General features: G+C 63.5%; 41 protein-coding genes and 6 pseudogenes (1 of these 47 running past the window's edge). 18 read left to right on the plus strand and 29 right to left on the minus strand.

What is annotated here, in order from left to right:
- Positions 1–179: 179 nt before the first annotated feature.
- Complete coding sequence (locus tag G3N94_RS13195; RefSeq protein WP_205792831.1) at positions 180–518, minus strand: P-II family nitrogen regulator; 339 nt, start codon at positions 516–518, stop codon at positions 180–182.
- Between the two features lie 834 nt (positions 519–1,352).
- Here G3N94_RS13195 and G3N94_RS13200 point away from each other — a divergent pair.
- Positions 1,353–1,838, plus strand: a pseudogene (locus G3N94_RS13200) (hypothetical protein); the annotation flags it as partial.
- Between the two features lie 192 nt (positions 1,839–2,030).
- Here the strand turns inward: G3N94_RS13200 and G3N94_RS13205 are convergent.
- Positions 2,031–2,177 carry a hypothetical protein gene (locus G3N94_RS13205; protein WP_205792877.1) on the minus strand — a complete coding sequence of 49 codons (147 nt, stop codon included), beginning with the start codon at positions 2,175–2,177 and terminating at the stop codon, positions 2,031–2,033.
- Between G3N94_RS13205 and G3N94_RS13210 the strand changes: the two genes are divergently transcribed.
- Both G3N94_RS13210 and G3N94_RS13215 read left to right on the plus strand, forming a co-directional pair.
- Positions 2,106–2,270: a zinc ribbon domain-containing protein gene (locus G3N94_RS13210; RefSeq protein ID WP_205792833.1), complete on the plus strand. Its 165-nt coding sequence runs from the start codon at positions 2,106–2,108 to the stop codon at positions 2,268–2,270. The two genes, G3N94_RS13205 and G3N94_RS13210, sit on opposite strands and share 72 nt — an antisense overlap.
- A gap of 346 nt (positions 2,271–2,616) precedes the next feature.
- Positions 2,617–2,841 (plus strand): cold-shock protein, encoded by a 225-nt coding sequence (locus G3N94_RS13215; protein ID WP_205792834.1) that lies wholly within the window; start codon positions 2,617–2,619, stop codon positions 2,839–2,841.
- A 105-nt stretch (positions 2,842–2,946) separates the two neighbouring features.
- Here G3N94_RS13215 and rpoD read toward each other — a convergent pair whose 3' ends face one another.
- The gene (gene rpoD, locus G3N94_RS13220; RefSeq protein ID WP_241021809.1) at positions 2,947–4,977 is read right to left on the minus strand and encodes an RNA polymerase sigma factor RpoD; all 2,031 of its coding nucleotides are present in this window, start codon (positions 4,975–4,977) and stop codon (positions 2,947–2,949) included.
- A 394-nt stretch (positions 4,978–5,371) separates the two neighbouring features.
- On the opposite strand from rpoD, the pseudogene G3N94_RS13225 reads away from it, so the two are divergent.
- From G3N94_RS13225 to phbB, 5 genes and pseudogenes are all read left to right on the plus strand, one after another.
- Positions 5,372–5,533, plus strand: a pseudogene (locus G3N94_RS13225) (DUF296 domain-containing protein); the annotation flags it as partial.
- A 535-nt stretch (positions 5,534–6,068) separates the two neighbouring features.
- Positions 6,069–6,266: a hypothetical protein gene (locus G3N94_RS13230; protein WP_205792836.1), complete on the plus strand. Its 198-nt coding sequence runs from the start codon at positions 6,069–6,071 to the stop codon at positions 6,264–6,266.
- Positions 6,267–6,387: 121 nt separating this feature from the next.
- Positions 6,388–6,948: a TIGR01841 family phasin gene (gene phaP, locus G3N94_RS13235; protein ID WP_205792837.1), complete on the plus strand. Its 561-nt coding sequence runs from the start codon at positions 6,388–6,390 to the stop codon at positions 6,946–6,948.
- Positions 6,949–7,178: 230 nt separating this feature from the next.
- On the plus strand, positions 7,179–7,331 hold the full coding sequence (locus tag G3N94_RS13240) for a hypothetical protein (RefSeq protein ID WP_185732429.1): 153 nt from the start codon (positions 7,179–7,181) through the stop codon (positions 7,329–7,331).
- Positions 7,332–7,394: 63 nt separating this feature from the next.
- Positions 7,395–8,138 (plus strand): acetoacetyl-CoA reductase, encoded by a 744-nt coding sequence (phbB, locus tag G3N94_RS13245; protein ID WP_205792838.1) that lies wholly within the window; start codon positions 7,395–7,397, stop codon positions 8,136–8,138.
- Positions 8,139–8,277: 139 nt separating this feature from the next.
- Here the strand turns inward: phbB and G3N94_RS13250 are convergent, their stop codons facing one another.
- Both G3N94_RS13250 and G3N94_RS13255 read right to left on the minus strand, forming a co-directional pair.
- Positions 8,278–8,724: a hypothetical protein gene (locus G3N94_RS13250; RefSeq protein WP_205792839.1), complete on the minus strand. Its 447-nt coding sequence runs from the start codon at positions 8,722–8,724 to the stop codon at positions 8,278–8,280.
- 184 nt (positions 8,725–8,908) lie between these two features.
- Positions 8,909–9,928, minus strand: a pseudogene (locus G3N94_RS13255) (glucokinase); the annotation flags it as partial.
- A 318-nt stretch (positions 9,929–10,246) separates the two neighbouring features.
- Between G3N94_RS13255 and G3N94_RS13260 the strand changes: the two are divergent.
- The 4 genes from G3N94_RS13260 (at position 10,247) to fucP (ending at position 15,068) form a co-directional block, all read left to right on the plus strand.
- On the plus strand, positions 10,247–10,432 hold the full coding sequence (locus tag G3N94_RS13260) for a hypothetical protein (RefSeq protein ID WP_205792840.1): 186 nt from the start codon (positions 10,247–10,249) through the stop codon (positions 10,430–10,432).
- A 77-nt stretch (positions 10,433–10,509) separates the two neighbouring features.
- On the plus strand, positions 10,510–12,147 hold the full coding sequence (locus G3N94_RS13265) for an NADP-dependent glyceraldehyde-3-phosphate dehydrogenase (RefSeq protein ID WP_205792841.1): 1,638 nt from the start codon (positions 10,510–10,512) through the stop codon (positions 12,145–12,147).
- 11 nt (positions 12,148–12,158) lie between these two features.
- The gene (pyk, locus tag G3N94_RS13270) at positions 12,159–13,577 is read left to right on the plus strand and encodes a pyruvate kinase (RefSeq protein WP_205792842.1); all 1,419 of its coding nucleotides are present in this window, start codon (positions 12,159–12,161) and stop codon (positions 13,575–13,577) included.
- A gap of 195 nt (positions 13,578–13,772) precedes the next feature.
- Positions 13,773–15,068: an L-fucose:H+ symporter permease gene (gene fucP / locus G3N94_RS13275; RefSeq protein WP_205792873.1), complete on the plus strand. Its 1,296-nt coding sequence runs from the start codon at positions 13,773–13,775 to the stop codon at positions 15,066–15,068.
- 42 nt (positions 15,069–15,110) lie between these two features.
- Here fucP and G3N94_RS13280 read toward each other — a convergent pair whose 3' ends face one another.
- The 3 genes and pseudogenes from G3N94_RS13280 to G3N94_RS13290 form a co-directional block, all read right to left on the minus strand.
- Entirely contained in the window at positions 15,111–16,268 is a 1,158-nt protein-coding gene (locus G3N94_RS13280) for a hypothetical protein (RefSeq protein WP_205792843.1), read from the minus strand.
- Between the two features lie 203 nt (positions 16,269–16,471).
- Positions 16,472–16,648 (minus strand): annotated as a pseudogene (locus G3N94_RS13285) (enoyl-CoA hydratase); the annotation flags it as partial.
- A gap of 7 nt (positions 16,649–16,655) precedes the next feature.
- A pseudogene (locus G3N94_RS13290) lies at positions 16,656–16,946 on the minus strand (poly-beta-hydroxybutyrate polymerase); the annotation flags it as partial.
- Between the two features lie 904 nt (positions 16,947–17,850).
- Here G3N94_RS13290 and G3N94_RS13295 point away from each other — a divergent pair.
- The 4 genes from G3N94_RS13295 to G3N94_RS13310 all read left to right on the plus strand — a co-directional run bounded on the left by G3N94_RS13295 (position 17,851) and on the right by G3N94_RS13310 (position 21,772).
- Entirely contained in the window at positions 17,851–18,120 is a 270-nt protein-coding gene (locus tag G3N94_RS13295) for a type II toxin-antitoxin system ParD family antitoxin (RefSeq protein ID WP_205792845.1), read from the plus strand.
- Positions 18,117–18,440 (plus strand): type II toxin-antitoxin system RelE/ParE family toxin, encoded by a 324-nt coding sequence (locus G3N94_RS13300; RefSeq protein WP_205792846.1) that lies wholly within the window; start codon positions 18,117–18,119, stop codon positions 18,438–18,440. Before G3N94_RS13295 ends, G3N94_RS13300 begins: the two co-directional genes overlap by 4 nt.
- Before the next feature lie 553 nt (positions 18,441–18,993).
- A complete protein-coding gene (locus tag G3N94_RS13305; protein ID WP_205792874.1) occupies positions 18,994–20,460 on the plus strand; it encodes a 3'-5' exonuclease in 1,467 nt (488 codons plus the stop codon).
- Positions 20,461–20,905: 445 nt separating this feature from the next.
- Positions 20,906–21,772: a DMT family transporter gene (locus G3N94_RS13310; RefSeq protein WP_205792847.1), complete on the plus strand. Its 867-nt coding sequence runs from the start codon at positions 20,906–20,908 to the stop codon at positions 21,770–21,772.
- A 76-nt stretch (positions 21,773–21,848) separates the two neighbouring features.
- On the opposite strand, the gene G3N94_RS13315 is transcribed toward G3N94_RS13310, so the two are convergent.
- Positions 21,849–22,886, minus strand: a complete 1,038-nt coding sequence (locus G3N94_RS13315; RefSeq protein ID WP_205792848.1) for a GSU2403 family nucleotidyltransferase fold protein — start codon at positions 22,884–22,886, stop codon at positions 21,849–21,851.
- Positions 22,887–23,612: 726 nt separating this feature from the next.
- Here G3N94_RS13315 and G3N94_RS13320 point away from each other — a divergent pair.
- Positions 23,613–25,763 (plus strand): LamG-like jellyroll fold domain-containing protein, encoded by a 2,151-nt coding sequence (locus tag G3N94_RS13320; RefSeq protein ID WP_205792849.1) that lies wholly within the window; start codon positions 23,613–23,615, stop codon positions 25,761–25,763.
- 122 nt (positions 25,764–25,885) lie between these two features.
- On the opposite strand, the gene G3N94_RS13325 is transcribed toward G3N94_RS13320, so the two are convergent.
- From G3N94_RS13325 to G3N94_RS13405, 17 genes and pseudogenes are all read right to left on the minus strand, one after another.
- Complete coding sequence (locus G3N94_RS13325; RefSeq protein ID WP_205792850.1) at positions 25,886–26,428, minus strand: hypothetical protein; 543 nt, start codon at positions 26,426–26,428, stop codon at positions 25,886–25,888.
- A 193-nt stretch (positions 26,429–26,621) separates the two neighbouring features.
- Positions 26,622–28,307, minus strand: coding sequence for an alkaline phosphatase family protein (locus tag G3N94_RS13330; protein ID WP_205792851.1), 1,686 nt, complete (start codon positions 28,305–28,307; stop codon positions 26,622–26,624).
- A 399-nt stretch (positions 28,308–28,706) separates the two neighbouring features.
- Complete coding sequence (locus tag G3N94_RS13335) at positions 28,707–30,122, minus strand: glycosyltransferase family 2 protein (RefSeq protein WP_205792852.1); 1,416 nt, start codon at positions 30,120–30,122, stop codon at positions 28,707–28,709.
- On the minus strand, positions 30,119–31,162 hold the full coding sequence (locus G3N94_RS13340; RefSeq protein WP_205792853.1) for a HEAT repeat domain-containing protein: 1,044 nt from the start codon (positions 31,160–31,162) through the stop codon (positions 30,119–30,121). The genes G3N94_RS13335 and G3N94_RS13340 overlap by 4 nt, the downstream gene beginning before the upstream one ends.
- 12 nt (positions 31,163–31,174) lie before the next feature.
- A complete protein-coding gene (locus tag G3N94_RS13345; RefSeq protein ID WP_205792854.1) occupies positions 31,175–32,521 on the minus strand; it encodes a YaiO family outer membrane beta-barrel protein in 1,347 nt (448 codons plus the stop codon).
- Entirely contained in the window at positions 32,521–32,907 is a 387-nt protein-coding gene (locus tag G3N94_RS13350; RefSeq protein WP_205792855.1) for a response regulator, read from the minus strand. Before G3N94_RS13350 ends, G3N94_RS13345 begins: the two co-directional genes overlap by 1 nt.
- A gap of 93 nt (positions 32,908–33,000) precedes the next feature.
- On the minus strand, positions 33,001–34,653 hold the full coding sequence (locus G3N94_RS13355; RefSeq protein WP_205792856.1) for a hypothetical protein: 1,653 nt from the start codon (positions 34,651–34,653) through the stop codon (positions 33,001–33,003).
- Between the two features lie 298 nt (positions 34,654–34,951).
- On the minus strand, positions 34,952–35,671 hold the full coding sequence (locus G3N94_RS13360; protein WP_277398537.1) for a putative type VI secretion system effector: 720 nt from the start codon (positions 35,669–35,671) through the stop codon (positions 34,952–34,954).
- A gap of 132 nt (positions 35,672–35,803) precedes the next feature.
- Complete coding sequence (locus G3N94_RS13365) at positions 35,804–38,653, minus strand: T6SS effector BTH_I2691 family protein (RefSeq protein ID WP_205792858.1); 2,850 nt, start codon at positions 38,651–38,653, stop codon at positions 35,804–35,806.
- Between the two features lie 13 nt (positions 38,654–38,666).
- Entirely contained in the window at positions 38,667–39,662 is a 996-nt protein-coding gene (locus tag G3N94_RS13370; RefSeq protein ID WP_205792859.1) for a DUF4123 domain-containing protein, read from the minus strand.
- Positions 39,662–42,445 carry a type VI secretion system tip protein VgrG gene (vgrG, locus tag G3N94_RS13375; RefSeq protein WP_205792860.1) on the minus strand — a complete coding sequence of 928 codons (2,784 nt, stop codon included), beginning with the start codon at positions 42,443–42,445 and terminating at the stop codon, positions 39,662–39,664. Before vgrG ends, G3N94_RS13370 begins: the two co-directional genes overlap by 1 nt.
- Before the next feature lie 18 nt (positions 42,446–42,463).
- Positions 42,464–43,447: a hypothetical protein gene (locus G3N94_RS13380; RefSeq protein ID WP_205792861.1), complete on the minus strand. Its 984-nt coding sequence runs from the start codon at positions 43,445–43,447 to the stop codon at positions 42,464–42,466.
- A 157-nt stretch (positions 43,448–43,604) separates the two neighbouring features.
- On the minus strand, positions 43,605–44,831 hold the full coding sequence (locus G3N94_RS13385; RefSeq protein ID WP_205792862.1) for a hypothetical protein: 1,227 nt from the start codon (positions 44,829–44,831) through the stop codon (positions 43,605–43,607).
- 58 nt (positions 44,832–44,889) lie between these two features.
- Positions 44,890–47,523: pseudogene (tssI, locus tag G3N94_RS13390) on the minus strand (type VI secretion system tip protein TssI/VgrG); the annotation flags it as partial.
- Between the two features lie 95 nt (positions 47,524–47,618).
- Positions 47,619–48,419 carry a hypothetical protein gene (locus tag G3N94_RS13395; protein WP_241021810.1) on the minus strand — a complete coding sequence of 267 codons (801 nt, stop codon included), beginning with the start codon at positions 48,417–48,419 and terminating at the stop codon, positions 47,619–47,621.
- Entirely contained in the window at positions 48,404–49,654 is a 1,251-nt protein-coding gene (locus G3N94_RS13400; protein ID WP_205792864.1) for a hypothetical protein, read from the minus strand. The genes G3N94_RS13395 and G3N94_RS13400 overlap by 16 nt, the downstream gene beginning before the upstream one ends.
- Entirely contained in the window at positions 49,644–52,586 is a 2,943-nt protein-coding gene (locus tag G3N94_RS13405) for a type VI secretion system Vgr family protein (protein WP_205792865.1), read from the minus strand. Before G3N94_RS13405 ends, G3N94_RS13400 begins: the two co-directional genes overlap by 11 nt.
- Before the next feature lie 276 nt (positions 52,587–52,862).
- Between G3N94_RS13405 and G3N94_RS13410 the strand changes: the two genes are divergently transcribed.
- The gene (locus tag G3N94_RS13410) at positions 52,863–54,293 is read left to right on the plus strand and encodes a hypothetical protein (RefSeq protein ID WP_205792866.1); all 1,431 of its coding nucleotides are present in this window, start codon (positions 52,863–52,865) and stop codon (positions 54,291–54,293) included.
- Here G3N94_RS13410 and G3N94_RS13415 read toward each other — a convergent pair.
- The 3 genes from G3N94_RS13415 to G3N94_RS13425 all read right to left on the minus strand — a co-directional run.
- The gene (locus G3N94_RS13415) at positions 54,242–55,867 is read right to left on the minus strand and encodes a dipeptide ABC transporter ATP-binding protein (protein WP_205792867.1); all 1,626 of its coding nucleotides are present in this window, start codon (positions 55,865–55,867) and stop codon (positions 54,242–54,244) included. The two genes, G3N94_RS13410 and G3N94_RS13415, sit on opposite strands and share 52 nt — an antisense overlap.
- On the minus strand, positions 55,864–56,973 hold the full coding sequence (locus G3N94_RS13420) for an ABC transporter permease (RefSeq protein WP_346778692.1): 1,110 nt from the start codon (positions 56,971–56,973) through the stop codon (positions 55,864–55,866). Before G3N94_RS13420 ends, G3N94_RS13415 begins: the two co-directional genes overlap by 4 nt.
- A 131-nt stretch (positions 56,974–57,104) precedes the next feature.
- Positions 57,105–57,671 carry the 3' portion of an ABC transporter permease subunit gene (locus G3N94_RS13425; RefSeq protein ID WP_205792868.1) on the minus strand. The gene runs 483 nt beyond the window's last position, so the window shows 567 of its 1,050 coding nt (coding positions 484–1,050); the start codon falls outside the window, past its right edge; the stop codon is at positions 57,105–57,107.

Raw genomic sequence — 57,671 nt, forward strand, 5'->3', positions numbered from 1 at the left:
GCCGGAGGCGGCCGTTGCGTCGGCCGGTGCCGACGCGTCAGGCGCGGAAGCAGCCGCAGCCGATGCCGCGTCGTCCGCGAGCGCGGGGCCAACGCCGGCCGCGATCAGCGAGCCGGCCATCAGCAGGGATATCAGAAGTTTGCGCATCTTGGGTTTCCTCTTGTCGCTCGTCTTGTCTGTTACAGCGCGTCTGCACCGGTCTCCCCGGTACGGATTCGGATCACCGTCTCGATCGGTGTGATGAAGATCTTGCCGTCGCCGATCTTGCCTGTATGCGCCGCGCGCTCGATCGCCTCAACCGCTTGGTCGACGAGGTCGTCGGAAACGGCCGCCTCAATCTTTACCTTCGGCAGAAAGTCGACCGCGTATTCGGCGCCACGATACAGTTCGGTGTGCCCCTTCTGGCGCCCGAACCCCTTCACCTCCGTCACCGTGATGCCAGAGACGCCAAGGGCGGACAGCGCCTCGCGCGTATCCTCGAGCTTGAACGGTTTGATGATTGCACTTATCAATTTCATTTAGGCTCCTCTTTCATTACCCCAACACACGTTGATGCTTATCGGACTCTTCGACAAGGATAGCAACTGTCATGCCAGTCAAGGCATTGCGCGCGCGGCAAGCACTGGAAATGGCTGCTTGCCCGTCGTTGGTCGTTCTGTCGAACGTTGTGCTGGGCGCAGCTAGTTCAGAGAAACTTCATTGCCGGAGTCGATCCGATGGGCGGTTTCGAGGAAATAAATTTTCAGTGCTTATTTTTTTGACAAGCCAACCTGCATGCACCATGGTCACGCACGTTTTTCTGGTTACTGACCCAACTGCGTGCATCCGTGCTCAGCGAAGGCCACCGCCATTATTACAATTCTTATTCGACAACCTTTCCGAATCAATTTTCCGCACATCTTCGTGACGGCGTCATCGCAAGCGCTGTTGCTCCTCGTCAGCAGCTCATGTACGGTAAGAGCTTATAGTCAGACAATGAGCAGCCGCATCCAAATCGGCCTGCCAAAATGCGGTAGACGGAAATCGCACTGCGTGCAGACACTTGACGCACATCCGCCGTCTGATATCGAGTTAACGAGATCGCAGATCTGCGACCTTGTTCGTCTCCACACGTCCTGGAACGAGTCCTCGGCATAACATCGCAAGGGAATTCCAGGATCGAGAGTATTCGTCAGCAAAGCATGGATCTGCGCAAATCTGAGCATTGCGTTTAAGAACGGGCGCTATATCCGATATTATTTTTTTATCGGAAAAGACGCTTGTCGATTGGCGATGCGGCAGTAGGCGGTTTCTAGAGTCAAGTGCAACGATCGCAACACCTTACTTGATTCAAGGTGTGCACTTGGAACTAGAGATTAAGCAGTGTGGAAGCAAACCGATTTACAGAGCGACTTGGATTGCCAAATGGCTGGTTGGACACCCCGCGCTCCGAAGCCGAGATTCCAGAGTCGGTGTCGCGTATGCTTACACCTGCATCGCGCGGTCGCGCATCCGCTCAACAACACGAACCGCTTGCGGTCGCAAAAAACGATGGCGTGCCAGGGGAGCTTGCCGTTGAGAAGGCGCACACGCGGCGCGCGCGGGCAGGCGCTTTGGGTGATTCGGAAAGCCCCACACCTGTTTCAGCGGATGTCGCTGGAGAGAAAGAGACGACCGTCGTCAGCCTGCAAGATCATGCAAGAGATTTCCCCGACGCACTTGCCGGTCGCACACATGAACTTAATGGTATTGAACCGATAGCGGAAGCATTGATCAAGACGCTAGCAGGTAAAGCACGCACGGGTCGACTGGACGAATTGAAAGCGCTGGACCTTTTGCAGCAAGCGGTTCTGCTGTGAGTCGGCGGTAGCGTGCCAAGCCCCCTCGTGCCTTGACGAATAAGGCGCATCGAGGTGGCCGGACCCGGCGCACTATGCAACGCCCCAAAACGATCGACCGCCGGTGTGCCAGGGTGTATGAACAGGTGACGGAGGTTCGTGCGCTCGAGCGCAGCTGCAGCTCAAGTCCCTCGCATTCGCATCAATGCGGGTTCACTGCAATATCGAGTTCGCGCCGCCACGAACCATACTCATATCCTCGGGCAGCATCGATACCGGAGGAATGCCATGCCGACCTACCAATACCGTTGCGAGAAGTGCGGCAAAACGTTCGAGAGCGTCGAGCATCTCGCTGAACATGCATCCGCTCATCCGCCCTGCCCTCATTGCGGTAGCGTACAGGTTCAACACGTACCGACGCCATTTGTCGCGAAGACGTCAAGAAAGAGCTGATTCAGCCTATCGACTCGATTTTCCCGTTCGCTAGGCGCTAACGCCGAAATCCCTTACGAGGCCGCCGCGTCTGGTTCAAGGCCGATGTTGAGGGGTTCGCATCGGCGCGGTCGGCATTGTCCGTCAGATGGATGCTGACCGGATCGCCATTTCCGTCAAAGTGTGTCACCGGAATGTTCTCACGGCGCATTTCGGGAAGCAGAGCCCCGGAATCGCGGAATCGTAGCGCGTGTCCAGAGAACGCGTTCTACAGACCAAAGGTCTTTGATTTTTTAATATTATTTTAGGGACGCAACGCCAAGCCTTGTCCCGCAGAACGATCTCACCATGTAAAACGCATAGAAAGATGTCCCCGTTTTCGTTCGTGGGATGGAAAATTACCGTCAAGTGGTGTAGCGATACGAAGGGGTTCGGATTCATCACGCCGGATGACGGCGGCGAAGACCTGTTTGCGCACTTCTCCGAGGTTCAGGGAAGTGGCTTCAAATCCCTTCAGGAGGGCCAGAAGGTCAGTTTCGAGGTCAAGCAGGGGCCCAAGGGGAAACAGGCCGCCAGCATCAAGCCGCTGTAAGTTTTCCCCGCAGCGAACACGCGCGGTCAGGACCGCGATCAGGCCGACGCGTGATCGCAGCAAGTCTGGAGCCGGGCGTCGACGGGATATCACGCCCGGCTTGTCTCAGCGCTCAAGAAACGGCCTGAGCTTGTCTGCGCGACTGGGATGCATCAGCTTGCGCATCGCCTTGCTCTCAATCTGACGGATCCGCTCGCGGGTCACGTCGAACTGCTTGCCGACCTCTTCAAGCGTGTGATCGGAGTTCGTGTCGAGCCCGAATCGCATCCGCAGGACCTTGGCCTCGCGCGGCGACAACGCGTCGAGCGCCTCGTCGATCGCCTTGCGCATATTTGCGTGAATCGCGGCTTCAGCCGGTGAACTCGCCGAGGCATCCTCGATCATGTCGCCAAGCGTCGCATCGCCATCGTCACCCACCGGGCTTTCGAGCGAGACAGGTTGCTTGGCGATCTTGAGGATACCGAGCACTTTCTCCTCGGACATCTCCATGCGCTTTGCAAGCACTGCGGGATGCGCTTCCTGCCCTGTCTGTTGCAGGATTTCGCGCGAAATCCGGTTCAGCTTGTTGATCGTCTCGATCATGTGGACCGGCACGCGAATGGTCCGCGCCTGATCGGCAAGCGCACGCGTGACAGCCTGCCGGACCCACCAGGTCGCGTAGGTCGAGAACTTCCAGCCGCGCCGGTATTCGAACTTGTCCACGGCCTTCATCAGGCCGATATTGCCCTCCTGGATCAGATCCAGGAACTGCATGCCGCGGTTCACGTATTTCTTGGCGATTGAAATGACAAGACGAAGGTTCGCCTCAATCATCTCGCGCTTGGCCTGCCGCATTTTCAGCTCCGCGGCACTCATCTGGCGGTTGATCTGCTTGAGCTGCTGGAGCGGCAACGAGACCCGTGACTCGATGTCGACGAGTTTCTGCTGCGCAGCCTGAATCGCCGGCTGATGTCGCTCGAGCGCCGCGCCAAACTGCTGCGAGGTCGCCGCCGTGCGGTTCGTCCATTCAAGGTCGGTCTCGTGGCCCGGGAACGACTCGACAAACGCGTCGCGTGACATGCCGCACCGATCGACGGCGATCGCCAGGATGCTGCGCTCGATCGAGCGAACCTCAGTCACCTGCTCATGCACAATGGCGCACAGGCGGTCGATGGTCTTGGCCGTAAAGCGGATCGGCGCGAGTTCACGCTGGATCGCCGTGCGCACTTGCGCAGCGGCCGCGGATCGAGCGTCGCCAGTAACCGGCGCATCCGGCAACTGCTCGAACAGTGCACGCACGCGCGCGAAAATCGCAAGACTGTCGTTCGTGAGTTCTTCGAGGCGTGCCGCGTTCACCTTCTCCGAATCCCCGGCGTCCGTTTCGACGTCGTCGTCTTCATCCGAATCGTCGTCGGCGGCGAGTGCTTCCGACGCCTCTTCTTCGGACTCCGGCGTCATTTCGCTTTCATCGGCGTCGACGCTGATGCCATCGACCAGTTCGTCGATGCGGAGTTCGCCGGCAACGATGCGGTCGACATCGGCAAGAATCGTGGACACGATCGACGGACACGCGGCAATCGCCTGAATCATGTCCTGCAGACCATCTTCGATCCGTTTCGCGACCTCGATTTCGCCGGCGCGGGTCAGCAGTTCGCTGGCCCCCATCTCACGCATGTACATCCGAACCGGATCCGTGGTGCGGCCGAATTCCGAATCGACGGTCGATAACGCAGCTTCCGCCTCCTCGTCCGCCTGATCGTCCGATGCCGCGGCAGGCGCACCGTCGGTCAACAGGAGCGCCTCGGCGTCCGGCGCTTGTTCGTACACGGCCACACCCATGTCGCTGAACGTGCTGACGATGGTGTCCATCGCCGCCGTTTGCGTAAAGTTATCGGGCAGGTGATCGTTGATGTCCGCGTGCGTGAGATAGCCACGCTCACGACCGAGCGCGATCAACGCACGCATCTGGCGTTGACGCTCTTCGTTCTGGCGTGCCTGTGACGCAGTGTCCTGCGGCGAAAGGGCCTGGGCCCTCCCCTTCAACTCGCGGCGACCGGCCTTTGACGTGACGGTGGTGACAGGGGACGTGGAAACGTTCCGATCAGGAATTGCCAATACTTGCTCCTCGACAGATAGGCCGACGATCGTCGCGCGCATGGCACCAGGATGGATGCCTGCCAGGATGCGAACGGAATCGTGGAGACGCACAGATAGTCGAGGCCGGAATGCCTCGCGCGGAATCCGGTGTGCGCAGCTTTTGGGGGGATGGATGATACCGGAATGCATTGTGCGGTACAACATATGCATCCGACCGCGAATGTGGGGGCTCGATGGCTTTGCGGAATTGCCCCCAATTTGCGCCCTGGCCGGTCGGGACACGATGCTGCGGGGCGTCCGCTGTTACCGTCAGCGGACACGCACGCTCGGCTCGCTTCGGCCATGCGTCCAACCTCGCGCCAACCGCAACGTCCTCGGTACAGCGGTCGCTTGCCGGCGCCCTTGCTCGGCCCTAACATGTGCCGGAACCTCGACACTCGCCCCCGGACCGAGCATGCAAGCCCATCCGTTGTGCCTTTCTCCCGGTGATGATGTGCGCGTCGCTGTCGAAGAAGTGCTGCGTCAGCGCGAGTGGCGCGCGGCCTTTGTCATCCAGGGCATCGGGAGCCTCAGCGTCGCCCAATTGCGATTCGCCGGCGCAGAATCTCCGACCGAACGATTCCGCGCATCGTTGTCCTGCGGCCATATTCGTCGAGGTAAAACGCCACTTAATGCAGCCTGATCCTGTGCCTTGGGCGGCCAGCAGCAATTCTCCCCGTGTGAACCCCGTGCGCGCTGGAGCAATATTTCCCCATTGACATGCAAATCAATGCGGCCGTGTGCAAGTCTGATTCACTTGCAAGGTGCGTGATCGGGCGCGCTCTTCCTTACCGGCCTCACCGGCTCCCCCACTTGGCTGATTTCTTTGGCAGGCCGCCGCGACATACGGGTCCGTCTTTCAATTGCGCTGTGCAAAGGTGCAAGTTGTCTTACAAAGGTTAACTGACCCATCAAAGCGTTTTCATGTTTAATTTTCTTCTGGCACCGCCCCCAATCCCGAACTAAGATAACTAATCTGGTCTTGGGACAAGCGAATTTCGCCATACCAGAAAACAGAATGGAATAACCTATCCGCGCCGGTGTGCCTCCGGCGCGAAAGAGGTCATTCCTCCCTCCCAGCAACGTTGCTCCCGATAACCTGTGAGACAGCCATGCTGAGTCCCCACGAATTTGCCACGCTGATGCTGGTCAAGTCTGCGCCCGACCAAATCGATCTCGGCCGCGAAGAGCTTGACACGCTTCTCGAACAACAACTGGTCGCGCTGGAACAGCTCGCCTCCGGACAGCAGCGTCCGCATCTCACTCGCAACGGCGATGCCGTGCTGCAGGCCGTCGCCCGGATACGCTGATCCGAATTCAACCAGGCAGTCCACGCGTCGTCCGCGGGTGATGTCGCTGCCGCCATGCCGCCGCACGTCACGTGCCCCATGGCAACGGGGCAACGTCCGTGCCCCCTACAGGAGTTCCATCGTGCAAACGCAGGAGCAGCTTGCTGCGACCCAGAAGGCCTATGTCGACATGCTGTTCGGCCTGACCAACAGGATCGTCGAAAGCGTCGAACAGCTCGCCCAACTGAACGCACAGGCGATTCGGTCTGCGTTGACCGATACGCTCAATCAGGCCCAGAAGTCCCTCTCTGTGAAAGAGCCACGCGAATGGCTGGCACTACAGGACGGCCTTGTCGGCAACAGTGCAGAAAAGGTGCAGACCTACCACCGTCAGTTGTTCGAGATCGTCACGGCGATCCAGACTGAGTTTATGCAGGTCGGGCTGGCTCAGTGGGAGGCGTACGGTCACGAGGCCAGGACGCTGGTGGCGGATCTCGCGCAAAGCGCGCCCGGAGGTTCCGAGACCCCCTTCGCCGCGCTGGATTCCGCGCTCACCGCCGCCAATGCACTGTATGAGACGATGCAGCGAAGCGCTCAACAGGCGGCCGAGATCACCCGAGGCAACCTCGACATGGCCGTGGTAGCGGCCTCGCAATCCGTCAAGCGCACCGTCGTGCCGGCGGCACCGGCCACCAAACGATAGCGCCCGACGCCGAAGCTGAGCAGGAAAACCAGGTCGTCTTTCGGCAGTGATTTTCCGGTATTCGACAGCGAGACGGTGCGTCAACGAGAACCGAGCACCGCACCAGCTGGGCACCGTGTAAAGGCTGGCATCCGGCGCGGACGTCGGCGTCATCATACTGCGCACCGCAGCAATGGTCGGCATTCGGCTAATCGGCCGGGTCGCTCAATACCACGTTGAAGGAAATGACGATGGACGAAAGCCGGGTAAGCATGGTGATGGGTTTGGCGGTGCTGCTGTTCGCGGTCATTTCCGTGGTTGGCCATTATCGACGCGAGCAGCGGCGCGCCCAAATGCTACGGCTGCTCGATCAGGCGCACCGCGGGCAATCGCCGCGGGGTTGACGATACGTCCCGCGGGCGAGACCCTGATGAGTACCACTAAATTGACAGCCAGGGACAGACATCATGACGAAACGCATTGCGGTGGTAACGGGCGGCATGGGAGGCTTGGGAGAAGCCATCAGTACGAAGCTGCATGACGCGGGTTACGACGTCGCCGTCACCCACTCACCGTCCAATACCGGCGTGAAGGATTGGTTAGCCGGCATGCAAGCGCACGGGCGCCACTTCAGCGCGTATGCGGTCGATGTGGCCGACTACGACTCGTGCCAGCAGTGTGTGGCGGAGATGCTGCAGGCGATCGGCACGATCGACATCCTGGTGAACAACGCCGGCATCACGCGCGACCTGACGCTCAGGAAACTCGACAAGGTCAATTGGGACGCCGTGATCCGCACCAATCTGGATTCGGTCTTCAACATGACCAAGCCGGTGTGCGAAGGAATGGTCGAACGTGGATGGGGCAGGATTATCAACATCTCGTCGGTCAACGGCTCCAAGGGCTCGGTCGGCCAGACCAACTATGCCGCCGCCAAGGCGGGCATGCACGGCTTCACGAAAGCGCTCGCGCTCGAAGTGGCCCGCAAAGGCGTGACGGTCAACACCATTTCGCCAGGCTATCTTGCGACGAAGATGGTGACGGCGATCCCGCAGGACATCCTCGACACCAAGATCCTGCCGCAGATTCCCATCGGGCGGCTCGGCCGGCCTGATGAGGTCGCCGCACTGGTTGTCTATCTGTGCTCGGAGGAGGCGGGCTTTGTGACCGGCTCGAACATCGCAATCAACGGTGGCCAGCACATGCATTGATCGGCGCGCCGGTCACCCGCGAACGAGCATCGGGAAAGAAAAGCGAGTAAAGATGTTCTGCCAACAGGACCGCAAGGTAGCGATAGCGCTTGAGGCGAGACGTCGCCAGACTGGTACGAACTTGGCGGGTGATCAGGTATCAAGGGGAAATAGACTCGACAACCTTTCCGCGCAACTTGTCTGGTATTTCGATTCGGAGCAAACGGTCGAGTTTGGCGGTGCATTGCAGGTAACGTCGACGACAAACCGAGCGCATTTGCCCATCGTAAATTCGGACGACCTCCTGCATTAAACGGACTGCGTCATCGCCCAGGCTCCAATCATCCGTTGCATATGCATGCTCGGCCACTGCCTCCAATGCCCCTTCAGCGTTGCAATACAGTTCGTATGCCGCGTCTCCATACCCGTCCTGCCAAAGCAGGTACGAAAGATAGGTCGTGCGGATAAGCTGATAGAGCTGGTGCCGATTTCCCTGACCCGCGCAGCACACCGCGAAAGCCAGATGTGCTGCGAGCGACGCATCCCTGACGTATACCATCGGCAAGGGGAGCAGCATAGCCTTTTGAGAGAGCTTGTGGTTTTGCATCGTTTCCTGGGCGTGCCTTTGTCGAACTGGACGACGCGGTCTTGAATGCGTCAGTACTCCAACGTTTACGCGCGCGGCAATACGGCCGGTGTAACCGCCGGCACGTGAGCACGAATGGCCACGATGGATCGATCGGGTTGTTCCTTGCGGTACCGCGAAGTCAAAGCGGCAATGCGTTGCCGGGACCACTGCGCGGTTCGCTTGACAGGTGTGCTGCGAGGATCGCCGAGACGCCGAGGAACGCCGGATATTCCGCGGTGATGACGTAGGTCGGCACGTTCGCGAGGTAGGCGTCGAAACGCCCCTTGGCTTCGAAGCGCTGGCGAAACGACGAGCGGGTGAATAGCTCGCCCAGGCGCGGCACCACGCCGCCGCCGATATAGATGCCGCCGTGCGAGCCGAGCGTCATCGCAATATTGCCTGAGAAACTGCCGAGAATGCCGCAGAAGCATTCGATGGTTTCGGCCGCGAGTGCCTCGCCCTCGTGCGCATGCTTGACGATCTCGGCGGTGTCGATGCTCGCGGGCAGCATCTTCCTTTCGCGCGCGTTGAGCGCGCAATAGATCAGTTCGATGCCGGGGCCCGAGCAGACGCGCTCGAACGACACGTGCGGCGACTTCTTGCGCGCAAACTGCAACACGAGATCCTCGCGCTCGTCCTGCGGAGAAAAGCTCGCATGGCCACCTTCGCTGCCAAGGGCGATCCAACGGTTGTCGGCCGGAATCAAGCCCGAGACGCCGAGGCCCGTGCCCGGCCCGAGCAGGCCGATCACGCAGTTCTGGCGGAGCTGTCCGCCGCCCACCTGGCTGCGCTGCGCGTCGGTCAAACCCGGCAGCGCCATGGCGAGCGCAGTAAAGTCGTTCACGACCAGGAGCGTCTCGAAGCCGAGCGCACGGCGCGTGGCCTCGATCGAGAAGGTCCAGTCGTGATTGGTCATGCGCACCTGATCCCCGTCGACCGGGTTTGCAATGGCGATGGCCGCGTGGCTCACGCGGCCGACCTTCGTGTCCTTCAGATACTGCCGGATGACCTCCGCGACACCCGGATAGTCGGCGCACGGATACACGCGCACCTGGCCGATCTCGCCCGTGCCCGACTCCAGGGCAAAGCGCGCGTTGGTTCCCCCGATGTCGGCGAGCATTCTCGGTCCGTCGCCGTGCTGGCTCGCGCCACGGGCAGATTTGTTAGGTGCACCTGTAGACATTGAGTCTTGTTTCCTTGTCGTTCGCCAGCTTCGAGATGGCACTGTTCTGGTCAGCCGTGGCGGCCTGCTGCAGCACGTAGAGCGTGTGCTGGGAGCGATCAGCAGGATCAGGCACTCCACCTGGAGCAGCGCCTGCATCGGAGGCGCGCCTGTACCGCACCGAAAAGTGCGGTGATACCGCCGGAATCGCCAGGCATCCGTCGCTACCGCTCCGAGGCAATGTAGTCACGTGAAAATTGCAATTGACACTATGAAGTAGTTTAACTACAGTCGAACGCAATGAATAGTACCTGGGGACGAAAAGGCGGAGCGATGTCGATGCAGAAAGGGCTGATCAATTTCGCCGACAAGTGCGCTCCGGGGCCTTCCGCAATGGTTTCGGCTGCCGAATCTGCGCAGGCGTTTCTCGCCGGCTTCAATCCCTCGTTGCAGCACTTTGTGCACAGGCGCGATGTCCACGTGGTCTGCTCCGATCGACTTCGGCGCCGCCTGCAAGGTGCCTGACCGCCGTACGCCTTGACCGCCTTGACCGCCTCGACTGAACACGCTGTACATCTGTCCCCACCGCCTTTGGAGACCTCATGACGACCGATCACGATTCGCGACTCGCCCGGCACTTCCCAACCCTCGACGAGATACCGACGGAACACCGCCTCGCCGCCCCCGTTCACCAGCGCGATTTCTTGATCGGTGGGCAACTGCTCACATGGGACGGCCCCTGCAAAACCGTGCTGTCGCCGGTCTGCACACGCGACCCGTTGACGGGCGACGTAAGCCAGGTCGAGATCGGCAGCTACCCGCTCATGCACGAGGCGCAAAGCGACGCTGCGCTGAATGCCGCCGTCGCTGCGTACGACAACGGCCGAGGCGAATGGCCGACGATGACGGTCGCCGGCCGCATCGCCTGCATGCAAACCTTCGTGAAAGGCATGGCCGAGCGCCGGCAGCCAATCGTGAACCTTCTCATGTGGGAAATCGGCAAAAGCCTCGCCGATTCGCGCAAGGAGTTCGATCGCACCATCGAGTACATCCAGGCCACGATCGAAGCCCTGAAGGACATGGACAACGGCCATTCGCGATTCATGGTGGTTGAGGGGACCATTGGCCAGGTCCGCCGCACGCCGCTGGGCGTCGTTTTGTGCATGGGGCCGTACAACTATCCGCTCAACGAGACGTTCTGCACCCTGATCCCGGCGTTGCTCATGGGCAATACCGTGGTCCTCAAGCCGCCACAATATGGCACTTTGCTTTTCGAGCCGCTGCTCGAAGTGTTTCGGGATGCGTTTCCGCCCGGCGTAGTCAACACCATTTACGCACCGGGTCAACTGGTGGTGCCGCGCATGCTGGCCTCGGGCAACGTCAACGTGCTGGCACTGATCGGATCGAGCCGCGTTGCAGACCATCTGAAAAAGCAGCATCCGAAATCGCACCGCCTGCGCGCCGTGTTGGGCCTCGACGCGAAGAACGCGGCCATCGTGCTGCCCGATGCCGACCTGGATCTGGCAGCCAGGGAATGCCTGCTCGGCGCACTGTCGTTCAACGGACAACGCTGCACGGCTCTCAAGATGCTGATCGTGCACAGCAGTGTCATCGATGCATTCCTCGAGCGTTTCACGGCTCAATTGGCCCGGCTCAAAACGGGCATGCCCTGGGAGGCCGGCGTGCACATCACGCCTCTGCCGGGGCCGCATCGCACCGCATACATGACAGAAGCGATCGAAGACGCCGTGGCAAAGGGCGCGCGCGTCGTCAACGAGGGCGGCGGTGCCTTCTGCAGCACGCTGTTCAACCCGGCCGTCGTCTACCCCGTGCGCGAGGGGATGAAACTGTACCGGGAGGAGCAGTTCGGTCCGGTCGTCCCGGTCATGAGCTTCGACGACGTGGAAGAGGCACTCGACTACGTGATCACATCGGATCACGGGCAACAGGTAAGCATCTTCGGCAACGACGCTTCGCAGATCGGCACGCTGGTGGATCCGCTGGTCAACCAGGTCTGCCGCGTGAACATCAACTGCCAGTGTCAGCGCGGGCCGGACGTGTTCCCGTTTGCCGGGCGCAAGGATTCGGCCGAGGGCACGCTGTCGGTCAGCGATGCGCTGCGCGCGTTCTCGATCCGCTCGATGGTCGCGACCAGACAGACCGAGCCGAACATGGCGTTGCTCAACACCATCGTGCGCGAACATCAATCGAAGTTCATCAACACAGACTTCATCTTTTAAGCGGAGTGAACATGACGCGTCGCAAACGTAATGCCCGGATCGTCGCGACACTGGGGCCATCGAGTTCCGACCTGGCCACAGTGCGCGCCCTGTTCGACGCCGGGGCCGATGTGTTTCGACTCAACTTCAGTCACGGTACGCACGCCCAGCATCAGGAGCGGCTCGAGATCATCCGCCGCGTCGAGCGGGACACCGGGCGGCCCATCGCCGTGCTGCTCGATCTCCAGGGCCCGAAGCTGCGCATCGGCACGCTCGCCGACGGCCCGGTCGCGCTAAAGGCCGGTGCGGCGTTTCGCCTTGATCTGGACGCCACCCCGGGCGACGTCACACGCGCACCGCTGCTCCACCCGGAGATCTTTGCCGCACTCGAGACCGGCACCGAATTGCTGGTCGACGATGGCAAGGTGCGTCTCAAGGTACTGAGCTTCGGGCCGGACTTCGCAGAGACGCAGGTGATCACCGGCGGCACGATATCGGATCGCAAGGGTGTGAACGTCCCCTCGGTACTGCTGCCCATCCCGGCCATGACACCCAAAGACCGCGCAGATCTCGAGTTCGGGCTGACGCTGGGCGTCGATTGGGTCGCGCTGTCGTTTGTGCAAAGACCCGAGGATGTGCTCGAGGTAAAGGCGATCGTCCAGGGGCGCGCCGCCGTGCTGGCCAAACTGGAGAAGCCGGCGGCAATCGACTCGCTCAGCGCGATCGTCGATGCGGCCGACGCGATCATGGTTGCGCGCGGCGACCTGGGAGTCGAACTGCCGGCCGAACAGGTGCCGCGGATCCAAAAACAGATCGTCAGGGCCTGCCGGGCCGCCGGCAAGCCTGTCGTGGTTGCCACCCAGATGCTCGAATCGATGATCGCCGCGCCGGTGCCGACTCGCGCGGAAGCCTCGGACGTGGCGAATGCGGTGTACGACGGCGCAGACGCCGTGATGCTATCGGCCGAGTCCGCGTCCGGCCAATACCCGCGCGAGGCCGTGGCGATGATGGATCGCATCATTGCGGAGGTGGAGTCCGATCCGGACTACCGCAGCGCGATCGACTCCGCTCATACGGCGCCGCAGGCCGCAGTCGCCGATGCGGTCTGCCTTGCCCTGCAGCAGACGGCGAACCTGCTGCCTGCCGCGGCGATCGTCACGTACACGCGATCCGGCTACACGAGCCTGCGCGCGGCGCGCGAGCGGCCGGTGGTCCCCGTGCTTGGCGTGACGCCGGAACTCGCTACTGCACGGCGCCTGGCGCTCGTCTGGGGCGTGCATCCGGTGCATGCCAACGAGCGCGTTTCTGACGTGCCTGACATGGTGAACAAAGCCTGCGCAATCGCGCGCCGCGAAGCCTTCGCGCATGCGGGCGACTTCGTCGTCATTGCCTCTGGCATGCCTTTCGGCGTGGCCGGCACCACCAACTTCCTGCACATTGCCAAGGTCTGACGCCTATCCGGCCTGGCTACTTTGACTTGCCCTGCACGCGCAACGACAGAATTGCGCTTGGGCAATTTTGCAGCGCGTGGAAGGAAACGCAACGCTCGCGTGCGCCGCGTTCGCCATATGTGGCGAACGCGACGCGTCGATTTCCCACGCACTCACCAGATGATTTGAACTCAAGGAGACAACGTTGTGGCGGACATGACTTTAAGAAGCGCACGATCTGGCGGCGGCTCGCCAGCTGCGATGAGCTATACGACACCGCTGATTATCCTGACATCCCTGTTCTTCATGTGGGGATTCATCACCTCGCTCAATGACATCCTGATCCCTCATTTGCGAGCGGTATTCACGCTGAGCTATGTGCAGGCGATGTTGATTCAGTTCTGCTTCTTCGGCGCATACCTGGTCATGTCGTTCCCGGCAGGTTTTTTGGTCGAAAGGCTCGGATACAAGGCGGGCATTATCCTCGGCCTGTCGGCGGCGGGAACCGGTTGTCTTCTTTTCTACCCCGCGGCGGAACACGCGTCCTATCCGTTCTTTCTTGGCGCGCTGTTCGTGCTCGCCTCGGGTATCACCCTGCTGCAGGTGGCTGCCAATCCGTATGTGGCCATCCTCGGGACGCCGGAACTGGCATCGAGCCGCCTCAACCTGACCCAAGCCTTCAATTCGCTCGGCACCGCGCTCGCGCCGGTTTTCGGCTCGGTGTTGATTCTCTCGGTGGCGATCAAGACATCCGGGCAGTTGCAGAAATTGAATCCCGCGGACCTCGCGGCTTATGGAGTCTCGCAAGCCGGCGCAGTGCAAATCCCGTACATCGGGCTCGCGATCGTGTTCTACCTGCTGGCCGTCGCGATTGCCACGTTGAAGTTGCCGAAGATCGACGCGCCCGAAGCGCCGGTCGAGGTGTCCGACGCCCGTAACACCGACCGTGTCCACACGAACGTTTGGGCCCATCGCCACCTCGTGTTGGGTGCGGTCGGCATCTTCCTGTACGTGGGGGCCGAGGTCGCTATCGGGAGCTTTCTGGTGAACTTCATGGGCCAGCCGCAGATTGCAGGCTTGCAGCAGGAAGCAGCCGCCCGATACCTGTCACTGTACTGGGGCGGAGCCATGGTGGGGCGCTTCCTCGGCTCTGCGTTGCTGAGCAAGATCCGCCCCGGCTACTTGCTGGCCTTTAACGCCTTCGTCGTATCGGCGCTGCTCGTGATCGCAATACTGGCATCGGGCACGATAGCGATGTGGGCCTTGCTCGCGATCGGCCTGTTCAATTCGATCATGTTCCCAACAATTTTCACGCTGGCGATCGAGGGGCTGGGCAAGCATACCGGCGAAGGCTCGGGAATCTTGTGCATGGCGATTGTCGGTGGCGCGATCGTCCCGCTCATCCAGGGCTTTATGGCCGATCACATTGGCGTACAGCTCTCGTTCTGCGTACCCGTGGTGTGCTACCTGTACATCGCCTATTACGGACTAAAAGGGCATTACGCGGATTGAGGTTCGCGGATCATCGGCGAGCAGCCCGCGTTCTCCGGCGGGCTACTTCTTCACGGGCGGCACGAGTGCCGTGTGCAGGGTGGCCGCGGTGCGCCGCCGAATCCATTCGCCATAGGCCTCGTCTTCGATGCGATATTCGCCTACCCTCAGGCGCGTCACCACGTTGTCGTCCTGCAGGCGGCGTAGCGCGTGTCCCGCGGTATTGCGGGTCGCGGGCCGGCCGATGAGCGCCGTCAGGCGTGCCATGCCCGGCACCGAATGCAGGTCCGAATCGCCACTGGCGAGCAGCGTCAGCACGGCCTGGTCGGCCGGATTGGCGGCGTTCCACTGCTTGAGGAAGTGCGCATCGGAGAACACGGATTCCTTCGTGCGCTCGATGGCGGCGGCGACGCCTTCGGTCTGGTAGAGCATGAACCGCTCGACGAAGCGCTTGAAGAACTCAGGCGTGCGGTGCAGTTCGTCGAACGCGCGCCTGCCCTGCTCGAAGGTTAGGGTATGCCGGGCCATGCTGTTCATCCGGTCGATGGTGAACGCCACGAACTCGTCGCCGAGCAGCGGGAACGGCTCCAGCGGTGCCCAGTTGTAGAAGGGCTCGGCGGACCGCGCGAACATGTCACGCAGCGTCGTCTCCGAGCTGCCCGCGAACACCACCTTGATGCGCTCCTTGCGGATGTCGAGCGCGGCACGCAGCGCGTGCGCGAACGTGCTGTGCTCTGCCTTCGCCAGCACCTGCGCCTCGTCAATGACGAGCAGCAGCGGCTTCTGCTGACGGTCCAGCAGCCGAAGCACCTCGCGCATCGTGGCCGAGCTGTCGGCGTCGAGCTGCGCCAGTTCGGCTTCGATGGAGCCCTCCGCGCCGCCCGGAATCTTCCCGCCCACCTTGATTTTCCGCACGGGCTTGCCCAGGGCGGTGAGCACGGCGCGCAGACCGCGCGGCTCGAGCGCTTCGGCCAGCGCCGAAACCAGCGCGATATCCGGGGTCGAGGTGTCCCAAAGATTCGTGTAGGCGACGAGGATGCCCTCTTCGACCACCGCCGGCAGCAGGTCCTTACACAGGAACTCCGTCTTGCCCATGCGGCGGCGGGCAAAGAGACCTCGCGCGGACGTCAGACCCAGGCCGAACGCATTAAGATAGGCGTTGGCCAGCTCAGGACGCGGGTAATGCCACGGGTCGACCGGGGTTTTCTCATGCTTTCTCACGACAATTGAGAATTCTCAAATAACATGAGAAAGCATGATACAAACGGTAGCCCGTCCTGTAAATGGGCTATTTCGGCCCAACTTCCGCCAAGTGAAAATGTCGCTCGAAAACAGCGGGGAGCGCAATTCAGAAAACGGTTGCATTTAACAGGGAGGTCCCTGTACACCAACCAGAGGCAAGTTTGCCAGCAGCGTGCCGCACATGCTTGAACGGTTCCCCCGCGGACCTGTTCGGCAACGAGCTTGGCCAGCGCGGCGGAAGCGAGCCGGCCGCGTCGCGAATCGGCGCCGCTCGTGAGGATGATGGCCAAGCGCGCGCCGAGCACGAGTCCGGCTGCATCCGCTCCGCTGAAGACCATCAATTGCTTGTCGTCCATGTCCTGCTCTTCACTTTCGCAAGACGTAGGTGCCTGGCGCATCGGCGATGATCGGCATGTCGGCATCGGGCAAGCCGATGGGCGGCGGCGCGACGCGGCTGGCTGAAGAATGCTCGTTGAGCCATTCGTTCCATGCGGGCCACCAGGAACCATTGCGGTGGTCGGCGGCGGCGAGCCACTCGTCGGGGCCGATACTCATCTCGGCGGCGGCGGCGAACTTGATCCGGAACTGGCGGTGCGTGTGTCCCGGCTCGCTGACGATGCCTGCGTTGTGGCCGCCGCTCGCCAGCACGAAGGTGACACGTCGGGGTGGTCGTCCTTTTTGGCGGGATGAGGATCACGACATGTCTGTGACCAGTGGTTCCAGAACCTTGTCCGCGGGTGCCCGCGGGCTGCTGCCCCGTCAGAGCTTCTCGATGAAAGTGTGCGTCGGCGCATAGCAGGGTACGGCTACCGCACGGTTATCGAACACGTCGACGCCTACAGTGTTGTAGGCCGAAGGTGAAAAGACCAGAAAGTCCTTGTCACGTAGAAAGCCCCATCGACACAGCAGTCACATGAACAGCCGATAGGGATATGCATGCCCCGGAAGGTCTGGAACATTGGCGATGGTCCGTGCGAGCTTTTGCGAATAACGAAGGGTCACCGGCACTGGGTCGTACAGCGCGTCGTTGTTCCAATCCATTTTGGTTAGCGCGAGGGTTTCAAGCGCCGCCACTTCCAGTGGACCGCTGCCCCCGTGCCGGATGATGTTGAGCGGGCGTGGGATGCTCTTGCTTCCCTGGAAAAACAAAGCCCCGCTAAGCGGGGTAATCGTCCTTTTCGTGCATGTATGGCGCTTTGGTCGAAAAAATCTATTTATCAAGATGTTGTGCGGTATCCGTTTGTCCGACCGACATGTCGTCGCGGACCCTTGTTGGGAGCGGCGCTGAAGGATGCAACCGCCAGATCTCGCCGCGATTCGCACGTACCCGAGCCGCTAGTGCAGAGCGCGATCGTCACGAAGCACAAACCGCTGTCGTAGCTGAACACGATCGACTGCGCGGAAAATCTTGACCCGTTCCTCTGCAACCCTCTGCCCGCAGCGCGCTGGCTCGGGCGGTGCTACACGTCGACTCACCCGGTACGCGCCCGGCAAACTACAGTCCGTGACGGCGCGGCGCGGATGGAGTAGGATTAAATCCTATTGAAAGAGGAGGGTCGCCATGCGCACCACCCAGCAAATGAGCATCACGCTCCCGAACGAGATGGCTGACGGCATACGGCAGCGGGTCGCCAGCGGCGCCTATGCGACCGAATCGGAAGTGATCCGTGACGCGCTTCGCGCGCTCGCTGCACGCGACCGGGCAGTCGACGCGTGGCTGCGCGAGACCGTCGTGCCGGCGGCCGACGCGCTCGAGGCGGATCCGTCGCGCGCGCTGTCGGCCGCCGACGTCCGCGCGTCGCTAGCTAAACGCCGAGCGTCGTCGCGTTGAGCGGCCCGGACTACCAGGTCGTCTTCTCCCCGGAGGCGCTCGACCAACTGGCCGCGCTCGAGGACGCGATCGCGGCCGCCGGCGCGCCGCGCACCTCGGCCGACTTCGTCGACGCGATCGTCACCTTCTGCGAGCAACTCTCGCGCTTCCCGGCCCGCGGCGTGCCGCGCGACGACCTGCTCGCCGGCCTGCGCGTCACGCATTACCGCGGTCGCACCGTGATCGCGTATCGGATCAGCGGTGACCAGGTCGCGATCCTCGGGGTCTACTACGGCGGCCAAGATTACGTCGCGGATTTTCGCACCAGTTTCGACGATTGAGCCGCCGACGCCTCGCGAAGTACCATGCGCGACTCATGGGGGAGAACTGAACCCCTTACGGTGATTAGCGGATACCGGTAAGACACTGACGGCGTCTTACCAGACGCGCCACTCCATTCTCGCACGCGGCTGATTGTCCGCCGGGACTTTGCACGTGCAAAGGTGACAGCCTGGTTACACGCGCATTGCAGACCCGTCAATCACGACGCCGGCGCTCAAGACGCTCACGGCAGTCGCCTCAAAATGAATGCGACCCCAAAATATCGATAGATATACCTATGTCAAATTTTATATTCGGCCGCTTTCACCCACCTTCCCGCGTCGAAACCCGTCGCTAACCGCGACCGACACACCCCAAATCCGACGGATCTTCGTACTGCGGCTTGCTCGTCACATGAAGTGACGAGCAAGCCGGGCTTTTGTCGAAAAAAGCGCCCGACACGTTAGCTGGACACCACTTGCTACGACGTGTCGCAGACGCCAGATTTTGCGCGATTCGGACAATTCCCTCTTTCCGGCAAAATACAAGGATCTTCCATCTGCGACACGCACCATGCCACGTTCGTTCAGGCCGACCTCGGAACAGTACGCGATCGTCAATGCCGCAAGTCGCGGCGGCAACCTGAAAATCAAGGCCTATGCCGGCGCGGGAAAGACGTCGACGCTACGACTGGTATCCGATCATCTCGCCGGCAAGCGCGGCAGTTATCTCGCGTTCAACCGGGAAATCGCGGACCATGCCCGTCGGGCATTTCCATCGAATGTCCAATCGCGCACAATGCACTCGCTCGCCTATGCATCCGTAACGGCGGCCCTGCGCAACCGGATGAAGCTCCAGCTCGAGGCACCGCACGAACTCGCTCTGCGCTATCGGCTTGGCCCGATCAGAGTCCCCAATGCCAACGGCAAGCCCGTCGAAGTCACGCCGTTCGAGATAGGCCAAATGATTGCCGATGGCCTCGGCATGTATTGTCGCTCCGCGCAACTGCGTCCGGAGGCCGGTCATATTCCTGTCGACGAAAAGATCGATGACAAGGCGGCCGCCTCGCTGCGCGAATGGTTGCTTCCATATGTCGTGCGGCTGTGGGATGAGAGCACCGATCCACATGGGCGCGGCGCCGTTTCGCCAGATGTGCTGCTGAAAGTCTGGGCGCACTCGGAACCATGCGTCGAGGCAGACTTCATTCTGTTTGACGAGGCGCAAGATAGTGATGGCGTCATGCTGTCTGTACTCGGCCGTCAGCATCATGCACAAATCATCTACGTCGGCGATCCCTACCAGCAAATCTATGAGTGGCGCGGCGCGGTCAACGCGATGGCACGGATTGCCGCCCCCGAGTATGCGCTCACCGAGTCGTTCCGCTTCGGGCCGACGTTGGCGACACTTGCCAGTCGTATCCTTGCTTTGCTTGGCGAGGCGACACCCATACGTGGTCAGGACAACATCGGCTCGATCATGGTGGAGGATCCGGGCATCTCACCGCCAGTCGACGCGATTTTGTGCCGCAAGAACGTCACGGCGATCTGGCAATTGGCCGCCGGGCTTGAAGCCGGTCATAAACCGGCGATCCGGATGAGTCCGGCGGAGATCGAGGCGTTCGCAGATGGCGCGGACCAATTACTCGCAGGCCGGCGAGCATTTCGCCCAGCCGCCTTTTCGCTTTTCGAGTCGTGGAAGGATGCGCAGTCGTTTGCCCGCAGCGCCGTGGGGAGCGATCTGCTACCGATCGTGCAGATCGTCGATGAGTGCGGGACTGGCTATCTGCGCGCGCTGGCACGACGCGTCACGCCTGAGACAGGCGCCGACTACGTGATCTCGACGATCCACCGCGCGAAAGGACTCGAGTGGAAACGCGTGAAGGTCGCGAACGATTTCCGCTTCAAACTGGTCGACGGTCGCCTGACGTTAGACGAAGATGAAATGCGATTGCTGTACGTGGCGGTGACGCGCGCAAGGCATCTTCTCGATATCTCGGCGCTGCGTGATGAGCTTCTGCGTCTGTTTACGCAGCGCCGTTGAACCGGGCACGCGTGAGCGAAGATTTTGACAACGGCGCTTGGCGCTTCTCCAACTTGCGCGACAAAAAAGCCTGTATTAGTCTTTTACCAACCGGGTACCGCTGATTCTGCCCACCTTCTCACCGTTCGGTATAAACAGTGAGACTGGTGAGTGTGCATTTATGGACTCGGTTCAATTCGCCTGGTTGGTTCCGGGAATCAGTGTCCTGGCCGAAGTACTCGGCACGGTCGGACTGAAATTTTCGTCCGGCTTCACCACTCCGCCCCCTCCCTCTTCACCGTCGTCTGCCATTCCTGCACGGTTTGGCTCATGGCCGTTGGGACTTTGCACGTCGATGTCGGCGTGGCATATGCCACGTTTTTCCATGGCGGCGTATGCGCCATAACCGGTCTCGCCTGATTGACAGACGGCAGATTGCCTTCGCAATAACCGCACGAGTGACATTATGAAATCCGAAAACGCCTGGGCCGCAGCTCTCGTGGGGGTAACCGTACTGTGGGGCTGGTCGTTTGTTGCCATACACGAGTCGCTGCAGGTGCTGAGCGCCTCGGCATTCAATGCATATCGGTTTCTAATCGGCGCGGCCGTGATGTTCATCGCTTTGTTGCGTCGCAAGGGCAAGATCGACTGGCGGGAGACGTCACGCGGCGTGCTGCCAGGATTCGTGTTGTTCCTCGCGTTCGCATTTCAGACAGCGGGCATCGCATTCACGACCGCGTCGAATGCCAGCTTTATCACGGGCCTTGCGGTTATCTTCGCTCCCGTGTTCGCGTTCTGGCTGCTTCAAATCAGGCCGAATCGACAGCAAATCATCGGCGCCATCGTCGCGGCGATCGGGCTCGCATTGCTGACGGTACAGGATCTTTCAGTGCACACCGGCAATATGCTCGTGGTCGGTTGCGCCGTGTTCACCGCCCTGCACATCGTCGTGCTCTCGAAGCGAAGCAAGGAAGCCGATGTCGAGCTACTCGCATTCGTTCAGGTTCTAGTCGTCGGGCTTCTGTCGTTGGGGTGGTCGCTCGCGACGCGGCAGTTTTCGGTCCCCCACGCACCACAAGCGATATGGACCGCCGTCATCGTCGGCATCGGTGGCACGGCCATCGGCTATTTCGTGCAAACAAAAGCACAGGTCGAATCGCCTCCGAGCCGCATCGCACTCATTCTGGTGCTGGAGCCGGTATTCGGCGGGCTATTCGGATACCTCATTGGCGGGGACCGGCTCAGCGCTGTCAATCTTGTTGGTGCCGCCATGATCCTGCTGGCGATGATCGTGACGGAATATCGTCCTCGCCTACGCATTGTGCCGAATTGATGTACCGGTTGTTTCGAGGCAACCGGCTTTGCGTTAGCGGCACGAATACACATAAATGAAAATGCATATCCAACGATCACCCCAACGCAACCAGCCGCTCCAGTGTGTCTACGGTAAGGTCCGGATAGCCCTCGGCATGAGGCATGGCATGATCGGCGGCTTGCGCGACGCGCGGACGCGCCGCGGGCGGCAAGACCTCCAGCGCGGCCTCAACCCAATCCGCATTGCGCTCAAGTGTCGCCGCGAGCATCACAACCGCCTGCTGCAGATCCTTGTTCGATTTCACGCCCAATGCGGCTGGCCGCAGCGTGCTCACAACGAGCTTGTGCAACGCAAAGCGCGCGGGCGCCGGAACGCGTACCGGCACAATGTGATCCTTACCCAGCACATATCCCGAGTCTGCTTCCGAAATGAGAAAGTCGAAGTACGGCAGGCCGATCGCATGGGCCTTCAGCCCGGGCAATTCCTTGGTTTCGTAATTCTCTGAACCCGGTACCAGAAGATCGACCTTGAGCATTGACCCGCGGCGCTTGTACGACGTTGCGGGTTGCTTGGGATGAAGCCCAGGCATCTCGAGGAATGGAAGCCCGGTGTCCTTGAGTACATCCAGAAGGCTGCGATCCTCCGAAATGGCCAGTGCCACCGGAGAAGCCGCACCGCTATCGATGTCGTTCGTCTGGTAGTCCGCGGCCAGTTTGACCCCCAGGCCGTTCAGCAACGCACCAAAGGCGTGCGAGCCGACGAGGACCGCCCCTTGCTTGAACAGACCCGCGTTGAAGATCGACGCGATGGTGAGCGCCGAGGAATTGTCCGCGACCGCGAACCTGGCTGTTCGTAGCGTCTTCACCGACTCCGCCAACGCACGCGCTTCCGCGCTCTCGCTACGCTTCTGGTCTAGCTTGGCGAGCGTGTCCGGAGCATCCGTCACCCCGAGAATTTCGTCAGCGCGCTGCCCATCGGCCCTATAGACGCGCCAATAAGTGTAGTCGTTGCCTTTGACCGTCTTGTATGACGCCGTGCCGGGCGTATGCAGCGAGATATGCGTCTGCCCAGCGGCGGACTCGATCAAAGAGGCGTACAGCGTTTGCAGCGCATCGGGATGGTAGGTCAGCATGGTCGCATCGGAGTTGCCCACTAAGTTCATATATTAGTGGGTAACCGCTGCTCTGAAAAGGCGGGCGCGCGACTCAAGTTACCCACCACAATATAATATTAGTGGGTAACCCATCCACGCTAACGTTTTTCTCGCGCTCCCCTCAACCCGTCCAGCACCAAGGCGTCCGGCTGACGTGCGCTTCCAAAGATTCGCCGGCAGGCATGATCGTCCGGAATCCGACGAACGAAGCTGACGCACGGAAAGCTTTTCCCATCTACGTGAAATTATTTCGCAATATCGTCGAAATACATTTGTAATTTCAATCGTGAAAGATATGCGCGGATTCACAACCTCCAAAGTCGACCGTGACTCGCCATACCAAACGCCAGATTGGCGCGTATTCGCTCCTCCTGCTTTCCACCGCGCTCTCTCTGGCCTCCTACGGCAGCGATAACGGCCGGCAGTCAACGCCCCGGCACCCCCACAAGCCGTCGCCTTCCTGACCTACGTGGACGGCCTGCCCGGCGCCACGAAGCAGCTCGCCCAACTGCCGGCGGCCGACTACAGCACACAAACCTTCGTCGACACACGTTGATCGCGCGCCGATCGAGTCTCGGGCGTGCCTGAACCGCGCATCGATCGAGGCTCGATGGCGTCACTCGGCTCGCACCTGCTCCCGAGCCTTGGCATCCGCCAAGGCTCTTTTTTGCCTTGCCTCAGACCCATCAACCGGATCACCACCTCATGGAAAAGACGACGCCCCAGCATCAGAACCTTGTTGCCGCCGACGATACCGGCGATACCGGCGCGCCCGCCAGCGTGCCGGACATCCGCAGACGCAGCCTGCTTAAAGCAGGCTTCAGCGCGTCGCTGCTGCCTATCGGCGGCAGTGTGCTGCTCGCCGGCTGCGGCGGCGGCGACGACGGCAGCACGGGCACCGGCGCTCAGTTGCCGGCTCAGCCCACGCCCCAGCCGGGTGCGTCGAAGGCCGTCTCCAGCTTCGCACTGGCCGTGCTGCCCGACACCCAGTTCTATGCCCGGTATGCCACCGTCGCCGAGAACCGGCAGTTCATCCGCAAATACGGCAGCGAGCCGTTCCGCGCGCAGACCCAATGGGTGGCGAGCAACGCCGCGACGCTGAACATCCCGTTCCTCATCCACCTTGGCGACGTGGTCGACCAGCAGAGCAAGGAAGCGCAGTGGATGGTGGCCGACAGCGCGATGCAGGTGCTGGAAAACGCCAAGGTGCCCTACTCGATTCTCGCCGGCAACCACGACGTGATGCTCGATCGCGACTACGTCGACGCCAGCAGCCAGGCAAGCGCGACCGACAAGCAGCGCGACCTGGCGAAGGAACCGTACCTGCAGTGGTTCGGCACGGCACGCGCGAAGCGCCAGGCCACCTTCGGCGGGCGCGATCCCAGCGGCTTCCACGAATACCACGTGTTCACCGCCGAAGGGCAGAAGTTCCTGGTGCTGTCGCTGTCCTGGCGCATTTCCGACGACGGTCTCGCGTGGGCCAACAAGGTCATCCGGGACAACCCCACGCTGCCCGTGATCCTGGTCAACCACCAGCTCCTCAACATCGACAAGGACGGCGTCAGCCCGCTAGAGGTGCCCTACGGCAAGATGCTGTGGGACAAGCTGATCCAGAACAACGACCAGATCTTCATGACGCTGAACGGCCACTACCACGGCGCCGCGCGGCTCACCAAGACCAACGCATACGGCAACCCTGTCGAGCAGATGGTGGTGGACTATCAGATGGCCTACCAGGGCGGCAACGGCCTGATGCGCCTGTACGAGTTCGACCTGAGCAACAACCAGATCAAGGTGCTGTCCTTCTCCCCGTGGGTGCCGCAGAAACCTGTGGACACGCTGAATACCTTCGACCAGGCGGTATTGGCGGCACCGAACGAACAGTTCGTCATCCAGATTGATTTCGCGAAGCGCTTCGCGCGGTTCAACAAGGGCTTCCAGGCCGGCACGCCCTCGCATACCTCGCTGGTGGACAAGGCCAGCGCCATGATCCTGGCCAACTACAAGGACCCGGAGGCTACAGCGCAGAAGCCGGCGGCCGACCCGGAAGACTATCCGCACGTGGCCGGCACGCTGGCGCACTGGCGCTTCTTCGGCGGCACTGCGGGCCAGGCCGTGAAGGTGGGCGACACCGTGGCCGACCAGACCGGCCGGAACCCCATCCGCCGTGCCGCGCTCAACGTGGACGGCGTGTCCGGCGCCCAACTCGACGACCTCGTCTGGTCCGACGACCGCCACCGACTGTCGGCCGCGCCCGGTTCGGTGCAGTTCCGCAACACGGACAAGAACGTACCGCGCCTGAGCTATTTCCTGACTGACGCCGCCGCGCCGATCAACGCCGAAACCCTGGCCAACGGCTATACCGTCGAAGCCTTCGTCAAGATCGACAAGGACTGGAGCGCCGGCAAGCACGCATGGATGAACATCATGTCGCGTGACGGCAAGCGCGGCGACCTGCCCGGCTTCATCGGCGGCGACCCGGAATCGCCGCCGATGCTGTTTGCCGTCTCCAGCCTGCGCGAGATCCAGTGGGAAGTGGTGCCCGTGCAGAGCGGCAACCGCGATGCCAAGACCAACTGGTCCGGGGAGATCATCGCGGACAAATGGGTGCATGTCGCCCTCGTCAGCGACAACAGCGCGAAGGAAACCATCCTCTATATCGAAGGCGCCCCGGTGCTGCGCAACGCGAGCAACGCCCCCGGCGTGGATACGCTGGGCGCCACCATGCGCTGGGTCATCGGCGGGGGTTCATGGGACGGCAGCCGCGCGGACGGCTTCTTCGGCAACCTCGGCGAGGTCCGCGTGGTCGGCAAGCCGCTGAAGCCGGCGGAGTGGCTCACGGCGCGCCGGAGTTGAGGTACCGGCCGGATGGCCGCCGGGGGGCGGTCGTCCGGCGTGGTGCGACGCGATGGGGGAACAACATTTCCGTTTAAGCCCGCGACGACAACGCGCGGCCATGCTGTTCGAGCAGTAACCCTTTACGACTTGGCGGGCCGGCCGGTTTTCACCGTCTCGACCGCTTCGACAGCAGCGAGCAAGCGCTTGGTCGCCGCCGCTTCGAGCATGATCAGACCCGCGCGCAGGATCTCGCTCTTCTTCACCGCAACGCCGGCTTCAAGGCACTTCTGCTTCAAGACGGCGATCTTCTCGTAGTCCTGTTTCGGCATCGTGAAGCTGTCTCGCACGACCTTCGGCTTTTTCGGCCGCTTCGCCTTGGTCTCCGCCGTCGATTCTGCCGGCGCTTTCGGCGCTTTCTTTACTGCTTTGGTCTTGGCGGGCTTGACCTCAACGGTCGGCGCAACGGCTGCCGATTCTGGCGCATCGCTTTGAGCTGCCGGCGCTTTCGGCGCCTTCTTTACTGCCTTGGTCTTGGCGGGCTTGGCGGGCTTGACCTCAGCGGCTGCGGATTCTGGCGCGTCGTTTTGAGCTGCCGGCTCTTGAACTGCTTCGGCGGCGCTGCCGGTGCTTTTCGGAAAGGGAAAGGCTTCTGTTGTCGGCGGGGTTGCGGTTTGTGTATTCATGCGTCTCTCCGGATAGGTAACGGTATAAACAGTATATACGGTTTTATCCGGGCGGCAGCCGCAACCGCTCGACAACTTGTACGTCTGCCCTTCTGGCCAGTCGCGACGCGCTTCAAATCGATTCAACGCATCAGCGGAACACATGCCGCCGGCGGCCTGAAGCAAAAAGCGACCGCCGGCGCGTTCATCGTCATCACTCCGACGAGCGGTCACCCGAATCGCCTTCCCGGGTGGTCTCGAGGCCCGGAAGGACCTTTGTGCCTTCACGCCGAACGGCGACCAACTTGTCCGGATCGAGGCCGAGCGCCTTCAGAATGGTCGGCGCCACTTGCATGTTGGTCACCGGCGTATCGACGGTCTTTTGTTTCAGCTTCGGATTGGAGACCACCAGCAGCGTATTTGTATCGTCAGCGGCAAAGCCGCCGTGCTCGGCCTGCTTTTTGGCGCTCGCGCTGTAAATCGTGCCCGGTATCGGCTGGATGATCAGATCAGGGACACGGCCCTTCGCGGGATCGCCCCAGATCGCCTTCAAGGCCGCGTCGTGATAGAGGGTCTGGATGTGGGTGGAATTGCCGCTGGCCTGGTCAGTTTCGAGGATCGAGACTGCCTTGGCCGTATCGCCGTGGCTCTGCAGCCATATGAGCGATACGTCATCGGCCGTCTCCTGCGCGACCGCTGCGCCGCTGTTGTTGAGCAGGTCGCCGGGATCGACCACGTCGGCGGTCGCATAGGCGTTCGACGAGCCTTTGAGCATGTGCAGCGTCTTCACGTCGATCGGCGACTGGCCGTGCTTCGCTCCAACGATAATCAGCGTCGAACGCAGCAGGTGGCTCGCCTCGAGCGCGTCGACCATCCGGCCCAGAGACGCATCGACGAAGTCCAGCGATTGCTGCAGCGGCAGTGTCGGGGTTGCCGCTGCGTCGACATAGCCGCCACGCGTCGTCGACGCGCCTTCCATGGCCTTCGTGACCTTCTGGCCGACGCTGACCGCCTGGAAGTTCATGCCGAAGATCGCGGGCACACCGACATGCTTCGTCCCGGTCTGGTCCAGCCCATTGATCCAGTTCAGCACGACCTGGACCTTGAAGCCGTCGTAGGCGCGCGTATAGGTCGGGTCGGTCGTCCAGTCGGCATCCGCGGGTGCGCTCGGAAAACCATTGGCTATCAACGAATTCGAGTTGATCTCGGGTGCGTAGAGTTCATCCAGCCCCTGCCCCGACGGCCCGTTGAGGATCTCGTAGGCCGGGTGCTTGTCCGACCATGCGGTGCGTCGGCCCGACTCATGAATGACCTCGAAGATCGTGTTCGTGTGGTTCTTGAGGTACAGATGAGGCCAGACCTTCTCGCAGCCGCTGGCGGTCTTGCGCAGCGCGAGGTTCGCCGGATTGATATGCGGATTGCGCTTGTCGAACGTTACGCCGGCAGGCGCCGATCCGCCGTCCAGCTGCGCGAGAGTCCAGTCGAGTGCCTCGAAGTTGCTCACTTCCGTGCCAGGCTTGCCGGTGCAATTGCTGCCCGGGGGGAACAGCGTAGCGTCGTAGGTATCGTCATAGAAGACGCCATGGCTCAGAGGGCTGCCGCCGGTTGCAAAGGCCAGAAGCCCCGGAAACGAGTCCGAGGGCCTGGAGGTCGAAGCATGCGTGTACTCCACGCCATGTTTGACCAGCTTTGCGAAGGTGGATCCCGGTTTTTTGTTGATGTAATTGACCAGATCGACCTGATGCATCCCGTCCACACTGATCAGTAACACGCGCGTGTATTGCTGGCCGTGATCGCCATCGCGGCCACTATCCTCCGCTGTCGCCACCATGCTCGCGAATGCCAGCACGCTAGCGCTGAATATGGCACTGGCCCTTGCCCACTTCCTGATCTCGTCCATTTTTCACCTCGTCATTTGAATTGGGAACACTCGCTCCCTGAATGAGATAAGTATCGGGACGAGAAAATACTGTGAACGATTTCTTTCGTTTATCTTCTCGTGAGGCTGGAAGGTGCGTGTGGATTGGGTTCGTTAGAGTGTAATAATTTGTATCGGAGAGTGATCTTTTAAGAGCCGGATAAAAACAGCAGCCCTCCATACAAGAGACAATTGATTTATATCAAATTATATTTGTATTCCTAATTATGAATTGCTTTGGTTATTCCGAGAATCGTCTGCTTATAAAAGCAGTCCGCCGCGCCGGATGGGAAAAGCGTCGACGGGACGAACCGGGCGTCGCCTGACGATGAATCACACGGCGTTCAACCGGGTGATCGGAATGGATTGACCACCCACCGCCTAGTCCGAGTTGAACCCGACCCGCGTCATCTCCCCCCAGGACTTGTCCTTGCGCAGGAACTGCCACCAGCCGAGCATGCGCCAGAAGCTGTTCAGCTGACGATAGCCAAAATTCTCGATCATGGCCGCCAGCGCCAGCCGCAGCAAGTCGCCCAAGCGCGGGAACGGTTGCGTCGCAAGCTCGGCCAACACGAGCGACGACACGCTGAGAAACATGCCAAACAGAAACACCAGCGAAAGGAACGCATCGAAGTACGAGATATTGATCCAGCCGAGCGCCCAGAAGGCCGGCAACAGCATATAGCCCGACAGTTCGGCGAGCGGCCCGAGCACATCGACGATCAGGATCTGCCCCATGCCGAGCCAGCCGATACGGCCGTATCGGGACCGGAACAGCATGTCGCGCTGCTTGAAGAACACTTCCAGCGCACCACGCTGCCAGCGGCAGCGCTGCCCCTTCAGCACGCGCAGCGATTCCGGCGCTTCCGTCCAGCAGATCGGATCGGTCAGGAACGCGATGTTGTACGGTCGGCGCTGATCCCGCATATGGCGATGTATCTTGATCACCAGATCGAGATCCTCGCCGATCGTATCCGTTCCAAAGCCACCGACCTGCACGGCCACGTCACGCCGGAACAGGCCGAACGCCCCCGAAATCAGCATCAGCGTGTCCACGCCACTCCACGCGACGCGCGCCATCAGGAACGCGCGCAGATATTCGATGGACTGCACGAGCGGCAGGAAGCGCCGCGGCGCGCGTATCTCGACGACCCGTCCGCTCTGAATGCGGCACCCGTTCACCACACGCACCACGCCGCCGACCGCGACCGTGCGTTGCGGCTGCTCGACGAAGGGCCGGACGATGCGCAACAGCGCGTCGGACTCCAGCAGCGAGTCCGAGTCGATCGCGCAGAACAGCGGCGCGCGCGCCAGGTTGATCCCGGCGTTCATCGCGTCCGCCTTGCCGCCGTTTTCCTTGTCGATGACGAGCAGGTTCGGATGGACGCGCGACACATAGATGCCGCGAATCGGCTTGTGCGTGACGACCGCATCGAACGTGCGCCGGGTCGGCGTCAGCTCGAACGCGTCGATCAGGACGCCGAGCGTATTGTCTGTCGAGCCGTCGTTGATGACGATCACTTCGGTCAGCGGATACTCGAGCGCGAACAGCGCCTTCACGCAGTCGACGATCCCCAGCTCCTCGTTGTAGGCCGGCGCCAGCAACGCGATCGGCGGGGCGCTCGCGCCATAGCGGCGCCAGAGCTGGATACCCCCGCTGTTGGTGCCCGGACGGATCATGCCGCCGACCGCCGCGACGATCTGGAACAGGTACAGCGCGTTCTGCAATACGTTGACGGTCAATATGACGATCACGATGGCATGCACGATCACGGACACGATGTCATTCGCGCTCACGTTGCAATCTCCTTGCGCTCTAGCAACGTCAACGCAGCGACGTCGCGCGCCGCAGACGGCCCGCCCTGCGCCGTGCGCTCCAGTATCCGGTAGCCGCGCTCGCCTTCCATCGCGAGGGCCTCCGCCGCCCGGAACCGGACCCACCAGCTGGCGTCGCTCAACAGTGTCTCGATCTCGCCGTCGAGTGCTTCGATATTGATCTTTCCCACCGCTTCGACGGCCGCCACCCGGACATACCACACGTCATCCTGCAGCAGCGCCGCGAGCGACGACGCGCCGAGCGGATGATGCAACTGGCCCAGCGCGCGCGCCGCCGCCACCCGCACGTCGGGCTGCCGCGATCGCGTGGCGTCCGTGAAAACGGGAATCAGCGCGTAGTCGCCGGACGCAGCCAGCGCACGAATGGCCACGCTGCGAAGCCGCGGCAGCACCTGATCGTCCGCGGCGAGCGCAATCAGATCCGACATCTGATGGCTCGCCAGACGCTCGAACAGCTCCTGGGTCAGCATCGAGTCGGACAATCCGCCGAGCTTGTCGATGACCTGCTTCAACGGCACGTGAAGCCCCCGTCGTGCGAGCGCCCAGGCGGCCGCAAGACATACCGTGGCCTTGCGGTCGTCGAGTGCGCCAGTCAACGCGCGGGCCGATGCGTCATCTTCAAACAACGCGAGCGACTCCGCCGCGCGCCGTCGTATCCCCGATCTCCGCCGCCGCAAGTCGCGCACCATGCGCGCCTCCAGCCCCAACCGGCTCGCCAGTTGTATCAGCCGCGCATGCTCGTCGCCGAGCAACTGGCCAGCCAGCCTGAGGACGAGCGACGTCACCAGCGCCGGGTTACGGTGCGCGACGCGTTCGATCCCGGCGACGCTCGCTTCAGGATCGTCGAGCCAGAGGATCAGCTCGTGCGACAGCGCCGCGGCCAGTTTCGTATCGCGCGACGCCAGCCATCCGCGCACTGCATGGGCGAGCAGCAGCATCCCGAGCATCAGCACCGAGATGGCACTGAGCGCGAGTGAGGTGGTCTGGATCCATTCGAGCATCGGCGCGTCCGCTCAGAATTTCACGGTCATGCCGAGCCCGACCACGTTGCGGTCGTAAAGGTTTGGCCGCAACTCGCGCGCCGCCGACACGTTGATCGCGAGCGAATCGCTGACGTCGAATACGGCCCCCGCATAGAACGCACGGGTCCTGACGGTCACGCCCTGGTCCGACTCCGGTGCATCGGCGAACCCTGCCAGCAGACGCAGCCAGCGCCACGCCTGCCAGTCCGCGCGCAGCGTGTACCCGGTCAGATACCGGTTTCGTTCGTCCAGCGTGTTGACCCATTTCGCCGTGACCCACAGCGTGTCGTCGCCGAGATACTGGATCGCGCCAACGCTGCCGGACCAGATCCGCGCAGTGTCGTAGCGGGCGTAACGCATATCGAGCGTCGCGAAAGTCGACCGCTTGCCGGCCACGGGATCGAGTCGCCATTGCACGCCGGTTCCGGCCGCCACTTTGGGCAGAATCGATGCGTCGGGCGTGCCGCCGCCATAAACGTAGACGCTCAACCGGTCGGAATACCGATGATCGAGCCTCAGCTCGGAATAGACGTTGGTCGTATCGAATCGGTGGCTCACATCCGAACCGGCGGCGATCACGTTGCGGTCGTCGATCGAATACGCGAGACGCACGGAGCCTTCCTTCCAGGCCGGCGAGCCGTTCGACAAGTGGCTGTAGGCGCCGCCGACATCCAGACGGAATCGCTGGTGATCCGGCAGCATCGCGCGTTGCGACGCGACAGAATCGGGCGCCAACGTGGCTGCCTCGCGATAGGCCGCGCGTGCGTCGTCGTCGCGCCATTGCGCGCGCAAGCTGTCGCCGAGGCCGATCAATGCGGACGCGTCGCCCGTTTGCTCGTGCGCGAGTGCGCGATACTCCGACTCGCTGTCCCGGGCGTCGCCCTTGGCGAGCAGCAGGTTCGCGTGCAACTCGCGTGCTTCGGCATCATGCGGGGCATCGCGCAACACGATATCGACCTGCGCAAGCGCCGTATCGATGTCGCCGCGACGCCTGGCGATCCGGGCGAGCGCGAGACGCGCATCCTTGTAACCGGGCGCCAGCGACAGGACGCGCTGAAACAGCGCGGCTGCGTCGTTGTCGCGCCCTTTCGCCATCAGCACGAGGCCTTCCTGCAGCAGCACGTCGACATTGTCCGGCGCGGCGGCCGCCGCGCGCGACAGCAGATCGAGCGCTTCGTCCATGCGCCCGGCCAGTCGCGCCTGCACGCCGGCCTGATACAGACCGGCAATGTCCGTCGCGGAAAGGGCCGGCCCGCTCTGGGCGACAGCCGCCGGCAGGCAGCCGCAGGCCAGCAGGGCCGTGAGCGCGCAACGGCCTGCGAATGGAACCCTCACCATCAGGTGCGCTCCGGCGGGGCAACGATGCGTGCAATGCGGGACTGCAGCTCGCTGAGCGAGAACGGTTTTCTCAGGTAGTCTTCCACGCCCCACCGGAATGCATTGACGACATCGGTTTCCAGCTTGCGCCCGGTAATCATGATGACGGGCGTATGCGCGAGCGCCCCGTCCTGATTCATCTTGCGCAGCAGCGCAAAACCGTCGAGGCGCGGCATCATCACATCCAGCAACGCCATCGACGGCCGCTGCTCGCGTATGAGTTCGTACGCGGCCTCGCCATCGGACGCCGACAGCACCCTGTAACCCCAGGTCGAGAGTTTGTGCTCGAGCAGCTCACGCAGGAGCGCGTCGTCTTCAGCAATCAGAATCGTTGGCAAATCCGACATTTCCGTTTCCCGGACCTTGGCTGTTGGAGGGCTGCCCGCTGGCGGCGGGACGCGATGGAGTGACGTTGCGCATTGCCGGTCGATGACGCTTGCTCAACGATCCAGCAGCCCGTGGAACGCGATGCCGGCATAGTTCGGCCATGCGCGAAACACGGGTTGCAGGCTGGCGGAGACGGTCAACAGACGATCGGGATCGCCGAGGAAACTCACCTTGTCTGCATCGATTCGTTCGCGGCTCTTCTCGACATAGCCGACGCCCCGCGCCAGCGTGGCGGCGCGATCGAGGCGCACGGCAACCATCTTGCCGTCCTCGGGCACCAGCCACAGGGTGCCCGCGCCGCCGCGCGGCACGGGCGCATAGGTCTGCGTCCACTCGTCCTGCATCGGACCGTTTTCCAGCGCGACGCTGACCGGAAAATTGCGCGTTGCGCCCCACGCCAGCAAAGGCGCCGCCACGCGCTGCACGTGCGCGGCATCGGTGCGATACGCCATGACGGTCAGCGACTGCGCGGCGCGACCGATCCGGTCAAGCACCTCGTTGCCGCCCGGCGCGTCGAGCAGCCAGAACGGCAGGACCGTATCGAGCGGCAGTGCCGCTGCGTCGCCGAGCGCGGCGACGGTCGTGCCCCACGCATGCATCACCGCCTGCGGCTCCGTACGATACGCGGGCAATTGATACGGTTCGATGTCGTATTGAACGCCACCCAGCCGCGTCGGCTCCGTCGACGCGCGCTGATATTGTTCGATCGCCCGCAAGCGCGCGACCGCTTGTTCCCGCCCCTTCTCCGTGACCATTTCCGGATCGCCTTCGACGGCCCAGATCTGGATGCCGGCGTCGTGTGCGCGTGCCACGAAATCCCGCAACGCGTCGGCGCCGGTCACCTGATCGTCGGCGATCGGCAACGCGACGTAGAGGCGCGACACCTTGTATCGCACCGCGTCCGCTAGCAAGTCGCGGCCGCCGTCTTCCCATCGGCTGCGTTGCCACACCCACGCGGCACGTCCGCCTTCCGCCGCCGCTGTGCGCGGCGCGACGTGCACATCGCTCAGGTCGAGGCGCCCGCCTTCGGACGGGCACACCAGCACGAGGTCTTGATCGACGTTCTCTGTCCCGGCCGGCAAGGTCGCCAAGTCGATCCTGCCGTGCACCTCGTCAGTGCCTACCGCTTGCTGCAGCGGGTACAGCGCGCCGGGATCGCGCCCGGCCGCCACCATTCCCCACTGAAAACCGGCGCTCCCCTTGCCGGCCAGCACGACGTCGCCAGCAGCGACACGCGGCCATCGCGCGTCGCGTCGCGCCAGAACGACGCCGGCCGGCTGCCGGCCAGGCCGGCAGGCGATCGCGATCGCGTCACCTTCGCGATTGCGGCTCGCGCTTGCCCGCTCTTCCTGTCCGAACGGCCGGATCGTGAAGTCGCGCAAAAGCCGCGTGTTGAACATCAGCATGTCGGGTTTGACCGGATCACCGGGCGAGGTCGGTCCGATCGCCGTCGGCACGAATCGTTTGTCGTCGACGATGCCCGACACCGCGATGCGGGCATCGGCCGTCGTTCCCACCGGCGACAGCCACGCGGACCACTGCAGTTGCGCGTCCTTCGGCAGTTCCAGCTCGAAACAGTGGGAGGAGGACGCGATCGCCCGCCCTTTTTCGTCAAAACACTGCAGCCGGCTTGTCTGGGCGTGCGCGGACGCGGATACCGTAACAGCCACCATCGCAGCAACCCGCAGCATGATTGAAAACTTCATTCGTCCTACGATTCGAAATTCGCCGATTCGATGACTGATACGAGGGGGATTCATCTTTCATTGCCGAAAGCCGGACAGCCGCTCCCGGAGCGCGCCCGTTCCTTGGTACCCCCGATGACCATGTGGATTGCAGCGCAACCGACTTTCGCAAATCATCCGACAAATGGAGCAGCCACAAAAACCGTTCACTCAGGACGACATACCGTCGCCGGAGCGGCGTATTTTCGCTCAATGGCGAGGGGCTTGAACAGTCTCGATTTGCGAGAGTTAACAGTTGTGTAAAGATGCGCCGGCAGACTCAACGGCGAAAGATCCACAGCCCGTATCCGGGCCCGTCGCCTTCGCGCTTCTTTCCCTTCGAGGTCCGTTTCAGGTCGATGGTGGCCGGGTCCGGCCATCCGAACGTCTCGAACATGCGTTCCGAAATCGCAATGAACGAGCGATCCTTTCGGTATCCTGACATCGCGAAAAACGCCAGCAGCAACGCGGCGAACAGCACCGAGATGCCGGTGAAGACCAGCTGGTAGGACAGCGACTGCTCCGGCATCTTCACGAAAAACGCATAGGCCATTGCGGCAGCCCAGAGGGTCAGGATTGTCAGGCAGATGCGTGTCGACTTCCCGATATACGCGCGCTTTCCGATCGTACAGTGCGGATAGACCGCGATCAGCCCGTCGTCGACCCGGCGTACGGCAAAGCACGTCGCACCGGTCGCGGACTGCTCCGCCACCACCTCGACCTCGTCGTTCTCGCGGAACGGGCAGCGCCACAACCATCCGTCGACATGGACGTCGCCGATATCGAACGATACCTTGTCGACTTCCTCGTTACTGTTCCCGGCAGAAATGGCAACGGCGGTTGCCAGCCCCGTCATGCCGGCGAGCCCGATCGCCACGGCGCCAACACCGGTCGCAACCTTGTCGGCCTCGGTACGCATGAAGTCACGCGTGGTCTTCGTGCGCCGCAGGTTCTGCACACGACCACGCAACAGCACGGCTTGCGTCGTTTGATTCTGCATATTCGGTTACCCATTATCCGTGGTCGCTCGAGCACCCCTTCGCCCCTTTCATCACGCGGTGATAACACCGGCACCCGAGCCCACTCGTTGCTTCACATCGATTCCTTGCCCGCTCGCCGACCGGCGAATCGCTCAACGCACGCCGGCCAGCGCCTTGCCGAAATCCTCGACCTGCTTCCTGACTTCCCGATCGGCATAGAGCGGAACACTGTGCTCGATAAAGAAGTCCTTCTCCCGCCCCGTTCCGAACGCGCAACGGGTACACCAGGCCTCCAGCACGTTCGGCGTGAAATACCAGATCAATCCTTGCACGACGAACAACACAACCGTTGCCTCCCAGCCAAGCAGCATGCCCACCGCGCGGAAGGCTGCAAAGGCAGCCGCGCGCTCGGTCAGCCCTTCCACGATCCCGACGATCACCTGCGTGCCATAGCGGCTCGCCACTTTCTTCAACAACGGGCCCGACTTGCCGATGGAGCTGATGAGCACGGCCGAGCCCGTCGCCGTCCCGGCCGCCACCTTGATCGATGTCAGGAAAAACACCGTGCCCTGCCGCTTCGCAAAGCTGTCGCCAGCCGTCTTGGCGTCCATCCAGGCGCCGATGAAGGCACCCGCGGCGCCCAGCCCGCCACCGACCAGCTTCCATGCCTGCGACCGGACAGACGTCTTCAGCGTCGCATAGAAAGGCGCCATGCTGACATCGATGAGTGCAGAGCACAGCGTCGCGCCCGAGCTGACCAGGTTGAGGTTGGTGTTTTCGTCGTGCGGCGTCACCATCAGCTTGTAGAAACTCACCGCTTCGAGGAGGCCCGATACGACGGTCACACGCGCCGAGCGCAACTGCGCATTGCCCTCCTCGGTCAGCTTGAGCTGATTCCAGGCTTCGTAGAGTGCGCGCGTCGGGGACGTCTTGCCCATCCCGCCGAGCGCTTCCTCAGCCTGGATAAACCCGTGCGCGACCCGCATCCTGTTCAGCACTTCCTTGCGGCTCAGCCCTTCCAGTTCGGCCTGCTTCCTGACGAGATTGAGCGTGTCGAGATCGCTGATGCCGGCGCGCTGCAGGAACAGCGTCTGGACGATCTTCTCGCCGACGAAATCCGCACCCTGGTTCACGCGAAATTTCTTGAAAATCGAGTCGCCGGCCGTCATCGCAATCTGATCGACCTCGAGACGCTTGAGCAGCGCGCCGATCGGCGTGATTTTCTTTGCATCCTTTTCGACGGCAAGATCGGCCAGCTTCTTGTAATAGCCGACGATCGTCTTGATCTTCGACGCGACCGCCGCAACCTTCTCCACGTTGCCCTGCAGGGGCGTCTCCTGGTCCTTTTTCGCGTCCTGCAGAATCTGCGTCAGCTGCACGCGCCCGTCCTTCTGATTCATCGCGACCGCGCGCCAGATGAGGCTTTCCATCTTCGTCGCGTCGAGCAGCGACACGAGCGCATCGACGAGGTGGCGGCCCTTGGGCGACGAATTCAGGCCGAAGATCGCCGTGCCGACGGCCACCTCATAGGCCATGCCGTCGAAAAAGTCCGATTCGTGACAGTCATCGAGCGTCGCAAACCACAGCTTCGCCTTCAGCCAGTTCCCGACGTCATCCGTGCGCGCCTCCTGCAGCGCCTGGACCTTGCCCTGTATCTCCGCATACTTGGTGCGGAACGCGTCGATTTCGTTGCGCTTGAGCTTGTCTTCGTATCGCGGCCACGCGTTGTCATGCGCATCCTTCAGGCGCTTGCTCTTCGTCCGGTTGATGTCCGCGATCGTCGCATCGGTTTTCTGGCGCCACGCCTGCCGCTCCGCATCCGACCGGAACGACTGCACCTGCGCCACATAAGGGCCGCCCAGTCCGTTCTTCGCGAGATAGTCGTAGTCGTCCGCGGTCTGCAGATAGCGGGTGCGTTCGGCACCGGCCGGCATCGAAGCCGCACGCTGCCGCAGCGATTTCGCGCTGTCCGTCAGGCCGCCCGTGGTCGCCTTGCCCGTTTCGGACTGGAAACGCGTCTCGCTGTCGACCGCGCCATGCTCGAGCGTCTCCTTGGCCGTGTCGATGTCGCGCAGCGCCGTGATCTGCAGCGCGCGCTCGATGACATACTTGTCGAGCCACGATACGGCATCGTTACGGAAGCCGTTGAGTTCGTGCGTGATGCCGACCGCATCCCACAGGGCCAGCATCATCGGCTGGCACGGCTTGCCTGCGGACACCGAACTCGCCTGCGCAGTCGCGACGAGTTGCGCGGATGCCGCCTTGTTCCAGATCCCCTGACGCACGGCCCATGCATAGCGGGTCGTACACAGGTTCAGCACGTTGTCGCGACAGGCGCCCGTTGCGCCGCGGCTGACCTCCGGACGAAAGTCGTACGGCAGCGCGCTGACTTCGAGCGGCGTTTCCCCGACGGTCCCCGCATACTCGATCACGTGCTGAAGGTTCGCCGCGGTCAACGGCGCGAGATGCGGGCCGGATTTCGGGGAACTGACCCATGCCGCCGGCTCGATGGCCTGCATGCGCTTTTCGCGCAAACCCGCCGCCTCCGGGCTATTGGCGCCGTACCGCTTCACCGTCGCGTCGCTCCACGGCCGCTCGCTGAACGCGACCCACACCGTGCCGCAGTCCTGTGGTTTCTCGATCACCACGTACTGCACGCGCAGCGCGTTGTGCCCGGTGCGCGCGCAGGCTTTCGGCGCTTCCGCGCTTCTCGCGGCGGCCGGGTCGAGCCGCTTCGTGAGGCTGCCGTCCTGCGCGCACGCGTAGACCTCCCAATAGAATTTGCCGCGCGGCCCGCGCTCGTACAGGAAGTAGACGAAACCTTCGCGCAACTGGCGCAGCGCGTACTTGCTCTCGGTCAGCTTCACGTCCTTGATGCCGGTTCCGCTGAACGGCCCCATATCAGGCGCCGTGAACGCCTTCGGCACGACGGCATAGCGCGGCATATACACCGCCAGGCCCTGAAGCTTGCAGACATCACAACGATCGTCGGTTCCCGCCATGTTCTTTCCTTGCTTATTGACTTGCGCGCCCGTCCGGCCGCGCGCCGCGAATTTCCGCCCAATCGGCGTCGCCCAGGTCCGCCACCGCCAGGCTGTAATACATGTCGGCCGGCCGGTCGCGCAGCACGCGCTGGATGCGCGGATGCCGGTCGAATTCGGCGCCGGCATTCAGCGCATGCCGCGCGAACAGCTCGAGATCCTGCGGATCGCTCAGTCCGTATCCGTGCGCTCGCTGCAACACAGCCGGCAATCGCTCGAATGTGTCGCGCTGGACGACGCATCCGTCGGCGCTGGCCCGCGCCCACGCGCGATTGATCGGGCGCACGTCGAACAGCGCCGACCATTGCGCGTCGCGGAGATCGAGCGAGCGCCCGCCCGCCGGCTCCGCATCACGCGCTGCTGACACGTCGCAATCGACCCACTCGCCCCAGCGGCCGAGGGTGCGCCACTGTGCGATCGGCCCGAGCAGGCGCCGGCGCTGCGCATCGTCGCAGACGCGCCATACGCCCTCGAACGCGGCCGGATCGGCGAGCCCGAGCAACCGCTGCCCGTCACCGTCCGGACGCTGCTGCACGAATGCGTGCGCCAGATGGCGAGCGATCGCATCCGTGCGCGCATCGCTGAAGAGAAACGCGCCGACGCGGTGTCCGCGTCCCTCGCCGAGCGCGTCCGGCGACCAGTCGTCCAGCGCCCGCTCGATTGCCCGCCGGCAGATCTCCGCGGGCACCGGATGGGCCAGATCCAGTTCGATCACGGACGGCCAGTAGTCGGGCGACAGTCGCTCGGGACATAGCGGCACCTCGACCACCGATTCGCCGATCGCCTTCAGCGCATCGATTTCGTCCGGCTCGAACGCATGCAGTACCGCGGGCCCCGTCAGCAACAGGCAATGCGACAGCCCGAGCGCGTCGCATTGCAGTTGCAACTGCTCGACCGTCGGCGCGGTGGGTGCTTGCCCCGGCGTCGTCCCTGCTGCGTGCGGCAGGTCGCATTCGTTAGCGGCCTGCATCACAGGTCCGCGCACGCCGCGCTCGACGCGATCATGTCGCCCATCGTCTGCGGACAGTCCGTCGCCTGGCTACGCGCCAGTGTCGTGCTGCCCGACGCGCTCTGCGGGCCCGTCAAATCGTGGCTGGCGGCCTTGAACGCGACTTTCCCGGGCCCGCCCACGACGATATCGCTGCCCTCCATCTTGATGAACGCATCCGCTGCGGTCAGCAACAGGCGCTGTTTCGCCTGCAGCGTCGCGCCAGCATCGACGCTCGCGAGCGTAACCGCCCGCTGCGCGGCGGCCGCCAGCGTTCCGCCGCTCTGCGCCTGCACGCTCGCCGAGCCCGACGCCGCGTGCAACGCAATGCCCTTGCCGTCGACTACCCGGCCATTGCCGGCGCTGCCTTGCGTATAGAGCGAGATACCGTGATTCGCGATCACGCTGGTCTTGCCCTGGGCCGTCACCTGCAGGTCCTGCCCCGCGCTGAACACCGTCTCCTTGCCCGACACCCACACATGGCTGCGGGCGGACACGGCGACGATGCCGTCGGCGCCATGCGCAACCAGGTGCGGGCGACTCCAGGCGACGGCACTGCCGCCACCTCCGCCACCGGTCGCCGTACCGCCACTGCGGGTTTCGGCAAGCGCTTCGCGGGTCTGCTTCAATCCCTGCGTGGCCGGCAACTGGTCCGGCGGCGGTTCCTGGCCCGCGGCGCCGACGCCCGCGCCCTGGCGCTGCGCGGCTTCGACGAGGCTCTGCGCACGCTGCAGCCCCTCTGCGAGGTCCAGGCCCGGTGCACGCGCATCCATCTGGCTCGTACCGGCCGCCGTCGTGATCAACAGGCCCGCACCGCCGCGCAATGCGCCGGCCGCGTCCGTCGCGAGTTCGACGCCGTAACCGCGATCCGCGAGGCGCCGATTGTCGTGTTGCTGCTTGATATGCCCGAGCGTCAGCCCGCTATTGCGATCAGTCGTATACAGATGCGCTCTCGACTGCCCCGCGGTGTCGTCGACCAGGAACTGCCGGTAGCCGCCGGTCCCGCTGCGGCTTTGCCCGAGGTCCTGCGTCTTGAAGCCGGTCAGCGCAGCCGGATGGTCGTTGCCGGCGAACCAGGCCGCGGCATTGCCCGTGCTGCCGCTCGGCCCGCCGACCAGCGCATTGTGCTGCGCGTTGGCGTTGCCTTTACCGTTGTAAAGCGCCGCCACCGCGACAGGGCGATCGGGCTGCCCTTCGAGCAGCTCCGTCCACACCTCCTGCCCGACGCGCGGAATCGTTACACCGCCCCAGTTCGCGCCGCCCACGGGCGTCAGCACGCGGGTCCAGGTGCCTGCGCCACGGTTTGCCGGCGCGTTCGGCACATGGGGGTGCGATTCGCGGCTCGCGGCCTTCTCGCCGCGCTGCGTGTGGTGCTGCACGCGTATCCGGTGATCGCGTTCGGTATGAACGGGGTCTCCGCTGCCGACCACGATGGCGCTTTGCGCCCCCTGGGCCATCGCGGCAGGCTGGGACCGGACGCCCTGGCCATTGGCCAGCGACGGCCGATAAGGCTGGGCCGCAGGCATCGCGAAAAAGCGGTTGCCATATACGGCGTCCTCGTCCGCAAACGCTTCCTGCCGGGACGTATCGTCACTCGGTGCCACGCTCGATGCGGCATCGGTGCCGCCTGCATCGGCGTCGCGCATCAGCGGAATGGCACCCAGGTGCTGCCCGATCGCCGTGCGGATGTCGGCCGACACGTTGGCGCGCGCCCGGTGCTGTACACGCAGGCAAACGAACTCGTCGGATGCGCCGAGCGTCGGATGATGGTCGACGAAGAACCGCAGCCCGGGCCGCAGGTCGCGCCGCGTGCCATCGCCCTCGCTTCTCGCGGCGTCGACACGCAGTGCATCGAGTTGCTGCTGGCTGCGCTGGTCGCCCAATGCCGCGGTCTGGTAGGCATAAGGACCTGCGACGTCACGGTCCTCGCCCGGCACCACCGCGCCACTCGCGCGCGCCGCCGCCGGGCGAGCCGACAGGCTCCGATAATCCCAGCTCGCACGCGCGACACGGCCGATGCGCCAGCGACGCGCAAGCATGAAATGGCGAATCCCGCCGGCCGGATCGCTTTCGCCGGTGTGATGAAACGGCACGCGTTCCGGCTCGCGGGGCAGGAAGCGTTCGTTGGAATCGGCCAGCACGAGCGTATGGCCGCCGAGGCTCTTTGCTCCCGGGTCGGCCGCGTGCTCGAACCAGTAGTAAAGCCCTTCCTCCGCCCACAGCCGTGACAGGAAGTCGAAATCTGATTCGCCGGCCTGCACCGTGAGACTGCGCCGCAGATATCGCGTCTGGTCGGCCAGTTCCCATCGCCATGCCGGGAACACCGCGCCACGCGTGTAATAGCCGAAAATCTGCTCACTGATGTCGATGACGGTCGCATCGTGGTAGTGGTAGCTGTCGATACGCTGCCGCAGGATCGCGAGCCACGGTTCGAGCACGAGGCGAACGCGCGCGAGGCCGCCGTTGTAGCCGATCAGTTCGGCTGCGGCGACGTGCGCGTGAAACGGGCGCCATTCACGGCCCCCGTCCGCGGTCAGCCATTCGACCAGCACGGGGCCGCCGACCAGCCGCGCGATCGGCAGCGCGGGGTTCTCGGTCAGGGCCGTCAGTTCGAAGCGGTAACCGCCACCATCGATCGATTCCCAGCCGTCGACGCTTTCCGCGACCAGCGCGTCCTGGCCAAGCGGCGTCGTCAGCCTCAGGAAGCGATCGTGTTGCGCCCAGCCGCCGAGCAGCGCCTGCAGGATGTCCTTGCTTGTTGCCATCGCTTTACGCCTTTACAGTTACTGGTCGCCAAGTCCCATCTTTCTGAAGATCTGCGACCACGGCGAGGTTTCGTCCATCGCGACATGCAGCGCCGAGGTACGCTGCCGAAGGACGCGCATGGTCTTCGACGCGCCCTTGACCGCATCCTGGTCACGACGATCGAACACCGCCACCGCGAACGCGCCGTAGGCGATGGCCAGCAGCCGGTTCGCATCCGTCGTGTCGTCGATCGCAGTCTTCAGTACGTCGAGCAGCCGCGCACGGTCCTTCTCCTGCGACGCCGCGACGCACAGGTACGCGATGATCGACAGCTTGTGCACGTCCGTCGTTTTCAGCGCCGCTTCGGCGTGCGTGGCGACGAAATCCGGATCAGGGACGCGCAGCAGCGCGCGAAACGCGAGAATCGACGACACGTCGTTGCCGGACGCCAGCAGCCGGTCGACGGTATCGAGCGCCGCGCGGCCGCCGCTGATCTTCGCGAGTTCCGTTTCGAGTTGCGGCGCCGACTTGATTGCGTCCGCAACGTCCTGTTTCCAGTCGGGAAAGATCATCCGGGTCGCGATGAATCGCGCGTCATCCGGTGCCGACGCGTCCCACTGGAAAACCACGGTTCCGCCGGAGATGAACGGCGAGTAAAAATCGTCGGGCGACGGAATGCGTGTGCGTATCTGTCGTGGTCGAATCCACGCATAGTCGCCACCGGCAGGGATCGACGCGTCCGACTTGGCCGCGGCCCGCCACACACCTTTCATCTGAACCACGGCCCCGGCGTCGGCAGGCTGTACGAACGTCTTGTCGCCGACTTGAACCGTCACGCCGGGAAACACGAGGCCACCGCTGCCTTCCTTCGGGCTCACCTCCGCCACGGCCCAACTCGGCGCTCTGGCCGTCGTGTAGTAATCGGACAGATTCAACGTCGCCGTATCGTGCACCGCACGCGCTTGCGCGATCAGCGCGAAGTCCGCCTTGAAGTCGAAGGGCGTTGCATCGACGGGCATCATCGTCCGCTCCAGGCAAAATTGAATGAACCATGAGTCATTTCCGACTCCGGAGACCACCCCAACAGATCATCAGCAACCATCTTGCTCACCTCAATCCCGTGTCAATCAGCATGACGCGGCGGCATGTACCCCGACATCATGTCTGGTTACTGCCATGCTATTTTCGAAACGCCACCGTCTCGGTGCCGAACATCTCATTGTGTTGATTGGCATCCGCGGAGACGAGTTCGTTGGCGATCGGCCACAACACCGGCTGGACGGTGACCGGCGAATCGCTGGCCTCCGCGATCGCCCGCTGCCCGGCGCCCTTATCGGTGTCGACTTCTATCGTCCATGCCCGCTGGCGGAGCGTGCAAAACGCCTTCGTGGACGTGTTGTAAACCACGACCCAACAGAGGAACTTCCCGTGAATTTGCGTTTTACGCCATCGCGTATAGACAATCTGCCCCACTACCGCGCCAGTGGCTGTTGTCGCCGGAATGGCGATCGACTGTTCGACCTCGGCCCCAGGTGTATCGTTCGACGTCGCCGGGGCACCGCCGTTGCAGCCGAGGAGCGGTTTGAGCGAGTCGCGACTGTTTGCGGCCTGATCAGCAGCAGGTTGGTCATACAGCGGCCCGCCGCCCGGGAAAGTGTCATTCGCCACGACCGGCAACATGCTGGTAATGCGGATCTGAGCACCCGCCGTCACCGTGGTGCCAGCTGGCACCAACGGATCCCATGCAATCGTCGGTGAACTCCATATACTCTCGACGCCAACTCCGGCCGTACGATCGTTCTGCATGATCCCGACCCTGAGAACGGCAATTTGCGGCGCCGCGCAATTCACGCCATCCGGTCTGATCCGGGCCTGGGCCGAGTGCTCGATCGCAACGTCGTTGGGCACCGTAACCATACGCCCGTCCAGTCCATAGGCACCGACAGGCGTCAGATCGATCTTCGCCTCGTCGAACCAGAACACCGTCAGCTTCTTCTTCGCCAGCGCCTTCCCGTCCTCGGTCGCCTCATGCGCCTCGATGACCGCATCGTTCAGCGCCTTGCTGCCCTCTTCACCGGAAATCTCGAACGCCACCCACGCGCCGTCGCCCGGCACCTCGAGCGACTTCGTCTTGTCGGTTTCGTCCGCGAAGCGCAGGCGCCCGTCCGGATTCGTCAGCACGACCTGAATGTTCCCCGAGCCGGGCTTGCGCGTGCGAATCCGGCACGGCACGCGAGGCCGACAGTCGGGGCAGCCGCACTTCACCTGCACGTAGTCGTCGTCGACGCCCGGCGTATTGTTGACCTGGATCTCGAGGAGATCGCTCTCGACCAGGATTTCCTTGCGTTTCTTGTTGTCGACGGGCGTCGATATCGAACGCCCCGCCGTCTTGAAATCGTCCGGCACGCTGTCAGCCCTCTACGTCGATCTTCAGAATTTCGGAAGCAAGGGTCTTCACGACATGCGTGTGCCCCAGTTCGTCCGTCACGCCGTGCTGAACGTCGCCGTTCGCCAACGTGATCCGGTAAGGCCGGAACGCAGCCGGCTTGCCGCTGTCGCGGTCCTTCAGCACGAAGCCCTCGTCGAATGCGGGTTGGCGGGAATCCGGCAACGGCGCGAGATTCGGCGATGCGCCTGCCGGACCGACGAACATGTGCGACCCCGACTTCACCTGGAACTGGCCCGGCGTTTCCACCGTGATGTCCGCGCCCTTGAGCGTGATTCGGTTCGGTCCTTGCTGCAGGACGATGGTGTCCTTCGCCAGCACGTCGATGCGATCTTCCGTCGACGAGATCTGCACCGACTGATCGGCCAGCACCGCCATCGTCGACGTATGCGACTCGACGGTAACGGGGCCGTGATTCGCGACGATCCTGAAACCGCCTGACGCGGCGTAGAGACTCACCGCGTCGCCGGACGCCCCCGCCACCGTGGCATCCGCCGCGAAATGCGCATCGCCTTGCGCCGTCAGGTGCACGTGCTCGGCCGCATAGGCAACCGCGCTGTTCGGCGTGGTGAAAACGAGATTCGCCGGCGATTCGAACACGACGGCCGGCGTCGCGAAGCGCTCGACCGGATCGCCGCCGCTGCGCTGCTTGCCCGCGGGCTTGGTCGCATCCTGGCCACTTACCGGCCCCGTATACTTGCCGTCCTGCGACGGATCGATCGCGTTGAGGAAATCCGCCTGCGCCTGGTTGCCGCCGAGCCCGCCGGCCGTTGCACCCGTTGCCGCCGTATCGAGACCTTGCGCAGTCTTCACGGCCTGTGCCAGTTGCCCGGCGCTCTCGACCAGGTCCATTTGCGTGGAGTTCGCATCGGACCGCGCGGTGCTGGACACCAGCACCCCTTCGCCAGCCCGTGCGACGGCCCAACCCTGCGTGCTCAACTCGAAGCCTTCGCCCCGATAGGCGCCGCGCATCGTCCCTTGCTGGTCGATCAGGTAGCCCTGCGCGAGTCGGCTCCCGGCAATCGAATTGCCCAGTTCGTGTCGCAACTGGCCCGCTGCATCGTCCATCACCCAGCGGCTGCCCGGCTGACCGTCCAGCGTCCGGGTCTGCAGACCGGTCAGCGTGCCCGGATGATTCGCGCCGCTGCCGTCGCCGGCAGCGAATGGCGGCTTCACACGTCCGCCGTAGACCTGCCCCAGCACGACGGGCAGGTCGATGTTGCCCGAATCGAACCCGACGACCACCTCGGCCCCGACACGCGGCGTATACGCATGTCCGAAGTTCGGTCCCGCCGCCTGCTCGGCGACGCGCGCGAGCACGCCCGAGCGGTGATTGCCGGGTGCATGCCCGTCCGGATTCGACCGGCTCGCGGTATCGGTCAGCCCGCCCGACAGCGGCGCAACACCGCGCATCCACGGAAACTGGATGCGCACCTGATGGTCGCGCGTACTGCTGACGGGGGTATTGGGCTCGCCCACCACGATCGCGGTCTGCACACCGTGCACGACGGGGCGAGCGACGTGCGGCGGAACGATCGGCACACCTTCCGGCACCGCGATGAAACGGTTCCGGTAGTGTCCGGCCGCCAGTTCCCCGCGCTGCAGCAGCTCGCCGATATCCGCGCCGAGATTGTTGACCGCCTCATGCTCGATGGACAGCGGCACGAACGTGTGCGGCTGGTTCAGGTAACCGGTCAGCGTGTGGACCTTGCCGATTTCCAGCGTACGCGCGGTGCCCGCGCCGTCGTGAACCGTCTTCGGCAGGCGCAGCGCATCGAGGCGCTGCGCCGCGTAGAGCTGGGCCTGCGCCGTCGTGTCGAAACGTCCGGCGCGCTGCCCGTCATACACTTCGCGAACCGGAAGCATCGGTGCATCCGGATCGGCCTCGGCCTGCGCCTGGCCGGCCAGTGCCTGCACTTCGCTCGCCTTCCAGCTCGTTGCGACGACCTGGTCGGGCACCCACTGGTGGCGCTGCGTAAATTGCGTGATCACGCCGTCAGGATCTCCGACATCCTGGATGTGGAAGGCAATCGCTGCGCCTTGCTTCTGTGCTGCGCGCCGGTCCGCAATGACGACCGTGTGATTGCCCGACGGTCTGGATCCACCTTCGTCCTGCGCGTGCTCGATGTGGAATGACAGGCCGGCCTCGGACAGCAGGCGCAGCACGAACGCATGGTCGGTCTCGCGATACTGGCCGCGCAACGCATAGGTACGCTGCGCTTCGCTGGTCTCGTACCGCCAGTGCGCCTCCGGATAATCGCCGAATACACGGTCGCAGATGCCCGCCGTGTCGAGCTCCGTGAAATACAGGCAATTGCGGCGCAGATGCAGGAACGCGAGCCACGATTCCAGCGTGAGCCGGTAACGCGTGATTTCGCCGTCGGTGTCCGCATAGGCCGCATGCGTGATGTAGCCGTTCCAGCAACGTTCGCCGGCCCCCGTCGCCAGACGCAAGCGCGCGGCACTGCCGATCAGCGAACCCAGATCGAGAAACGGCTCGCTCGACAGCACGTCGATCTCGAAGCGAAACGATTCGTTGATCGCCTCGCGGCCATGAAAACGCTCGACCGCGAATGCGCCGGTCATGACCGTATCGATCTGGATGTGGCGAGTGGCTTGCGAATAGCCCCTCAATGCCGCGACAACGTCCATTTCAATCCCCTGCCCTCATGCGGATTCCGCTTGGTTCAAGTCATTCGCCCGTGCCGCTTGCGTGCCGGGCGTCAATTCGTATTCTCGACACGCACCTACTCGTTGCCGAGCGTCTTTTTCCTGGCCACGCGCGCGTTGGCCTCGTCAACCAGCTCCTGGATCGATTCGTAGGCGGGATTCCTGATTTTCAGTTTCTCCTGCTTGCCCTTTCCGCGCAGGAACATCCATTCCGGCCAGGTGCGAACGTGATCGACCGAGCCGACGACGAATTCCGCACACGGTGGAATGTTCAAGTCTTTCTCGGTCTTTTCGCCGGACTGATAGGCGACGAAATCCGGGTTGAACACGCGGTCCCGACAGGAGTCGTGCCACATGATCATCTTGTCGTGCTTCTCGGCCTCCGGAAAATCGTCGAAGATGAAGCCGTCCTCGGGCGAAAGCGGGAACTTGCGCAGGTTGCCCTGCACGTCGCGAATCCCCACTACCCAGTGCGCGTTGTCGTCCTTGTCGTACTCCTGCCACGGGTTGATGGCCTCGTTCATCGGCCGCCGGCGCCCGTCCTTGTCCACCAGCATGAACACGATGCTGCTGCCCGGATAGCTGCCGCCCCGATCGAACGTCCGATGCCCTTTGATCCTGATGACGCCGTTCTCGGGCACGCTGACTTCAAAGCCATCCTTCGCGCTGACCAGGTCGACCCCGTCCTTCTGGTCGAACAGCGCCACCACGGGACCAAAGTAATCCGACGGAATCAGAAAAATGAGCGGCATGCGAGAACCTCTTCCATATCCAGACCAGGCCGCAATAACAGCGACCACGACACACAAAGCCAACAACACATGGCGCGTACGCAACAAGCGCCCGGGTTTGCTCGACGACACTATTTTTTCTTCCATAAAGACGCATCCAGATCTTCGCTGTCCTTCGATCGCCCCTCGTTGGGATCACGATGCAGGTGATAGTCGTTCCATGCCGAACGCGTCAGCGCGCGCGTCACGGGCGGTTTTTTCACGCTGTCTCGCAGGCGTTGCCAGACCTGGCCGACATCCTCGTACGCCGAGATATGGATCGGCACCTCGAAGCCACCGCTGGCGCCGTCGCCGATCTTGTCGATCGGATCCGCCGGCCAGGCAACCAGGTCCATCCCGGGCAGGATGATCGGCGGCGGTGCGTCGCCCATCGGGTGTGCGCTGGCGTCGCTCATGCGCACGGTCTCCGATCCGGCCGGGGTCTTGATGTCCGGCTGCGCGGGATAGTCTTCGCGGCGATCGGGCGTGCCGCCGAGCGCTTGCGCAAACAGCCACATCTTCGAGCCGAAATTGCCGTCCGGCGTCAGCTCCACCCGCATCACATTGGCGAACATGATCCGGTGGTTGTCGCCGAACAGGTGCGTCGCCGGCGTGCCGATACGGACATGCGTGCCGAGAAACAGCTTGTTCCCGGCCGGATCCTCGATGAAGGCTTCGCAATTCGGAAAACCGTCGCCGTCGATCAGGACGACGATATCCATCCACTTGCGGACGCGTTCGATCATGATCCGCACGCGACCGTGCACATCCAGCGACGGCACGACCGTATGTCCCGTTTCCCGCTGCGAAAGGCGGGACCCTCTGAACGCGAAATTCTTCCCGTCGTACATGAAGGTCATTTCGGCAAGCTGCTCGCCGTCATGCTGCCGGGAAAACTCGCTCGCGATCGCATTGCCTTCCGGTCGAAACGCCTCGTCCGTGTACGGCTCCGGGCCATCCGAAAACAGCGTCGGTCCGGACGACGTGTTCGACGCGGTAAATGCCGACTTCGCGAGATTCTTGCTGAAGTCACCGAACGAGCCCCACGAGAAATCCGGGCTGAAGACATGCCACACCCGTGAAGTCACGCCGCCTGTCTTGCGCCTCTGATAGGTCGTGTGAAAACTCTCCTCCAGCGAGAAGCCCCGGTTGTCGCCGTGAAACCGAAAGCCCAGCGGCTCGAACTTCCTGTTCGGATGGAACGAGCGGACGTTGATGTCGTACGACACCAGCTTGACCAGTTCGACAGGCGCCGGACGTCCGTCCTGCTTCTCCCTGGGCGTGCTGTCCTTCTCCGCCAGCACCTTCGGGCTGGACTTCGCAGCGACGGCATCACCAGCCATGATCGATATCCTCGTTGCCCGTATATTCGACGCGCACCGGCTTCGACGACGCATGCGTCGAGAACGTGGCCGTGCGCCCATCGGCCGCGCGGCTCGCGCCCTCCAGTCGTTCGCCCCCGTCGCCGACCATTCGATACGGCAGGTTCTTCAGCTGCTCGCCGGTCGCGGCGTCATGCAAATGAAAATACTCGTTGAACTGTCCGAGATCGCCCCACTTTCCCTGCTCGCGTGGGAGATCCGTCGGCCCGGAAAACTGATGGAGCCCGGCGTGGACGACGAGCTTGCCCGGACACCCGAACGTGACGTTGCCGCCTTCGATCGTGATGTGCGCACCGCCGCTGACTGCCAGATTGACGGTCGTCTTGCCGGTCAGCTCGACATTCGCGTTGGCCGACGCCACTTTCAGCTCGCCTTTCGCGCGCATCCCCAGCGTGTCGTGCTGCGCCTGCAGATCGAGATTGTCCTTGCCCGAAATCAGGTTGAGACCGACGCCGCTGGCGTCGCGCGCGCCGGCCAGCCAGCCGATTCCCTGCCCGCTGTGGATACGCAGTGCCTGATTGACCGCGATGTTCGTATCGGCGCCGCTGCCAAGCGTCAGCGCTTCGCCCGTCGCCCATTGCAGCGCCTGTCCCGCCAGCATCCCCTGGCCGCCCTGCGCCGCCACGCCCAGCACCGCATCACCCGTATGCGCAAGCGGCTTGCCGCCCGAGCGGCTTTTCGCATCCTGCAGTGCCTGCGCGAAACCCTCCTGGCTCACCGTCGTCTTCAGACTTTGCTCCAGCGCCTTGAGTGGCGCCATACCGCTGTCGAGCCGGGATTGCCCGGCCTGCCGCATACCGCGCTGCGCCGCCAGCGGCAGCGTGCCGTGCCCGGCCGCAGCCCGATCGAGGGATTCGGCCAGCACGGTCTGCTGCGAAAACAGCGCCTGCAGCGCCGATGCCTCGCCTGCGGGCTGTCCGGGCCGCAGCACATAGCTCGTGATCAGCGCACCGCGCGTCGCCCGCAATGCACCATACGCGTCCGTGCGCAGTTCGAAGCCTTGCCCGCGGAAACTGCCGAGATAGTTGTCGGACTGATACCGCAGGTGGCCGAGGTTGAGCTGCGTCGCAGCATGCGTGGTGCTCATCTGCAAGCGGCCCATGCCATCGCTGTCGTCGGCGGCAAGCTGGTTGGCGCCTTGCCCGTCGAAGCCCTGACTCTTGAAGCCCGATAGCGCGCCGGCATGCGCATGCCGGTCCGCGCCGCCACCGGCGCCGTGCCACATCGGGCTGTTGCCGCCCACCTGGTTGCCCTGCGCGCTGGCCGCAAGATCGGTCGCCTGCGCATAGACCGCCGCGTCGGCCGGCCGTCCGGCCGCACCGCCGGGCGTCGGCGCATCGCCGCCCTCGCCTTGTCCGTTGAACAGGCCACCGAGCACGATCGGCCGGTGGATCAGCCCGTGATGGAACTGCACGAGCACTTCCTGACCGATCCGCTGGATCTGCTGCAATCCATGACCGTCGCTGGCAAGGCGCTGCATCACGCGCGTCGGATACGTGCCCTTGTCGGCGTCGGCCTGCCAATGAAAACGCAAGCGCACGCGCCCCTGCCCGTCCATATGAACCGGACCGTTCGGGCCCGGCCGGGCTCCCCCCTGCGCGTCGACGACGATCGCGGTCTGCGCGCCGATGGCCGTCGGCGCAGCATTCCATCGCTGGCCGGTACCGTCTTCCAGCGTCGGACGCCAGAGCTGGTTGCGCGGAACGGCCTCGAAGCGATTCACATAGCCGCCAGCCTCCGCCTGCTTCAGCGCGCGTGGATCGACGCCTGTCAGCCGCAGCGGGCCCAGCCGATGCTCGAGCGCCTCCATCACCGTCTCGGGCAGGTTGTTGACGCCGATATGCGCGATACTGGTCAACACGAATGCATCGGGGGCCGCCTCAGCGCCGTGCGGCCGCTGGTGCCATGCCGAATCGGCGACGCGCATCATCCGGCCGCACCGGGCCGTGCGAACCGTGCTGTAGCCGATCCAGAAGCGGGCCTGCGAGATGATCGCATCCGCGTGCCGCCGGGCCGCATCGTCTGCCTGCCGGGAGTTGTCGAACGCTTCGGGGCCCACGTCGTCGTAAAGCTCGCGCGCGCCGCCGGCATCGACGACGCTCGCAGCCCCCGTGGTCGACTGATTGCCCCGGTAGTCGCTGCTGAGCAGGGTCACCCTGTCCGCGACCAGCGACAGCGACTGCCCCATCCCGAGAATCGCGTCGTCCGGCTCGACCGTCCCACCGCTCGCGCGTTGCGGCACGCCGCCGACACGCGCCGACGTGTCGTCTTCCGACAGTTGCGCGCTGTCGTCGAAAATCAGCATCGTGTGGCCGGAAGGCGCTTCACTGTCCTCGACGAAACAGAATCCCAGCCCTGCCTCGGCCAGAACATGCCGGATGAAATCGAGGTGGCTGTGCGTGCGGTACTGAACAACGTAATCGCGTGTGCCGAGCAATTCGATACGCTGATCCGCGTCCGCCGTGAAACACCACCGGCCTATGTCGCGATAATCGCCGAACACCCGATCGATAATGTCGGCCACTGACTGATTGACGAAAGTACGCTCGTCGCGACCATGCGCGAGCGACGCGAGCCAGGGCACCACCTGCAGGCGGTAGCGGGCCAGCCCGGCGTCGTAGTCGAGGCATTCAGCCTCCGCGACGAGGCCGCTGCGCGTCGCGGAGCCGCCATCCGTCAACGCGGTGCGCAACGTGACGCGCTGCCCCAGCATCGCTTCGAGATCCAGCGCCGGATCGGTCGCCAGCGCGTAGATGTCCCATTGGTCATTCCCGGAAAGCGCTTCCCGTCCGACCCAACGCTCGACCTGAAGTGCTGCGATTGCCCCCGGACCTTCGAGCGAATAAAGACGGTTCGCGCTGAATAGCGCCGTTAATGATGCAGATACGTCCATGCGGACCTCACCACTTTATCTGTAACGCGTTTTGTTTGTCCGCGATATTACAACAAGAAATGGATTAATTAGATTAAATTGGCGTATTCAAAACCAGGGCCGGTAATTTTTTACTTTTCGAATTCAATTCGATGCCGATTCGGCACTAATGCAGGTATTTTTTACCGCAACGCTCACGGCATACGGGCACGAATATCCCTGGGGGCGTCCGGTTCATTTATCATTCGGGCCTGCGGAAGCATTCCGACATGACACGCTGGCTTAAACGGGGGATCAATGAGCGAGCGCTCGACGTTTCGCAAGGTAGTCGGCGTCATCGCCACGTACGGCGTGGTATGGATCGTTGCAGCACTCTACTGGCGATTCGCTCATCGTGTACCCTCCGCACGCGAACTCGCTCTGGTCGGCATCGCGCTGCCGCTGTTGCTGATGATCGTCTACGTCTGCGTGCGGGCTACGCTTGCCAGGCCAGCCGCCCCGCGCCGCGGCGTCCCGACGGCCGCCGCTATATCAACCACGGCAACCGCGGCTGCCGCAGCGCAGGTCAACGAACACGACGACTGGCCGACCGGAACGCTCGCGGTACTCGACGGCGCGCTGTCCTTCCCGGCCGGGACGGCTTTCGGCGATATTCATGCAGCCGCCCGCAGTCGCGATACCGTCGGCCTGCACCACGCATTGAAACGGGTCGACGAATCCCGCATCTTCGCCGCTGACGCCACGTCGATCTCGCTCGATGACTTCGACGAACAGCTCCTTCCTTCCGGCTCGGCGGCCAGCCTCGACGATGAGCACTGGCGCGCGCTGATGCTGGCGGCGCACGCGCTCGACGGCCTGCTGTCCCGCCACACCGTCGCCACGACCCACGACGCGTCGCGCCCCCGCCCCGTGACGCCGCTCGCGCTGCATCTGCTGCTGCCTGCGCGCTGGCAGCCGATCGCGCCGACACTCACCGCATGGGTCGACGCACACGTCGCGCGGCACCACGGCGCGTCCGTGACGCTGCCCGCGCGGACGCGCATCGTCGAGCACCCTGCGCAAGCATTGGCGCTCGTCGACGAACTGAACGTGTCGCTCAATCGCGACCGATCGGCCGACCGCCATATCGTGCTGGCATGCGATTCGTGGCTCGGCCAGCACTCGGTCAACGCGCTCGAACGCGCCGACAGGCTGCATGGGCCCGATTGCCGCGACGGTCTGGTCCCGGGGGAAGGCGCCTGCGCGCTGCTGCTCGGCCTCGGGGATGGGGAAGGCGACGGCTCACCGGCTGCCGCGCGCATTCATCGCGTGAAAACAGCCGCATCGACACCGGCTGCCGATCAAGCGGACGAGACGATCAGTCGATTGCTGGAAGCCGCCCGCACGCGAACCGTCGCTTACGGGATCGACATGGCGGCATGCGCGCTGATCAGCGATGCAAGCCAGCGCAGCAGCCAGCACACGGAAATTGTCACCGCGGAATCCGCGTGGCCGGACGACGACACCCGCGAGCGTTGCCTGCATCTCGGACTCGCCAACGGGGACAGCGGCGCAGCGCTTGCATTAGGCGCGGTGGCACTGGCGGCCGCCCACGCCGTGCGGGAGCGGCAGCCGACGTTCGCCGCGACGCTTGCCCACCCGCACACGCGCGCGGTCGCGCTCGTCACCCCACCGCGTCAGGAAGAGGCTTCGCTCGAGCGCGTGGCCGCAACGAGCGTACGCGTATAAGCATGACGCGGCGCCGCCAGCACCGCCTGCGTCTCCCCGCTCTCGACGATCCTTCCGCCGTGCATCACGACGAGCCGGTGCGACACCGCGCGCAGCACGTCGACATCGTGGCTGATGAACACATAGCTCAGCCGATGCCGTCGTTGCAACGTCGCCAGCAGTTCGAGAACCTGCTTCTGGATCGACACGTCGAGCGCGCTCGTCGGTTCGTCGAGCACGAGGATGCGCGGGTCGACCGCGAGCGCGCGCGCGATCGCAATGCGTTGTCGTTGCCCGCCCGAGAACGCGACCGGATGACGCGACGCCGCGTCGGCGGGCAAGCCGGTTTCCGCGAGCAGCGCCGCCACACGTGCGCGCCGCGCGTCGGGCGTCATGTGCGGATGATGCAGCGCAAGCCCTTCCTCGACGATCTCGCCCACGCTCAGGCGCGGCGCAAGCGAGCCGAACGGATCCTGGAACACCATCTGAACATGCGCGGCGCGTTCGAGCCGCGTCGCTGCGCTGCCTGAATTGCCCGCATTGCCCACGCCTTCGAGCGCCGCGTAGCGGATCGCGCCCGCCGTCGGCGCGACGAGCCCGACGAGCGACGCGGCCAGCGTCGACTTCCCGCAGCCCGATTCGCCAAGTACGCCGACCGTCTCGCCTTCTCGCAATTGCAGATCGACGCCTCGCAGCACCGCGGGCGTCTCGCTGCGGAACAGGCCGCGCCAGCCGCGCGCGCGCGTGCGGTACCCCGCGTGCAGCGCGCGCACGTCGAGCACGTGCGGCGCATCGGTGGCCACCGGCGCGATCGTGCGGCGCGGCGCGCTGTCGAACAGCTTGCGCGTGTAAGCGTGCTGCTGCGCGGCGAACAGCGCGTCGGTCGCACCCTGCTCCACGATCTCGCCGTGCTGCATCACCGCGACGCGATGCGCGAAGCGGCGCACCAGATGCAGATCGTGCGTGATGAGCAGAATGGCGAGGCCGTGCCCGTCGGCGTCGGCTTCCTGCAGTTCGATGAGCAGCTCGACGATCTGCTGGCGCACAGTGACATCGAGCGCCGTGGTGGGCTCGTCGGCGACCAGCAGACGCGGGTTGCCCGCGAGCGCCATCGCGATCATCGCGCGTTGCCGCTGGCCGCCCGACAACTGGTGCGGATAGGCATCGACCTTGCGTTCGGGTTCGACGATACCCATGCGCCGCAACAGCGCGATCGCCCGCTCGCGTGCCGCCGCGCCGCGCAGCCCCGCGTGCAGACGCAGGCTCTCACCGATCTGCCGCCCGATCGTCTTGAGCGGATTGAGCGCAGTCATCGGCTCCTGGAACACCATTGCGATGTCGCGGCCGCGCGTCGCGCGCCATTGCGCTTCGCTTTTATCGAGCAGTTCCTCGCCCGCGAGCCGCACGCGGCCGCTCACGTGCGCGGCGTCGGCGAGCCCGAGCAGCGCGAGCGCGGTCAGGCTCTTGCCCGACCCCGATTCGCCGACGAGCGCGACGCGCTCGCCGCGGCCGATCGTCAGATCGAGCCCGTGCACGATAGTCCGCGCGCCGATCCGGATGTTCAGGTCTTCGACTTCGAGTACGGGCGTCGTCATCGGGTGGCTCCTGCAGCGTGGGTGTTGGCAGCGTCGGCGGCGTCGGCATCTGCACCGTCAGCGGCTCGGTTGCGGTCGGTCGCGAACGATTCGCGCAACGCGTCGCCGATGAACGTGAGCAGCAGCAACGTGACCACGAGCGCCACGATGGCTGTCGCCGAAATCCACCACGCCGACAGATGGCTCTTGCCTTCTGCCAGCAACTCGCCGAGGCTCGGCGCGGGCGGCGGCACGCCAAGCCCGAGAAAATCGAGGCTCGCGAGCGACACGATCGCCGCGCTCATCCGAAACGGCAGCCACGTGATGACCGGCGTCAGACTGTTCGGCAGGATATGCCGCCACATGATCTGGCGATCGGACAGCCCGAGCGTGCGCGCGGCGCGCACGTATTCGAGCGCGCGCTTTTGCAGGAATTCGCCGCGCACGTAATCGGACAGCGTGATCCATCCGAATGCGGCGAGCAGCACGAACAGCAGCACGAGGCTCGGCTCGAAAATCGACGACAGGATGATGAGCAGATAGAGATCGGGCAACGCGGTCCATACCTCGATCACGCGCTGGCCGAGCAGGTCGACGAGGCCCGCGTAATAGCCCTGGAGCGCGCCCGCGAGCACGCCGACGAGCGCGCCTGTCAGCGTCAGCGCAAGCGCGAACAGGACCGAACTGCGAAAGCCGTAGAGCACGCGCGCGAACACGTCGCGACCATACGCGTCGGTGCCGAGCCAGTTCTGCGCCGACGGTGGCGCCGGAAATGGCTGCGCCGCGTGATAGTTCACGGTGTCGTAGCGATACGGAACGGGCGCGTAGAGCGCGAAATTGCCGTCGCGCGAAAACTGCTCGCGGATGAACGGGTCGAGATAGTCGGCTTCGGTGGGCAGTGCGCCACCGAAGTCGCTATCGGCGTACGTGTGCAGCGCCGGGAACAGCCAGTGGCCGTGATAGCGCGCGACGAGCGGCTGGTCGTTGGCGATCGTGCCCGCCAGCAGGCTCGCAACGAACAGCGCCGTGAACGCGACGAGGCTCGCGAAGCCGAGCCGTTGACGGCGCAAGCGCCGCCACCATGCCGTCGCGCGAGCGAATGTCGCCGTGTCGCGCTGTGACGCAATGGCGCGTGAAGGCGGCACGGATGCGACCCCTGGCCGCATATCGGGTACGACATGCGGCACGGCGTCGGCGTAGTCCGCCTGTTTCGAATCCGCGTGCGATGAGCTGATGACTTCCATAAAGAACCCCGGATTCAGCGGCCGTTGCCGCCGAAGTGAATGCGCGGATCGATCAGCGCGTACGCGAGATCGCCCGCGAGCTTCGCGAACAGACTCACGGCCGTGAACACGAACAGCGAGCCCAGCACGACCGGATAATCGCGGCCGATGATCGCGTCGTAAGACAGGCGCCCTACGCCGTCGAGCGAAAACAGCGTCTCGATCAGCAGGCTGCCGCTCACGTACGCGGAGACGAACGCCGAGGGCAAACCCGTCGCGATCGGAATCAGCGCGTTGCGCAGCACGTGTCGCCACACCACCGCGTTGCGCGACACGCCCTTCGCGCGCGCAGTCAGCACATACTGGCGCGACAATTCGTCGATGAACGCGTTGCGCGTGAGAAACGACACGACGGCGAGGCTGCTCGTGACCGACGCCGTGACCGGCAGCACCAGATGCCACACGCGGTCGAGCACGCGTTGCGCGAGCGGCAGCGCGTCGTGATCTTCGGCGCCGAAACCGCCGAGCGGGAAAACGTGCAGAAAGAGATCACCGCTCAACAGCATCATCAGCAGCACGCCGAGCACGAAGCCCGGGATCGC

Source organism: Burkholderia sp. Ac-20353 (genome assembly GCF_017104785.1).
In the GTDB taxonomy this organism is placed as follows: domain Bacteria; phylum Pseudomonadota; class Gammaproteobacteria; order Burkholderiales; family Burkholderiaceae; genus Burkholderia.

Excerpts from the sequence above, each read along its gene's own strand:
- G3N94_RS13195 (WP_205792831.1), bottom strand. The coding sequence starts at position 518 with ATGAAATTGATAAGTGCAATCATCAAACCGTTCAAGCTCGAGGATACG.
- G3N94_RS13210 (WP_205792833.1), top strand. The coding sequence starts at position 2,106 with ATGCCGACCTACCAATACCGTTGCGAGAAGTGCGGCAAAACGTTCGAG.
- G3N94_RS13205 (WP_205792877.1), bottom strand. The coding sequence starts at position 2,177 with ATGTTCAGCGAGATGCTCGACGCTCTCGAACGTTTTGCCGCACTTCTC.
- G3N94_RS13215 (WP_205792834.1), top strand. The coding sequence starts at position 2,617 with ATGTCCCCGTTTTCGTTCGTGGGATGGAAAATTACCGTCAAGTGGTGT.
- rpoD (WP_241021809.1), bottom strand. The coding sequence starts at position 4,977 with ATGCGCGCGACGATCGTCGGCCTATCTGTCGAGGAGCAAGTATTGGCA.
- G3N94_RS13230 (WP_205792836.1), top strand. The coding sequence starts at position 6,069 with ATGCTGAGTCCCCACGAATTTGCCACGCTGATGCTGGTCAAGTCTGCG.
- G3N94_RS13240 (WP_185732429.1), top strand. The coding sequence starts at position 7,179 with ATGGACGAAAGCCGGGTAAGCATGGTGATGGGTTTGGCGGTGCTGCTG.
- phbB (WP_205792838.1), top strand. The coding sequence starts at position 7,395 with ATGACGAAACGCATTGCGGTGGTAACGGGCGGCATGGGAGGCTTGGGA.
- G3N94_RS13250 (WP_205792839.1), bottom strand. The coding sequence starts at position 8,724 with ATGCAAAACCACAAGCTCTCTCAAAAGGCTATGCTGCTCCCCTTGCCG.
- G3N94_RS13260 (WP_205792840.1), top strand. The coding sequence starts at position 10,247 with ATGCAGAAAGGGCTGATCAATTTCGCCGACAAGTGCGCTCCGGGGCCT.
- G3N94_RS13265 (WP_205792841.1), top strand. The coding sequence starts at position 10,510 with ATGACGACCGATCACGATTCGCGACTCGCCCGGCACTTCCCAACCCTC.
- pyk (WP_205792842.1), top strand. The coding sequence starts at position 12,159 with ATGACGCGTCGCAAACGTAATGCCCGGATCGTCGCGACACTGGGGCCA.
- fucP (WP_205792873.1), top strand. The coding sequence starts at position 13,773 with ATGACTTTAAGAAGCGCACGATCTGGCGGCGGCTCGCCAGCTGCGATG.
- G3N94_RS13295 (WP_205792845.1), top strand. The coding sequence starts at position 17,851 with ATGCGCACCACCCAGCAAATGAGCATCACGCTCCCGAACGAGATGGCT.
- G3N94_RS13305 (WP_205792874.1), top strand. The coding sequence starts at position 18,994 with ATGCCACGTTCGTTCAGGCCGACCTCGGAACAGTACGCGATCGTCAAT.
- G3N94_RS13310 (WP_205792847.1), top strand. The coding sequence starts at position 20,906 with ATGAAATCCGAAAACGCCTGGGCCGCAGCTCTCGTGGGGGTAACCGTA.
- G3N94_RS13315 (WP_205792848.1), bottom strand. The coding sequence starts at position 22,886 with ATGCTGACCTACCATCCCGATGCGCTGCAAACGCTGTACGCCTCTTTG.
- G3N94_RS13320 (WP_205792849.1), top strand. The coding sequence starts at position 23,613 with ATGGAAAAGACGACGCCCCAGCATCAGAACCTTGTTGCCGCCGACGAT.
- G3N94_RS13325 (WP_205792850.1), bottom strand. The coding sequence starts at position 26,428 with ATGAATACACAAACCGCAACCCCGCCGACAACAGAAGCCTTTCCCTTT.
- G3N94_RS13330 (WP_205792851.1), bottom strand. The coding sequence starts at position 28,307 with ATGGACGAGATCAGGAAGTGGGCAAGGGCCAGTGCCATATTCAGCGCT.
- G3N94_RS13340 (WP_205792853.1), bottom strand. The coding sequence starts at position 31,162 with ATGCTCGAATGGATCCAGACCACCTCACTCGCGCTCAGTGCCATCTCG.
- G3N94_RS13345 (WP_205792854.1), bottom strand. The coding sequence starts at position 32,521 with ATGGTGAGGGTTCCATTCGCAGGCCGTTGCGCGCTCACGGCCCTGCTG.
- G3N94_RS13350 (WP_205792855.1), bottom strand. The coding sequence starts at position 32,907 with ATGTCGGATTTGCCAACGATTCTGATTGCTGAAGACGACGCGCTCCTG.
- G3N94_RS13355 (WP_205792856.1), bottom strand. The coding sequence starts at position 34,653 with ATGAAGTTTTCAATCATGCTGCGGGTTGCTGCGATGGTGGCTGTTACG.
- G3N94_RS13360 (WP_277398537.1), bottom strand. The coding sequence starts at position 35,671 with ATGCAGAATCAAACGACGCAAGCCGTGCTGTTGCGTGGTCGTGTGCAG.
- G3N94_RS13365 (WP_205792858.1), bottom strand. The coding sequence starts at position 38,653 with ATGGCGGGAACCGACGATCGTTGTGATGTCTGCAAGCTTCAGGGCCTG.
- G3N94_RS13370 (WP_205792859.1), bottom strand. The coding sequence starts at position 39,662 with ATGCAGGCCGCTAACGAATGCGACCTGCCGCACGCAGCAGGGACGACG.
- vgrG (WP_205792860.1), bottom strand. The coding sequence starts at position 42,445 with ATGGCAACAAGCAAGGACATCCTGCAGGCGCTGCTCGGCGGCTGGGCG.
- G3N94_RS13380 (WP_205792861.1), bottom strand. The coding sequence starts at position 43,447 with ATGATGCCCGTCGATGCAACGCCCTTCGACTTCAAGGCGGACTTCGCG.
- G3N94_RS13395 (WP_241021810.1), bottom strand. The coding sequence starts at position 48,419 with ATGGAAGAAAAAATAGTGTCGTCGAGCAAACCCGGGCGCTTGTTGCGT.
- G3N94_RS13400 (WP_205792864.1), bottom strand. The coding sequence starts at position 49,654 with ATGGCTGGTGATGCCGTCGCTGCGAAGTCCAGCCCGAAGGTGCTGGCG.
- G3N94_RS13405 (WP_205792865.1), bottom strand. The coding sequence starts at position 52,586 with ATGGACGTATCTGCATCATTAACGGCGCTATTCAGCGCGAACCGTCTT.
- G3N94_RS13410 (WP_205792866.1), top strand. The coding sequence starts at position 52,863 with ATGAGCGAGCGCTCGACGTTTCGCAAGGTAGTCGGCGTCATCGCCACG.
- G3N94_RS13415 (WP_205792867.1), bottom strand. The coding sequence starts at position 55,867 with ATGACGACGCCCGTACTCGAAGTCGAAGACCTGAACATCCGGATCGGC.